The organism is Pseudomonas sp. BF-R-19, from assembly GCF_019956445.1.
GTDB lineage: Bacteria > Pseudomonadota > Gammaproteobacteria > Pseudomonadales > Pseudomonadaceae > Aquipseudomonas > Aquipseudomonas fluorescens_BH.
Genome location: NZ_JAHBDN010000060.1, coordinates 1 through 51,022 on the forward strand (window position 1 = coordinate 1; position 51,022 = coordinate 51,022).

Below are 51,022 nucleotides of genomic sequence, written 5' to 3' on the forward strand. Positions count from 1 at the left end.
AGTGACCGATGACGTGTTCGAGTCGCCAGCCTGCATCGCCTTCGAGCAAGCGGAAAACCGCATGCATACGATCAAGGCGATTCTGGTGTCGACGCTGGCTGATCTCTAACGGCTGACTCGCTCCCACTGACGCAACGCGGTCAATGTGGGAGCGGGCTTGCTCGCGAAAGCGGTGTATCAGACAACAATGATGTCGACTGACACTCCGTTTTCGCGGGCAAGCCCGCTCCCACACTGGCCCGATTCCAACCGGGAGATCGAGTTGTTTGTGACTTCTCTTTTAGAAGGACTGCACCATGCGTATCGTCGTTGCTCTGGGCGGTAATGCCCTGCTCCGCCGGGGCGAACCCATGACCGCTGACAACCAGCGCGCCAACATCCGGATCGCTACCGAACAGATCGCCAAGATCCATCCCGGCAACCAACTGGTCATTGCCCACGGCAATGGCCCTCAGGTCGGCCTGCTGTCATTGCAGGCGGCGGCCTACACCTCGGTTTCGCCCTATCCGCTGGACGTGCTCGGTGCCGAAACCGAAGGCATGATCGGCTACATCATCGAACAGGAACTGGGCAACCTGCTGGACTTCGAAGTGCCCTTCGCGACCCTGCTGACCCAGGTCGAAGTCGATGCCAATGACCCGGCCTTCAAGAACCCCACCAAACCCATCGGCCCGGTCTACAGCAAGGCCGAGGCGGAACAACTCGCCGCCGAGAAAGGCTGGGCCATTGCCCCGGATGGCGACAAATACCGCCGTGTGGTCGCCAGCCCGAAACCGAAGCGCATCTTCGAAATCCGTCCGATCAAATGGCTGCTGGAAAAAAGCAGCATTGTGATCTGCGCCGGCGGTGGCGGCATTCCGACCATGTATACCTCGCCTGGCAAACTCGAGGGCGTCGAAGCGGTTATCGACAAGGACCTGTGCTCGGCACTTTTGGCCGAACAGCTTGAAGCCGATCTGCTGGTGATCGCCACCGACGTCAACGCCGCGTTCATCGACTTTGGCAAACCCACGCAGAAAGCCATTGCCCAGGCGCACCCCGACGAAATGGAAAAACTCGGCTTCGCCGCCGGCTCCATGGGACCGAAGGTGCAGGCAGCCTGCGAATTCGCGCGCCATACTGGAAAAGTCGCAGTGATCGGTTCGCTCGCGGACATCGAAGCGATTGTCCAGGGCAAGGCCGGTACGCGCATCAGTACGGCGACACCGGGCATCAGCTATCAGTAAACGAAACATCGGGGCAGGCCTGAGGCCTGTCCTGATTCAAGATCTTTTGAAGGAGAGTCAACAATGGCAACGTTCGAGCCGGGTCACCTGCACATCGAGCGACACGCGCTGAACAAGGATGACGTCAGCTACAACATCTACCTCGACTATGAAGTCAGCCAGGATCCCAAGGAAGGCAAAGGGATGCTGTTCAAGATGCACGGCAGCATTCAGAACAAGGACATGAGCGAGTCGTTCTTCCTGCCCAAGGACATGGCCTACAACTTCGCCAGCAACGTCACCAAGATTGCCGAGAAGCATGGCATCCCGAAAACCCATAGCAACATCGGTTCGGTCCACAAGCATTACGACGCGATGTTCGAAGATGTACGGGTGCAGTTGAACATGAAATCGGGTGACCCGGTCAAACCCGAGCACTTGGAATAACTGATTCACCACAATCTACTGTGGGAGCGGGCTTGCTCGCGAAAGCGTCGTATCAGTCGCCAACGATGGTGTCTGACACGACGCTTTCGCGAGCAAGCCCGCTCCCACATTGGCTCGGTGGGCACTTGCAAAACCGTTTCAAAATTTCACCATTAGCCCGCCCCAAGGCATACTTGCCACCCTTCGCACTGCAGACCCCAAGACCGCCCCATGCGTATCCACGTCAGTTTCATCGACCGCGTCGGTATCACCCAGGAAGTCCTGGCCCTGCTCGGCGGGCGCAATCTGAACCTGGATGCGGTGGAAATGGTCCCGCCCAATGTCTATATCGACGCCCCGACCCTGAGCCCGCAAGTCCTCGAGGAACTGCGCGATGCGCTGTTCAGCGTGCGTGGCGTGCAAGCGGTGACGGTGGTCGACATCCTGCCCGGCCAGCGCCGGCACTTGCAGCTCGACGCCTTGCTGGCCGCCATGACCGACCCGGTGCTGGCACTGGACAGCGACGGCAAGGTGCTGCTGGCCAACCCGGCCCTGATCGCCCTGTACGGCCGCGAACCGAACGGTGAAAGCGTGGGCGACCTGTTTGCCGACCCGGCCTTGCTCGACGCCCTGCTCGAACACGGCTTTCGCCTGCCGCTGCGGGAAATCACCGTCAACGGCCAGACTCTGTTGCTCGATGCCACGCCGATCACCGACGCCGGCGCCCTGCTGACGCTGTACCAACCGAACCGCATCGGCGAACGCCTTTCCGCGCTGCACCATGACCACGCCGAAGGTTTCGATGCCCTGCTCGGCGAGTCCCCGGTGATCCGCACCCTCAAGGCGCGCGCCCAGCGGGTGGCGGCCCTCGATGCGCCGTTGTTGATCCAGGGCGAAACCGGCACCGGCAAGGAACTGGTGGCCCGCGCCTGCCACGCTATCAGCGCCCGGTACAGTTCACCCTTTCTGGCGTTGAACTGCGCGGCATTGCCGGAGAACCTCGCCGAAAGTGAGCTGTTCGGCTACGCCCCCGGCGCCTTCACCGGTGCACAACGGGGCGGTAAGCCGGGGCTGATGGAACTGGCCAACCAGGGCACGGTGTTTCTCGACGAGATCGGCGAGATGTCGCCGTACCTGCAGGCCAAATTGTTGCGTTTCCTCAACGACGGCAGTTTTCGCCGGGTCGGCGGCGACCGTGAGGTCAAGGTCAACGTTCGGATCCTCAGCGCCACCCACCGCGACCTGGAAAAAATGGTCAGCGAAGGCCTGTTCCGCGAAGACCTTTTCTACCGCCTCAACGTCCTCAACGTCGAAGTGCCGCCCCTGCGCGAACGCGGCCAGGACATCCTGCTGCTGGCCCGTTACTTCATGCAGCAAGCCTGTGCGCAGATCCAGCGACCGATCTGTCGCCTGGCGCCAGGCACTTACCCGGCGCTGCTGGGTAACCGCTGGCCGGGCAACGTACGGCAATTGCAGAACGTGATCTTCCGTGCCGCGGCGATTTGCGAAAGCAGCCTGGTGGACATCGGCGACCTCGACATCGCCGGCACCTCGGTGGCCCGCCAGGGCGACCATGACGTCGACAGCCTGGAACAGGCCATGGACGAGTTCGAGAAAACCCTGCTGGAAAAACTCTACGCCAGCTATCCCTCGACCAGGCAACTGGCGACCCGCCTGCAAACCTCCCACACGGCGATTGCCCATCGGTTGCGCAAGTACGGGATTCCGAGCAAGGTTTGAGGCCTCAATGTCCAATCCACCGCAGATCCCTGTGGGAGCGAGCTTGCTCGCGATGGCGTCAGAACTTCAACATTGATGGTGACTGACCCACCGCTATCGCGAGCAAGCTCGCTCCCACAGGTTTTGTGTCCAGCATGAAACCGCGCCAAAAACGACCTCCACCTGTACTGAAAGCGCTACAGCGGAACGATATCGCTACACCCCTCTCCGATCACGGCTGTGCAAGGCTTTGATCCACCTCGGCTTTTATCATTGACATATGCCGTATCGATTTCGCTACAAGGATTGAATTTCAGCCTTTGTCGAAACCACCTAAATCATTGACCAATAACAAGAAAAACAACGTTGGCCGCGTTCTTGCTATGTACTCCTCATAACCCGGGCATCGCCCAAGCATTCAATCGCGTCCACCAGACGAGTCTGGCCCCTTAGGAGTTTCCATGAGCGAGTTGCGTTTTACTGAAGATCACGAATGGCTGCGCACCGAAGCTGACGGCAGCGTCACGGTCGGCATCACCGCTTTCGCACAGAACGCCCTGGGCGACGTGGTTTTCGTTCAACTGCCTGAGCTGCAGTCCTACGACAAAGGCGCCGAAGCCGCCACCGTGGAATCGGTAAAGGCTGCCAGCGGCGTGTACATGCCGCTGGACGGCGAAGTGCTGGAAGTGAACCCGGCGCTGGACAGCAGCCCTGAGCTGGTCAACGAAGATCCGCTGGGCGAAGGCTGGTTCTTCCGCTTCCAGCCAAGCGACGCCTCGGCAGTCGCTCAACTGCTGGATCAGGACGCCTACGACCGCCTGATCAAAGCCCAAGCCGAAGCCTGAGGAGCGCTGACATGACCCAGATCAATCTGACTACCGCCAACGAATTCATCGCCCGTCACATCGGCCCGCGCGCCGGTGACGAGCAAGCGATGCTCAACAGCCTCGGTTTCGACTCCCTGGAAGCCCTGAGCGCCAGCGTGATTCCCGACAGCATCAAGGGCACCAGCGTCCTCGGCCTGGAAGACGGCCTGAGCGAAGCCGATGCCCTGGCCTTGATCAAGTCCATCGCGACTAAAAACCAGCTGTTCAAGACCTTCATCGGCCAGGGTTACTACGGCACCCACACGCCGTCGCCGATCCTGCGCAACCTGCTGGAAAACCCGGCCTGGTACACCGCCTACACCCCGTACCAGCCAGAAATTTCCCAGGGCCGTCTCGAAGCGCTGCTGAACTTCCAGACCCTGATCAGCGACCTCACCGGCCTGCCGATCGCCAACGCCTCCCTGCTCGACGAAGCCACCGCCGCTGCCGAAGCCATGACCTTCTGCAAACGCCTGAGCAAGAACAAGGGCAGCCACGCCTTCTTCGCCTCCGTGCATTGCCACCCACAGACCCTCGACGTGCTACGCACCCGTGCCGAGCCTTTGGGCATCGACGTGGTGGTTGGCGACGAGCGCGAGCTGACTGACGTGACGCCGTTCTTCGGCGCACTGCTGCAATACCCGGCGAGCAACGGTGACGTGTTCGATTACCGCGAGCTGACCGAACGCTTCCACGCCGCCAACGCCCTCGTTGCCGTGGCTGCCGACCTGCTGGCCCTGACCGTGCTGAGCGCGCCGGGCGAATTCGGCGCCGACGTGGCCATCGGCAGCGCACAGCGCTTCGGCGTGCCGCTGGGCTTCGGTGGCCCGCACGCGGCGTACTTCTCCACCAAGGACGCGTTCAAGCGTGACATGCCGGGCCGTCTGGTCGGTGTTTCCGTAGACCGTTTCGGCAACCCGGCCCTGCGCCTGGCCATGCAGACCCGCGAGCAACACATCCGTCGCGAGAAAGCCACCAGCAACATCTGCACCGCGCAAGTATTGCTGGCCAACATCGCCAGCATGTACGCCGTGTACCACGGTCCGAAAGGCCTGACGCAGATCGCCAATCGCGTGCACCACCTGACTGCGATCCTGGCCAAAGGCTTGAGCGCATTGGGCCTGAGCGTCGAGCAAGCGAGCTTCTTCGACACCCTGACCGTGAAGACCGGCGCGCAAACCGCCGCCTTGCACGACAAGGCACACGCCCAGCGCGTCAACCTGCGCATGGTCGATGGCGAGCGCCTGGGTCTGTCCCTGGACGAAACCACCACTCAAGCCGACGTTGAAACCCTGTGGAGCCTGCTGTCCGACGGCAAGGCCCTGCCGGACTTCGCCGCCCTCGCCGCCTCGGTCGTCAGCGCCATCCCGGCCACGCTGGTGCGTCAGTCGCCGATCCTCAGCCACCCGGTGTTCAACCGCTATCACTCGGAAACCGAGCTGATGCGCTACCTGCGCAAACTGGCGGACAAGGACCTGGCGCTGGACCGCACCATGATCCCGTTGGGTTCGTGCACCATGAAACTCAACGCCGCCAGCGAAATGATCCCGGTGACCTGGGCCGAGTTCGGCGCCCTGCACCCGTTCGCCCCGGCCGAGCAAAGCGCCGGCTACCAGCAACTGACCGACGAACTGGAAGCAATGCTTTGCGCTGCCACCGGCTACGACTCGGTATCCTTGCAGCCGAATGCCGGCTCCCAGGGTGAATACGCAGGTCTGCTGGCGATCCGTGCCTACCACCAGAGCCGTGGCGAAGACCGTCGCGACATCTGCCTGATCCCGTCGTCGGCCCACGGCACCAACCCGGCCACCGCCAACATGGCCGGCATGCGCGTGGTTGTGACTGCCTGCGATGCCCGTGGCAACGTTGATATCGAAGACCTGCGCGCCAAGGCCATCGAGCACCGCGAACACCTCGCCGCGCTGATGATCACCTACCCGTCGACCCACGGCGTGTTCGAAGAAGGCATCCGCGAAATCTGTGGCATCGTTCATGACAACGGCGGCCAGGTGTACATCGACGGCGCCAACATGAACGCCATGGTCGGCCTCTGCGCCCCGGGCAAGTTCGGCGGCGACGTTTCGCACCTGAACCTGCACAAGACCTTCTGCATCCCCCACGGCGGTGGCGGCCCGGGCGTCGGCCCGATCGGTGTGAAATCGCACCTGGCACCATTCCTGCCGGGCCACGCACAGATGGAGCGCAAGGAAGGTGCCGTTTGCGCGGCACCGTTCGGCAGCGCGAGCATTCTGCCGATCACCTGGATGTACATTCGTATGATGGGTGGCGCGGGTCTCAAGCGTGCTTCGCAGCTGGCGATCCTCAATGCCAACTACATTTCCCGTCGCCTCGAAGAGCACTACCCGGTTCTGTACACCGGCAGCAACGGTCTGGTGGCGCATGAGTGCATCCTCGACCTGCGTCCACTGAAAGACAGCAGCGGCATCAGCGTCGATGACGTCGCCAAGCGCCTGATCGACTTCGGCTTCCACGCGCCGACCATGTCGTTCCCGGTGGCCGGCACGCTGATGATCGAGCCGACCGAAAGCGAATCCAAGGAAGAACTGGACCGCTTCTGCGACGCCATGATCCGCATCCGCGAAGAAATCCGCGCAGTGGAAAACGGCACCCTGGACAAGGACGACAACCCGCTGAAAAACGCTCCGCACACCGCCAAGGAGCTGGTGGGCGAGTGGTCTCACCCGTACAGCCGTGAGCAAGCGGTGTACCCGGTTGCGTCGCTGATCGAAGGCAAGTACTGGCCACCGGTCGGTCGCGTCGACAACGTGTTCGGCGACCGCAACCTGGTCTGCGCCTGCCCGTCGATCGAAAGCTACGCTTAAACGAATGAGGGGGCGGGTTTACTCGCCCCCACTGTCAAGAACACCGCATTCCCCTTGTGGGAGCGGGCTTGCTCGCGAAGGCGGTGTGTCAGGCGCCAGATGTACTGCCTGTTACGCCGCCTTCGCGAGCAAGCCCGCTCCCACAGGGTCCAGTCTCCCCACAAGATTTGCGTCGATATCTAATAACAAGAAACCGGAGAACCACCATGTCGTTAAGCGTGTTCGACCTGTTCAAGATTGGCATCGGCCCCTCCAGCTCCCACACCGTCGGCCCGATGCGTGCCGCTGCGCGTTTCGTCGAAGGCTTGCGCCGTGAAGGGCTGCTGACGGCCACCACCTGCGTCAAGGTCGAGCTGTACGGCTCGCTCGGCGCCACCGGCAAGGGCCACGGCAGTGACAAGGCTGTGCTGCTGGGCCTGGAAGGTGAACACCCGGACACCGTGGATACAGAGACCGTCGCCGCGCGCCTGCAAGAGATTCGCGGCAACGGTCGTTTGAACCTGCTCGGCGAACACAGCATTGCGTTCAACGAGAAAGAACACCTGGCGATGATTCGCAAACCGTTGCCCTATCATCCCAACGGCATGATTTTTCGCGCCTTCGACGCGGCGGGCCTGCAAATCCGCAGCCGCGAGTACTACTCGGTCGGCGGCGGTTTTGTGGTCGATGAAGACGCCGCCGGCGCCGATCGCATCGTCGAAGACGCCACCCCCCTGACCTTTCCGTTCAAAAGTGCCAAGGATCTTCTCGGTCATTGCGTCAAATATGGGCTATCGATCAGCCAGGTGATGCTGACCAACGAAAGCGCCTGGCGCCCGGAAGCGGAAACCCGCGCCGGCCTGCTGAAAATCTGGCAAGTGATGCAGGACTGCGTCGCCGCCGGTTGCCGTAACGAAGGCATCCTGCCCGGCGGGCTGAAGGTCAAACGCCGGGCCGCCGCGCTGCATCGGCAATTGTGCAAGAACCCGGAATCGTCGTTGCGCGACCCGCTGTCGGTGCTCGACTGGGTCAACCTATACGCCCTGGCCGTCAACGAGGAGAACGCCAACGGCGGGCGCGTCGTAACGGCGCCCACCAATGGTGCGGCGGGGATCATTCCAGCGGTGCTGCACTACTACATGCGCTTTATCCCGGGCTCCAATGACGACGGCGTGGTGCGATTCCTGCTGACCGCCGCAGCCATCGGCATTCTGTACAAGGAAAACGCCTCGATCTCCGGCGCCGAAGTCGGCTGCCAGGGCGAAGTCGGCGTTGCCTGCTCGATGGCCGCCGGTGCCCTGTGCGAAGTGCTGGGCGGCAGTGTGCAGCAAGTGGAAAACGCCGCGGAAATCGGCATGGAACACAACCTCGGACTGACCTGCGACCCGATTGGCGGGCTGGTGCAAGTGCCTTGCATCGAGCGCAACGCCATGGGCTCGGTCAAGGCCATCAATGCCGTGCGCATGGCCCTGCGCGGCGACGGGCAACACTTCGTCTCACTCGACAAGGTCATTCGCACCATGCGCCAGACCGGCGCCGACATGAAAAGCAAATACAAGGAAACCGCCCGTGGCGGTTTGGCGGTCAACATTATCGAGTGCTGATGCGCGCTCATCTGCACCCTTCTTCAGGAGCTGAATATGTCCACCGAACAACTGTTGAAAACCCCGTTGCACGCACTGCACATCGAACTCGGCGCGCGCATGGTGCCGTTCGCCGGCTACGACATGCCCGTCCAGTACCCGCTGGGCGTGATGAAAGAACACCAGCACACCCGCGACCAGGCCGGGCTGTTCGATGTCTCGCACATGGGCCAGATCCGCCTGACCGGCGCCAATGCCGCCAAGGCCCTGGAAACCCTGGTGCCGGTGGACATCATCGACCTGCCGGTGGGCATGCAGCGCTACGCGATGTTCACCAATGCGACGGGTGGCATCCTTGACGACCTGATGGTCGCCAACCTGGGTAATGACGAACTGTTCCTGGTGGTCAACGCCGCCTGCAAGGACCAGGACCTGGCGCACCTGCGCAAGCACATCGGCGACCAGTGCACGATCGAGCCGCTGTTCGAAGAGCGCGCCCTGCTCGCCCTGCAAGGTCCGGCTGCAGTGACCGTGCTGGCACGCCTGGCCCCTACAGTTGCAAAGATGACCTTCATGCAGTTCGCCCGCGTGAAGCTGCTGGGCGTGGACTGCTTTGTCAGCCGTTCGGGTTACACCGGTGAAGACGGCTACGAAATTTCCGTACCCGCCGCCAACGCCGAAGCCCTGGCTCGCGCACTGCTCGCTGAAGCCGAAGTGGCCGCCATCGGTCTTGGTGCTCGTGACTCCCTGCGCCTGGAAGCGGGTTTGTGCCTGTACGGCCACGACATGAACACTGACACCACCCCGATCGAAGCAAGCCTGTTATGGGCGATCTCCAAGCCACGTCGCGCCGATGGTGCACGGGCCGGTGGCTTCCCTGGCGCCGAAACCGTATTCGCCCAGCAACAGGCAGGCGTGAACCGCAAACGTGTAGGTCTGCTACCACAGGAACGTACACCCGTGCGTGAGGGCGCCGAGATCGTCAACGAAGCCGGCGACATCATCGGTAGCGTCTGCAGCGGCGGTTTCGGGCCAACCCTGGGCGGGCCGCTGGCCATGGGTTACGTCGACAGCGCTTACATCGCACTGGACACACCGGTTTGGGCGATCGTTCGTGGGAAAAAGGTGCCTTTGCTTGTAAGCAAAATGCCATTTGTTCCACAACGCTACTATCGCGGCTGATTGAATGTTCCTATAAGTAACGCGGTTGCGTTAACGGTGCACTAATGTGTAACGCAACCGCCATATAACAGTGCATCGTTTGGCTATAAGCTTCGATTATGAACTTTGCTTATAACGATCGAAAACAATTGAACAAGACCAGGGAATAAGCCCCCGCTAGTGGACTGACTTTGCCATCAACCTGAGGAAATACGGGGCCTTCACAGGGCTTGTTTTTTCTCCCGTAGTTGGCGTAGAGTTTGTTCACTGTGTTTGCATGGGTCGCTTGGAATCGTGACCTGGGCAGTAGCCTACAAGTTAGCTACATCCCGTTCGACGTCTTCTTACTCTCCTGCAACCAGCCCCAGTACTCTTTCATGAGAAGGAGACTGTCATTAATTTTTTGCGTCAAAGGAAATAAGAAATGTCCCAACGTCAGAGCGGTACCGTCAAGTGGTTTAACGACGAGAAAGGTTTTGGTTTTATCACTCCTGAAAGCGGTCCGGATCTGTTCGTGCATTTCCGCGCCATCCAGGGCAACGGCTTCAAGAGCCTGAAAGAAGGCCAGAAAGTGACCTTCATCGCCGTGCAGGGCCAGAAAGGCATGCAGGCTGACGAAGTACAAGCAGAAGCCTGATCTTCTGTAACGAAAAAGCCCCTGATGCTGACATCAGGGGCTTTTTTGTGCGCGTAAATCCGTAAAATGGCTTCTTTTTCCGCCGAGAGCCTGCCATGTCGAAACACCTGCTTACCCCCCAGGGCGACTTTCCTGCCGCTGGCCTGGGTCGTCGTCTGGCAGCCATGTTCTATGATTTCCTGCTGTGCACCGCCCTGCTGATCGTCACCAGCGGCATCTACAAGATGATCCAGATGGCGATCATCGGCGAAGAAAGGATGCGTAGCCTGACCGAAGCCGGCGCCCTGGACGGCGATCCCCTGCTCTCCACGGTCCTGCTGTTCGTACTGTTCGGCTTCTTCGCCAAATTCTGGACCTGGTCCGGTCAGACACTGGGCATGCAGGTCTGGTGCATCCGCGTGCAGAACGCCGATGGCTCGTCCATAAGCCTGTGGCAGGCGCTGCTGCGCTTTGTGGTATCGATTGCTTCGCTGCTTTGCGTTGGCTTGGGATTCTTCTGGTCGCTGTTCGACAAGCAAAAACGCAGCTGGCATGACATCTATTCAAATACCCAGCTGGTGCGGATCCCCAAGAAGACCAAGTAGTTGGGGTTGGCAAAAATCACTGTGGGAGCGGGCTTGCTCGCGAAGGCGGTGCGTCAGACAACCTCGATGTCGACTGATACATCCTCTTCGCGAGCAAGCCCGCTCCCACAGTTTTTGCGGCTTACCTGAAAGATCTCAGGCGTTACCCGCGAGCTTCAACCGAGCCGCAGCAGTGAAATCAAGCATCCGCTTCAACGGTCGAATCGCCTGCGGGATCAGTGCCGGGTCGACAAAGATCTCGTTCGATCCTTCCTTCAACGCCTTCAGCGTGCGCTCAAGGGTGTTCATGGCCATCCACGGGCAATGCGCACAACTGCGGCACGCCGCGCCGTTACCCGCCGTAGGGGCTTCGATAAAGACCTTGTCCGGGCACAGCTGCTGCATCTTGTAGAAGATGCCGCGGTCGGTCGCAACGATCAGCGTCTTGTTCGGCAGGCTCTGTGCCGCCGCGATCAATTGACTGGTGGAACCCACGGCGTCCGCCAGTTCGATCACCGAGGTCGGCGACTCCGGGTGCACCAGAATCGCCGCATCCGGGTACAGCGCCTTCATGTCTTCAAGCTGCTTGGACTTGAATTCTTCGTGAACGATGCAGGCACCGTCCCATAGCAGCATGTCGGCACCGGTCTGGCGCTGGATGTAGGTCCCCAGGTGCTTGTCCGGGCCCCAGATGATGGTCTCGCCGTTGTCCATCAGGCTTTCGACGATCTCCAGCGCACAGCTTGAAGTCACCACCCAATCCGCTCGGGCTTTTACCGCAGCGGAAGTGTTGGCGTACACCACCACCGTGCGCTCCGGGTGTTGATCGCAGAACGCGGAAAATTCGTCCACCGGGCAACCCAGGTCGAGCGAACAGGTCGCTTCGAGGGTCGGCATCAGCACGCGCTTTTCCGGGTTGAGGATCTTGGCGGTCTCACCCATGAACTTCACGCCGGCGACGACCACGGTCTTGGCCGGATGGGCGTTGCCGAAACGGGCCATTTCCAGCGAGTCGGAAACACAGCCGCCCGTCTCTTCGGCCAGCGCCTGAATGACAGGGTCACAATAGAAGTGGGCCACCAGCACCGCGTCCTGAGCCTTGAGCTCGGCAGCGATGGCAGCACGGTAATAAGCCTCTTCATCGGCGGTCAGCGGCTTGGGCTGTTTGGCGTCGAGGTGGGCTTGAACCAGAAGGCGTTCGGAAATTTGCGTCATGTTCGCAAGACCTGCAGGCGCATTCGCGCGAAAGTCGAGTATACACCCGGCTCCGGACCCTACAGGGTACCGCCGGGAAAGTGAGTATTGATCAGGCACGGACAGCGTTGAAGCTGCGCAAGGCTACAGAATATCCGACGGATGCAAAAGGTGATTCTGACCTGCGTCATGCGCAGCAGCCCGCAGCGAAGCGGACTTGAATCGCGGGCAAAAAAAAACCCGGAAATCCTCACTTGCGTGGGCCTTCCGGATTTTCTAAACCGCCAAAAATGGTGGGTCGTGTGGGATTCGAACCTACGACCAATTGGTTAAAAGCCAACTGCTCTACCAACTGAGCTAACGACCCGCTGTGTGGTGGCGCGTATAATACTGATTTTTAAGGACTATTCAACACCTATTTTGAAATAATTCAAAAATAAGGGGTTGGATCGCTGATTCCGGCCGCCGCAAAGCCTTCCGCACGCAGTCGGCAGCTGTCGCACTTGCCGCACGCACGGCCTTCATCGTCGGCCTGATAGCAGGAAACGGTCAGACCATAATCCACGCCAAGCTTAACGCCGGCCTGGACGATCTGCGCCTTACTGAGGTTTTGCAGCGGTGCCTGGATGCGGAAGCCATTGCCCTCCACGCCAGCTTTGGTTGCCAGGTTGGCCATGCGCTCGAACGACTCGATGAACTCGGGACGGCAGTCCGGGTAACCGGAGTAGTCCACCGCATTGACGCCGATGAAGATGTCCCGTGCGCCGAGTACTTCTGCCCAGCCCAGGGCCAGGGACAGGAACACCGTGTTACGCGCAGGCACGTACGTTACCGGAATGCCCTCACCCAACTCTTCCGGAATATCGATGCTGCTGTCAGTCAGCGCCGAGCCACCCATGCCGTTCAGGTTCAGGCCGATCACCTTGTGCTCGACCACTCCCAGGTTCCGTGCCACACGCTCGGCGGCGTACAGTTCGGCCTGAGAGCGCTGACCGTAATTAAAGCTCATGGTGTAGCAGCTGTAGCCTTCGGCGCGCGCCATGGCCACGACGGTCGCCGAGTCCAGGCCACCGGACAGCAGGATGACCGCTCGTTTTTCAGGAGTGTTCAGTTGTTCAGTCATTTCAGCGCCCCGGCTCGTCATTCCATAGATATTTATGCAGCTGCAATTGCAAACGCACTGGCAGGTTGTCCGCCACCACCCAGTCCGCCAGATCCCGGGCATTGAGATCATGATGACTTGGCGAAAACAGGACTTCACCGGCACGCAGGTTAAGACCGTACTGGATCAGCTTGGAAACGGACCAGTCATAGTCCTCCCGCGAGCAGATGACAAACTTCACCTGATCGTTGGGCGTGAGCAGCTCAATGTTTTCGTAGCGATTGCGGTGTGCTTCCTTCGAACCCGGAGTTTTCAGGTCGACAACGCGACTGACCCGGGAATCTACTGCCGAGATATCGATAGAGCCACTGGTTTCCAGTGACACTTCGTAACCGGCGTCACACAAGCGCTTGAGCAAGGGAATGGCGTTTGGCTGTGCCAGGGGCTCGCCGCCCGTGACGCAGACATAACGCGGGCGGAAACCGGCAACTTGCTCGAGGATGTCGTCGAGGGTGCGGATGGTTCCGCCGGTGAACGCGTAGGCGCTGTCGCAGTATTGGCAACGCAGAGGGCAACCGGTCAGGCGCACAAAAACAGTGGGCAGGCCAGCAGTCCGCGTTTCACCCTGCAACGAGTAGAAAACTTCGGTGATTCTCAATGTGTCTTGCATAGTCGCCACGGGCGTAACAGCTAAACAGGCTGTCCGCCTCCGTCAGGCACTTGAAGGAACCCCGGCAAAGCGCAGGCCCCCAAAAGCGTATTTCATAAAAAGGGCGTGAATTCTAACGAAAAAACCCGCGACAAGCGCGGGTTTCTTTGAAACGGGTCAAGCAGGCTTACATTTTTTGCAGATCGCGCTGGGCCAACTGAGCAGCGGAAGTGCCCGGATATTGGGACACCACCTGCTGCAGAATGCCTTTGACCCGGTCGGTATGACCCAGGCGACGCTCCACATCAGCGAGCTTGTACAGCGAGTCCGGCACTTTGGCGTGCTTGGGATACAGCTGCGAAACCTTGGCAAATGCCTGACCTGCGCCTTGCAGATCGCCCTTGGCCAGGTTCACTTCGCCCAACCAGTATTGGGCGTTGCCCGCGTACTGGCTGTTCGGGTATTTGCGCAGGAAAGCGGCAAAAGCCTGGCTGGCCTTGTCGAAATCCTTGGCCTTGATCAGGTCGAAGGCAGCATCGTAATAGAGCTTTTCCTTCGCCGGATCCGCCGGCTCGCTACCCGCGGCAGGCGCTTGAGCGGCGGCTGCGCCAGCTGCCGCACCTGCTGCTGCACCAGCGGCATTCATATCACCACCGGTGGAAGAATTTTCAGGAGTCGCGGCTGGTGCAACGCCGGTTCCTATGCGCCGATCAAGATCCTGGTATCGCTCCAGGTTTTCCTGCTTCATGCGCGCTACATCATTTTGCAGAACTTCAATCGCACCTTGCTGGCGCTCGATCTGTTGCTGCATTGATTGCAGTTGGTTGAACAGCTCGCCCTGTGCCGAGACAGGGGCCGAAACCCCTCCCCCGGCATAGGCGCCGTTCGTACCGTAACCTGCAGGCGGATAACTGCTCCCGCTATTGTTATAGCCGGAGTCATTATCGACCACAGGAACCGCAGCCCACACCGCAAGCGGCGCGAGGCTGAGAGCCAGAACAGTTACAGCACGACGGCACGTTCGCATGACGAATTACTTACGCAGTTCGACGCGACGGTTTTGAGCCCAGGACTGCTCGTCGTTGCCGGTAGCAACTGGACGCTCTTCGCCGTAGGAAACCAGTTCCAGCTGAGCTGGGGAAACACCTTGCAGTACCAGGTAGCGCTGAACGGCTTTCGCACGACGCTCGCCCAGAGCCATGTTGTACTCACGGGTACCACGTTCGTCGGTGTTGCCTTCCAGAACAACGCGAGCGCCGTTTGCTTTCAGGTCTTTGGCGTGAACGTCCAGAGCGCGCATGGCTTCTGGCTTCAGGTCCGAACTGTCGTATTCGAAGTAGAAAGTGGTGATTGCGCGCAGAGCAGCTTCTTCGCTCAGGGAGCCGTCAACTGCGCCAGTGTTTGCGCCATAACCAGCGTTTGGATCTACCGCGCCTTCACCGGCATTGTCGCCGCCTTTGGACGAGCAACCTACAGCTACAGCCATGGCCAGTGCCAGCGCAGCAAATTTACCAAACTTCAGCATTTCCATCGTGAAACTCCTAATGAACCCCAGTGTGTTAAGTACAACGTATAGCGCCGCGTCAGTTCAGGAAAGGGGACCAGGAAGGTTCTCTGACTTCGCCTTGTGCGGTAGGAAGCGGGAGCCTTACGCGTCCATTGATGGACACGAGCATCAAGACTCCCCGGCCCTGCTGGCGGGTGGCGTAGATTACCATGGTGCCGTTGGGCGCGACAGTAGGCGACTCGTCCAGAGTGCTATCAGTGAGGATTTTTACACTACCGCGCTGCAAATCCTGGGCCGCCACTTTGAAATTGGTGAAGCCATCCTGACGGTGAATCATGACAAGCGTCTTTTCATCAGCCGACAGTTTAGGGTTGGCGTTGTAGTTACCGACGAACGTCACGCGTTCGGCACCGCCACCACCGGCACTGGTCTTGTAGATCTGCGGTTTGCCGCCACGGTCGGACGTGAAGTAGATGGTCGAGCCATCCTTGCCCCAGAACGGTTCGGTGTTGATGCCAGGACCGTTGGTGACGCGGCTGATCTGGCGCGAACCCAGGTTCATCACATAGATGTCCGGGTTGCCGTCTTTGGACAGCACGAACGCCAGGCGATTGCCATCCGGCGACCAGGCCGGTGCACCGTTCAGGCCTTCGAAGTTGGTGATCTGCTCACGGCGACCGGTGTCGATGTTCTGCATGAAGATGCGTGGACGCTTCTGCTCGAAGGAGACATAAGCGATGCGCTTGCCATCCGGTGCGAAACGCGGCGACAGGATCGGCTCGCGCGACTGCAGCAGGGTCACGGCGCGAGCACCGTCATAGTCCGAACGCTGCAGGGTGTAGCGAGTGTTGTTCTCGGAGAAACGCTCGGCCGTTACATACAGCAGGCGAGTCGAGAAGGCACCCTTGATACCCGTGAGTTTTTCGAACGACTGGTCAGAGATGTAGTGCGCCATGTCGCGCAACTGATCGACGCCGCCCGACACGCTGCCGGTCAGCACTTGCTGCTCGGTGGCGACGTTGAACAGTGCGTATTGCACCTGCAGGCGACCGCCTGCCGGAACAATGCTGCCGACCATGACGTACTGGGCACCCAGCGCCTTGAAGTCACGGAAGATGATTTCGCTGGCCTGGCTCGGCTGGCTGATCATGTTCTGCTTTGGAAGCGGCGAGTAGTAACCCGAGTTGCGCAGGTCGTTACCGATGATTTCCGCCATATCGTCCGGCAGCACGCTACCGCCCTGGAAGCCGAACGGTACTACGGCGATCGGGGTCGCCCGATCGCTGCCACTGGTAACCAGAATGTTTTTCTCATCTGCCATCGCCATCCCTGCCATGCAGCAGATAACGACCAGCATTCCTCGAAGAAGGTTTCTCACAAGGCTAAATCCTCAGGTGTGAATGTCATCTTGAATGAACGATACGGAGCGAAATCACTCGGCTTCATTCCCTGCATTTCTGTCAAACGTCCAATATTCTTCACCGCTGCAACAGCCGAGGCGTCAAACGGACCGTCGCCACTGGACTTGGACACGTTGACCGAAGTCACCGTACCGTCCGGCAACATGCCGATTTGCAATACGACAGTCATGCCTTTGCGTGCCGAAGGTGGACGAGCCCAGCCTTCCGCTGCACGCGCACGAATCAGGTCATCGAAACTGCCGGCGACTTCGTCGCCCTGCTCATCGGCCAACGCCTGCTGACGCTGCGGCGTGTCGGAAAGCAAATCTGCCAAGGCCTGGGCCTTTTTGTCTTCGGCGGATTTACGTGCCGCGTCCTGCGATTTCTTCTTCGCAGCATCGGCAGCAGCTTTCTTCTTCGCTTCCTCGGCGACTTTCTTCTTCGCCTCTTCAGCTTCAGCTTTCTTCTTGGCGTCTTCCGCGGCTTTCTTCTTCGCGTCTTCGACGATCTTTTTCTTGGCTTCTTCAGCGGCCGCTTTCTTGGCCTCTTCTTCAGCAGCCTTCTTGGCTTCTTCTTCAGCTTTCTTCTTGGCTATATCAGCCAATTGTTTCTCTTCTGCCTTCTTGGCTTCCGCGGTTTTCTTCGCATCGTCGGCTTTCTTGGCTTCATCAGCCTTTTTCGCCTCGTCCGCTTTCTTCGCCTCGTCGGCCTTCTTGGCTTCTTCGGCCTTTTGAGCCACCTCTTCTTTCTTTTGTTCCGCAGCCTTCACGGCTTCCTGCTCGACCTTTTTCTGTTCCATCTGCTCGACTTCGGTCTGACGCGCAGCAGATTTCTGCGCCTCACCGGCAATCTTCTGATTGGTCTGGGTGGTCGCCCGACTTTTCGATTTCAGCTGGTACAAGGTCGCCTGGACAATCGGCTTGGCCGGCGGCAGTTCCGGGGTAAAGGCAAAGCTGACGAACAGCATGCCGAACACCAGCACGTGCAAGCCAATCGCCCAGACACTAGGCCAGAAGTAGCTTTCCGAGGCGGACGGCTCTCGCTGTTGCTGCATCAGGGCGCCTCGGTAATCAAGCCAACATTACCGACCCCGGCTTTCTGCAACCCGCCCATGGCGCCCATGACGGAGCCGTAATCGACACTCTTGTCGCCGCGAATGAAGACCTGGGTACGCTTGCCGCCTTCGTTGCCGACGCGAATGATCTTGGTCACCGCGTCAGTCATCTGCGGCAGGGTCATGGCCCGATCCTGCTGCTTTTCGGTGTCGACTTCGCTGCCAAGGTTCCAGTAGTAGGTCTTGTCGGATTTGATGGAAATGGTCAGGACCTGGGTGTTGTTGTCCTGCGGCAAGGCTTCGCTGGAAACCTTGGGCAGATCAACTTTCACGCCCTGATTGAGCATCGGCGCGGTCACCATGAAGATGACCAGCAGCACCAACATCACATCGATGTAAGGCACCACGTTCATCTCGGCGACCGGCTTGCGCTTTTTGCGAGCTCGAGCGATTAAAGCCATTGGAAATTACCTGCTTATTCTTCGCTGGTGTGCACTTTGCGGTGCAGGATCGCCTGGAACTCGTCGGCGAAGGTGTAGTAGCGGCCCAGCAGGGTTTCGCTGCGAGCAGCAAAACGGTTGTAAGCGATAACGGCTGGAATGGCAGCGAACAGACCGATCGCGGTGGCAATCAGTGCTTCGGCGATACCCGGGGCCACAGTGGCCAGGGTCGCTTGCTGGGCAGTTGCCAGGCCACGGAAGGAGTTCATGATCCCCCAGACGGTACCGAACAGACCGATGTACGGGCTGACGGAACCAACGGTGGCCAGGAAGGGCAGGCTCTGCTCGAGCTTTTCTTCTTCGCGGGAAATGGCGACGCGCATGGCACGCGCCACGCCTTCCATGACCGCTTCCGGGTCAACGCCTGGCTGCTGGCGCAGACGGGAGAATTCCTTGAAACCGGCACGGAAGATTTGCTCGACGCCCGAATCAGGGTCCGGATTGCTGCCGGCCTGACGGTACAGTTTGGACAGGTCGATACCCGACCAGAAGCGCTCTTCGAAGCTCTCCAGGGCACGTCGACCGGCGCGCAGCAGGTTGCTGCGCTGAAAGATCATGATCCACGAGGTCACCGATGCGGCTACCAGGATCAGCATTACCAGTTGCACCACGATGCTGGCATTGCTGACCAGGCTCCACATGGAGGAATGGTCGACGACGTTAGCTTCCACGCTTTATCTCCTGCTTTGAGTGTGTACCCGCGCCGCTCACGTCGGCAAAGGCCGCTCGTAGAGCTTCGGGAATGGCCCGGGGTTTTAAACTTTCAGTGCGCACACAGGCCACCAGAAACTGCCCTTCGCAGAGCAGTGCATTATCCGTCGCCCGCCTGACCTGCTGTTTGAAGCGCAGGCTGGCACGGTTCAATTCGATTACTTCAGCGCTTACCAACAGTTCGTCATCCAGTCGCGCCGGCGCGTGGTAGCGCGCTTCGCTGGAATGCACGACGAACAACAGGTCCTCCCCGGCAAGCTGCGATTGGGCAAAGCCCAGATCTCGTAGCCGCTCGGTTCGAGCCCGTTCCATAAACTTGAGGTAATTAACGTAATACACGATGCCGCCCGCATCGGTGTCCTCGTAATAAACGCGACAACGATGTGCGAAAGGCTCAAGCCCGTTTTGCGCGCGCATACTCTAGTGCTTACTCCTCAGGTTGCCAATCCGGCATGGCAACTGTTTTTCATTGTTCTGCGGCTTTCTCGTGAAAGTACGGTCCTGGGACCCTACATTGCCCGAAAAAATCAGCACGCAACGTTAATTAATCGTCAGCAGCATCGAGGAACTCGTCTACCACGGGCATTTCGCCCAATCGTGACGGAATGTTTAAACCGAAATGCAGGTAGGCATGCCGCGTCACCACCCGCCCCCGTGGCGTGCGCATGATGTAGCCCTGCTGGATCAGGTAAGGTTCCAGCACGTCTTCAATGGTGTGACGCTCTTCGCTGATGGCGGCGGCCAGGCTGTCGACCCCGACCGGCCCGCCGTCGAACTTCTCGATCATGGTCAGCAACAGACGCCGGTCCTGGTGATCGAAGCCACGCTCGTCGACGTCCAGCAGGTTCAGCGCCAGGTCGGCAATCGGCTTGGTGATGTGGCCCTTGGCGCGAACTTCGGCGAAGTCGCGCACCCGGCGCAGCAAGCGGTTGGCAATCCGTGGCGTGCCACGGGCACGGCGGGCGATTTCGAATGCACCTTCCGGGTCCAGCGGCAAACCAAGGATGCTTGCCGAGCGACTGACAATTGTCGACAGATCTGCGTTGTTGTAGAACTCCAGGCGCTGGACGATCCCGAAACGGTCTCGCAACGGATTGGTCAGCATCCCCGCCCGCGTCGTTGCACCAACCAGGGTGAACGGCGGCAGATCCAGCTTGATCGAACGCGCGGCCGGGCCTTCGCCGATCATGATGTCGAGCTGGAAATCCTCCATGGCCGGGTACAGCACCTCTTCAACGATGGGCGACAGGCGATGGATTTCGTCGATAAACAGCACATCGTGAGGCTCAAGGTTGGTCAACAGCGCCGCCAGGTCACCGGGGCGCTCCAGCACCGGCCCCGAGGTACTCTTGATCGACACGCCCATTTCCTGGGCGATGATGTTGGCGAGGGTGGTCTTGCCCAGGCCGGGCGGCCCGAAGATCAGCGTGTGATCCAGGGACTCGTTACGACCGCGAGCGGCCTGAATGAACAATTCCATCTGCTCGCGAACGGTCGGTTGGCCAATGTATTCAGCCAGGCTGACCGGGCGAATCGCGCGGTCCTGGACTTCTTCGCGCTCACGCGGGCTGTGCGTGGCAGCGATCAGACGATCAGCTTCAATCACTTAGATCATTCCCTTCAAGGCGCGGCGGATCATGTCTTCACTGCTCAAATCTTTCTCCTTGATCGCAGACACCGCCTTGCTCGCTTCCTGGGGCTTGTAGCCCAGGGAAATCAAGGCGCTGACGGCGTCAGTCTCGGCAGTGTTCACCGGGACCGGCCCATCCGGCTGGTTCGGCACCAGGGCGAACATGGCCGGTACGGTTTCCCAGGCCTTGAAGCGATCCTTGAGCTCCACCAGCAAGCGCTCGGCGGTTTTCTTGCCGACGCCCGGGACCTTGGTCAGCGCCGAAGTGTCCTGGGACTGTACACAACGAACCAGTTCGTCGACTTCCAGGCTCGACATCAAGGCCAGTGCCAGTTTCGGCCCGACGCCGTTGAGGCGGATCAATTCGCGAAAAAAATCGCGCTCACGCTTGCCGACAAAACCATAGAGTAACTGTGCGTCTTCGCGCACGACCAAATGGGTGTGCAAGGTTAGCGGCTCACCGACCGACGGCAAGCGGTATAGGGTCGTCATGGGCACTTCAAGTTCATAGCCCAGGCCATTTACATCCAGAATCAGATGGGGAGGCTGCTTCTCAGCCAGGGTGCCGCGCAAACGTCCAATCACGTTACAAATCCTTGAGCGTTGGCCAGCTCTTGGCCAGCGACTGATAGGGCGAGGGAATGCCGCCGACAACCCAGGCGGAATGCCCTCACTCCATGAAAATGATTGCTGATGCTATCAGAGACGCAGGCGCCCGCCACGACTGCGTGCTGCTCCCAGCCCATGAGGCAACAGACTGGAACGGGTGTGAGCGTGGCAGATGGCAATGGCCAGGGCGTCCGAGGCATCGATCTGCGGTTTGCTGGTGAGCTTGAGCATGTGCATGACCATCATTTGCACCTGCTCCTTGTTGGCCGCACCGGTGCCGACGACCGCCTGCTTGACCTGGGTTGCGGTGTATTCGGCAATTTCCAGGCTTTCCTCGGCACCTGCCACGATCGCGGCGCCACGGGCCTGCCCCAGTTTCAGGGCGGAATCGGCGTTACGGGCCATGAACACCTTTTCGATCCCCATGGTCACCGGATGGTAAGTCTGAATGATCTCCCGCACCCCGCGATAGACAATCTGCAGTCGCTCATGCAACTCGCCGGCACCGGTGCGGATACAACCGGAAGCGACGTACTCACAGCCACGGCCGGTATCACGCACTACACCGTAACCGGTGATGCGCGAACCAGGGTCGATACCAAGAATTAAAGTCATAACGCCTGCAGGCTTTTTATGTAGGAGCGAGCTTGCTCGCGATGGACGTCAACGATAACGCGGCTGACTTGAATGAACGCCGCTCTCAGGTTTTTCGCGAGCGAGCTCGCTCCTACAAAAGGCAAATCAACCGAGCTGTGCAGCCACCGACTCCGGGATGTCCGCATTGGAATAGACGTTTTGCACATCATCCAGGTCCTCGAGCATGTCGATCAGCTTGAGGACTTTCTCGGCGCCTTCCAGATCGAGCTCGGCGCTGGTGGTCGGCAACATGACGATTTCCGCGTCGTCACCCTTGAAGCCCGCCGCTTCCAGCGCGTTACGCACGGAATAGAACCCGGCAAACGAGGTGAACACGTCGATCGAACCGTCTTCGTTGGTCACCACGTCATCGGCGTCGGCTTCCATGGCGGCTTCCATCAGTGCGTCTTCGTCAACGCCGGCAGCGAAAGAGATCTGCCCCTTGCGTTCGAACAGATAGGCCACCGAACCGTCAGTCCCCAGGTTTCCGCCGCATTTGCTGAACGCGTGACGAACAGCGGCTGCGGTGCGATTACGGTTGTCGGTCATGCATTCGACCATCACTGCCACGCCGCCCGGACCGTAACCTTCGTAGGTCAGTTCGACCATGTCGTCGGTATCGGCGGCGCCAGCACCACGGGCAACTGCCCGATCAATGATGTCGCGACTCATGTTCGCGCCAAGGGCCTTGTCCAATGCCAGACGCAGACGCGGGTTGGAGCCTGGATCACCGCCACCCTGACGGGCAGCGACAGTCAGCTCACGAATCCACTTGGTGAAAATCTTGCCTTTCTTGGCATCCTGACGTTCTTTGCGGTGCTTGATGTTCGCCCACTTGGAATGACCTGCCATAACTCGCTCCGAATTCTCTTTGAAACATTGCCCGCTGCGCTGCATTGCGCCGGCCGACAAACAAAAATCTTGAACAACTCTATCTATAAAGAAAGGGCGCATCCACAGATGCGCCCTTCAGGTCAGCCTTACTCGGCCTTAGGCGTTTCGCGCAGACGAATGTGCAGTTCGCGCAATGCCTTGGCATCCACCTGACCCGGTGCCTGAGTCATGACATCTGCCGCGCTCTGGGTTTTCGGGAAGGCGATCACTTCACGGATCGACTGGGCGCCAGTCATCAGCATCACCAGACGGTCCAGACCGAAGGCCAGGCCACCGTGCGGCGGCGCGCCGTACTTCAGGGCATCGAGCAGGAAGCCGAATTTCTCTTCCTGTTCCGCTTCGTTGATGCCCAGCAGACGGAACACCGACTGCTGCATCTCTTTACGGTGGATACGGATCGAACCGCCACCCAGTTCGGTACCGTTCAACACCATGTCGTAGGCACGGGACAGAGCGCCAGCCGGGTTGGCTTCCAGCTCTTGCGGGGTGCACTTCGGCGCGGTGAACGGGTGGTGCAAGGCGCTGAAGCTACCGTCGTCGTTCTCTTCGAACATCGGGAAGTCAACGACCCACATCGGAGCCCATTCGCAGGTCAACAGGTTCAGGTCGTGACCGAGTTTGATGCGCAATGCGCCCAACGCTTCGCTGACGATCTTGGCCTTGTCGGCGCCGAAGAACACGATATCGCCGTCGACCGCACCAACACGATCCAGGATCACGTTGAGGTTGGCTTCAGGGATGTTCTTCACGATCGGCGATTGCAGACCGTCAACGCCATTCGCGCGCTCGTTGACCTTGATGTACGCCAGGCCCTTGGCACCGTAGATGCCGACGAACTTGGTGTAATCGTCGATCTGCTTGCGCGGCATGCTCGCCCCGCCAGGAACGCGCAAGGCGGCGATACGGCATTTCGGGTCGTTGGCCGGGCCGCTGAACACCTTGAAGTCGACTTCCTTGAGCTGGTCGGCCACGTCAACCAGTTCCAGCGGGTTACGCAGGTCTGGCTTGTCGGAACCGTAGCGGCGCATGGCTTCTTCGAAGGTCATGTGCGGGAACTCGCCGAATTCCAGGCCCAGCACTTCCTTGAACAGGTTGCGGATCATTTGCTCGGTCAGGCCCATGATCTCTTTTTCATCGAGGAAGCTGGTCTCGATGTCGATCTGGGTGAATTCCGGCTGACGGTCGGCACGCAGGTCTTCGTCACGGAAGCACTTGGCGATCTGGTAGTAACGGTCGAAACCGGCCACCATCAGCAGTTGCTTGAACAGCTGTGGCGATTGCGGCAAGGCGAAGAACGAACCGGCGTGAGTACGGCTCGGCACCAGGTAGTCGCGCGCGCCTTCCGGGGTAGCACGGGTCAGGATCGGCGTCTCGACGTCGAGGAAGCCGTTCTCGTCCAGGAAGCGGCGGATGCTGGTGGTCATGCGCGAACGCAGACGCAGCTTCTCGGCCATTTCCGGGCGACGCAGATCGAGGAAGCGATAGCGCAGGCGGGTTTCTTCGCCGACGTCGGAGAACTCGTTCAATGGGAACGGCGGGGTTTCCGATTCGTTCAGCACTTCCAGCTCGTAACCCAGGACTTCGATCATGCCCGACGCCATGTTGGCGTTGGTCGCACCGGCCGGACGCAGGCGAACCTTGCCGGTGATCTTCACGACGTACTCGCTGCGCACGCGATCGGCAGCGGCGAAGGTTTCAGCGCGATCCGGATCGAACACGACCTGGGCCAGACCATCACGATCACGGATATCGAGGAAAATCACCCCACCGTGGTCACGGCGACGATGGACCCATCCGCAAAGGGTAATTTCCTGGCCGTCCAGGCTTTCGTTCAGTTGGCCGCAATAATGGCTGCGCATCATGGTCGTGGTTTCACTTCTCGTAATTCGAAATTCGGTGGAGATCCTACAGCAGCCCCGCCTTTAAAAAAGTCGCCGGGTGATGCAAGAGCACGCGTGTCGTTCAACTCAGGTTCCAGACCTTAGTCAGCTTTGTCGCCGCCGGCCAGATTCTTCTTGGAACCGGTCTTGAAATCGGTTTCGTACCAACCCGTGCCGCTGAGGCGGAAGCCCGGCATGGACAGCAACTTTTTAAGCTCTGGCGCCTGACAGGCAGGGCAGTCGACCAGCGGTGCATCGCTGATCTTTTGAATGGCTTCCAACTGATGACCACAGGAAGCACATTGATAATCGTACATCGGCATGGAGGTTGTCTCGGCGATCAGATTGCTACCGCACACGCAGGGTTTTGCGGCAAAGAGCGGGATTATATCCATTAAATGCGGCCTGTGCAGCCGTAAGACTGCACAGACCGACACTCTGCTGCTTTCGCCGCCCGGGCTAGGCCGTGACGGCGCAACCCCCTTCCTTGAGACTGTGCACGACACAGACAACCCGCACCAATCCACTGAAGTTCCTTACCCCGCCGTGACGCAAGTGAACTTCGCGGTCCACGTGAGATAACAGGCTACTGACCGAACAACCATTGGCCCGGGCCATCTCCCCCAAAATATCCCAATAAACCTGTTCAAGCCGCAAACAGGTGGCGAAGCCATTCAACCGTACTGAGCGGGACAAGGGCTGGGCCAGCCCCATATCGAACTCGCGAACAAACGGATCGACCCTTACATCCTTGTGCGAACCGTATCGCCCCTCTTTTTGCCGTTCATAAACCATAACGCTGACACTCCTTTGCCATCCTGGTTTTTTATGAGCAACTGTGTGTCGACTTATAAAAACGCAGGTGCAAAGGTATATCCAGTCGACTTTATGACCGTCGACGTAGGATAAGCCAACAACTGTTGGCAGACCCGGGAGATCGTCCTACTCCGGACAATTTCCCACGCAGCAAAGTGACGCCCCCTTCAGAAGCACCGCATGGAATGCCGTAGGAAAGAAGAGCGCGAACAACACTTCAAGGCGTCATCCACGTACGCGAGCGTTACTGATCAGCCGTAGGTACCGCAACCCCGCAACCTGCGGCAAATCATCCCCAAAGAGCCGCCGGACGCCCTGATTTGAGTAGCCTGCGGCTTTGCTGTTAAATAGACAGCGTGTCGCCAGTGCCTATTTTTTCCGGGCGCGGCGCATAGGCTGATACCGGGTACGTGTCCAACGCCTCTTTATTATCTTGAAGCGAACCGTGCGCCATCAGCTCTTCCTTGTGAGCTGTCTTAACGTGAGTTAATCAAAATGTTGAAAATCGTCCATCTGTTGATAGGCGCAGCGGCCTTGCTGCTGTCCTTCATCCCTAGCCTGCAATCCGAAGCCTTACCTTACCTGCAACAACCCGACGCGCTGTACCTGGCCTTTTTCGGCCTGCTCAACCTCACGCTTGCACCTGTCATCCCTTACTGGAACAAAGGCCCGCGTCACCAACTGCAAAACCTGGTCAGCGCCCTGCTGGTTCTGAGCGTGGTCCTGCAAACCCTGACGCTGATCGCACCGATGCCCGTCATCGCCGGTCAACCCGCCGTTCTGTTCAGCCTGGTCGCAGCCCTGATCGCCGTTGCCCTGCACCTGGGCATCAGCTTCTACAAATCGTCACCAGCCGCCGCTTCGCCAAGCTACGACATGAGCAACCGCGATACCGGCACCGTCAAGTGGTTCAACACGTCCAAAGGCTTCGGCTTCATCTCCCGCGACTCCGGCGACGATATCTTCGTCCACTTCCGGGCCATTCGCGGTGAAGGTCACCGCGTCCTGGTCGAAGGCCAGCGCGTGGAGTTCTCCGTCATGAATCGTGACAAGGGCCTGCAAGCCGAAGATGTGATCGCAGCGCTGCCGCGCCGCTGATTCAAGGCTAAAAAAAACCGCGCACAGCCGAGCTGTCCGCGGTTTTTTTGTGCCTGCGATTTACTTAATAGTGGGGCGGCGGCGCTTCCTCTTCGAATGACTCGAACTGTCCGACCATTTCCTCCTGCCGCTTGAGCAGCGCGGCCATTTGCAGTTGCAGGCGCTCGACCACCCGCTGCTGCGCCACCAGCACATCATTCAATGCCTGGATGGTGTCATCCTGAAAGGCCAGACGGCTTTCAAGCTCGGTAACGCGTTCTTCCAGGCTCATGGTTCAGCCCTCCAGAAACGTAAAATCATCGGCCAAAATCAGACGCAAACGTTCGCGAATGGCGACGATCTGCTCCGACTTGTAGGGTTTTGCCGGGTGTTTACCCCAAACCGGCGCGGGCCAGGCGGCATCTTCGCGCTTGCGCACAATCACATGCATGTGCAACTGACTGACGACATTACCCAGCGCCGCAACATTCAACTTGTCCGCATCGAATGAGTCCTTGAGCACTTGCGACAGCGCAGTTGTTTCCTGCCAGAGCTGTTGCTGGTCTGCGACATCCAATTGAAATATCTCGCTGATAGCCTCGCGACGAGGTACCAGGATGAACCAGGGATAGTTCGAATCGTTGGACAGCAGCAACCGGCAGAGCGGAAAGTCCCCGATCGGTAACGTGTCTTGTTGAAGTCGTGGATCTAAAACGAACACTGCGCGCACTCCCGCCGGATCATCATTTTTCAGCTTAGCGCCCATCCTGACGGGACAGCGCGCCAAACGACCGGACGGCAGCATACCTGCGAACGGCGCACGCTTCACGACGAACCTTACGCAGAAGTCACGAGCGCCAACGAAAGGCTGACAACCCGCCCCCGGATGAGACACTTTTCGCTGCTGCGCACCATTACAGAACTGACAAGACGGCAAAAAATACCGAAATGACTGATTTACAAGGAGGAGTTCGTTTCAGACAAGCGGTCAACCTGGGTGAACTCAGCACGACACAATTTTTTTTGCACCAAAACCGCACAGTGGGTCTACGCTGAACGCTTCGACATCCGCCATTTACACACTGGCGGGGTGATCCGGTAACATTTTTGGTTGTCATGCAGCGGACCAGAAGGGTGCAACATGATGCCAGACAAGGCGTCAAGCCCAAACTAAACACGCTTGAACCCCCCGGCTTTATGAGGTTTTTACAGCGTCAGACACTCAACTGGAAAAAAGCTGCAACAAAACCCGATTTTGTGCACACTTGTTGCATTCATACCCAACATGGCCTGAGTGGCACCCGCTGGAAGTGGAGGCCCTCAGGCAAAAAAAAACAGTGGCAAGGTAGCCCGATGGAGATTCAAACGTTTCACCAGGACTCTTTTTACCGACGCCAAGGCTCGGAAAACAGCACAAAAGTTGTCAGCCCGGTTGCGTCGGAGCGGGAAATTTGCGACATCTACCATGCTGTTTGCGACAGGGTCGTAAAGAAGGCGAAAGGTTAGATACGCAAGTATCGCCAACATTGTCGGCGTGATATAAGTTTGCGCCGACACAAAAAGAAAGAGCCGCCCAGATAATAAAACAGGTGGGACGGCAGTACTCTTCTAAAACCAAAGGAGCAAATCACGATGCGCGTGATGAAGTGGAGCATGATCGCACTGGCAGTTGCAGCAGCAGCCAGTACCCAATTGGCTACGGCCGCCCCTTTCGTAAGTGACCAGGCTGAAGCCAAAGGTATTGTTGAAGACAGCTCCTTGAACTTGCTGGTTCGCAACTACTACTTCAACCGTGACAACAAAGATGGCGCTCGCGACCAGAAAGACTGGACCCAAGGTATCTGGGGTAACTTCAGTTCCGGTTATACCCAGGGCCTGATCGGTGTAGGCGTTGACGCATTCGGTTACCTGGCAGTCAAACTGGATGGCGGCGACGGCACTTCCGGCTCAGGCAACATGAGCCGTAGCGACACCGTTAATGCCAACGGTTCTCGCGACGTTAACGACAGCCAGGGTAAAGCCGGCGGCGCCGTTAAAGTCCGCATCTCCAAAACCGAGCTGAAATTCGGCGAAATGCAGCCAAGCACTGCGCCAGTGTTCGCTGTTGGCGGTTCCCGTATCCTTCCTCAAACTGCTACTGGCTTCCAACTGCAGAGCAGCGAAGTCAAAGACCTTGACCTCGAAGCCGGTCACTTCTACTCGGCGTCCAGCCAGGACAAAAACGCTAGTGACGGCGGCCTGTTTGCAACCTACGCTGGCGTAGAAGCCAACTCCATCGACTACTTCGGTGGCAAATACGGCATCACCGAAAACCTGTCGGCATCGCTGTACGGCGCCAAGCTGGAAGACATCTGGAACCAGTACTACGCCAACCTGAACTACACCATCCCGTTTGGTGGCGATGAGTCGCTGAACCTGGACGGTAACATCTACAACACGCAAGATACCGGTGACGCCAAAGCGGGCGAGATCAGCAACACCGCTTACTCCCTGGCAGCCGCTTTCTCGTTCATGAAAGCACACACCATCACCCTCGCCTTCCAGAAGGTTAACGGTGACACTCCGTTCGACTACATCGGCGTGGGCAAAAACAACCGCGGCGGCGACTCGATCTTCCTCGCCAACTCCATCCAGTACTCTGACTTCAACGCCCCTGGCGAGAAGTCTGCCCAGGTTCGTTACGACCTGAAAATGGCTGAGTACGGCGTTCCAGGTCTGAGCTTCATGACCCGTTACGTCAAAGGTTGGGATATCGACGGCACCAAAACTCCTGTAGGCAGCCCTTACGCTGGCCTGTATGGCGAAGACGGCAAGCACAACGAGACCAACTTCGAAGCCAAGTACGTTGTTCAGACTGGCCCGGCAAAAGATCTTTCCTTCCGTATTCGTCAAGCATGGCACTTCGCTAACGCTGACGAAGGTGAAGGCGACGTGAAAGAGTTCCGTTTCATCGTCGACTACCCGCTGTCGGTTTTGTAATCGCATCCAGTTAGTTTGCGGTAACAAAACAAAAGGCCCATCTTCGGATGGGCCTTTTTTGTTGGCTGTCGCCTGACTGCTTAACGACCTGCCCCTTACAGAACATGCCTGACCAAAGAGTCAGACATTGCTCAAAAGTCCCGTCACTGCACCGCAGATTCCTGAACCACACGAATAACCCGCTGTGGAAATGGAATATCGATGCCGGCCTCTCTCAGGCGATCACGGGATAGTTCGTTGAACATGAACATCACGTCCCAGTAATCGGCAGTCTTTACCCAGACACGAAGCGAAAGTGTGATCGAACTGTCACCCAGGGTAGAAACAACTGCCTGTGGTTCCGGATCTGCCAATACTCGCGGATCCTTGGCCAATTCCAGCAAAACTTCACGGGCTTTCTGCAGGTCCGCTTCGTAATCCACACCGACATCAAACACGACCTTGCGGGTCGGCTGACGGTTTGTGTTGGTGATGATGCCATTCGACAGATTGCCGTTAGGCACGATGATGGTTTTGTTATCACCAGTACGCAGCACGGTATGGAAAATCTGGATGCTGTCGACAGTACCGGCGATACCCTGAGCCTCGATCCAGTCACCGATGCGAAACGGACGGAACAGCAAAATCAGCACGCCACCGGCGAAGTTCGCCAGGCTGCCCTGCAAGGCCAGGCCAATGGCCAGGCCTGCTGCACCAATCGCCGCGACAAACGAAGTGGTTTCCACACCGATCATCGAGGCCACGCTGACGATCAGCAGGATCTTGAGAATGATGTTCGCCAGGCTGCTGATAAAGCCTTGCAGCGCCAGGTCGGCATTACGCAATGCAATCAGGCCGCCGAGCTTTTTCGTGACCTTGTTGATCAGCCACCAGCCGATGGCCAGGGTGATGACCGCCAGCAGTACACGGCTGCCGTATTCCATGATCATCGGGATCCAGGTTTGGGATACCTTGACCAGATTGTCTACCTCGGCATTTAAGTCCATCTACTCTCTCCTGTTTTCCGGCTACCCGGCATGCGTAAAAAAGCGGCAGAAAGATCGAACCGCGACGGGCTCAATCGTTTCTGCCGTTGCTTGGGCCTCCGACGTCACAAACGCCAAGAGGTTCCCGCTTTCAGACTCAGTCGCGGAAGTTGTTGAACTGCAGCGGCATACCGAATTCCTTGGCCCGCAGCACTGCAATGGCTTCTTGCAGGTCATCACGCTTTTTGCCGGTGATGCGAACCTGCTCGCCCTGAATGGCCGCCTGGACCTTGAGCTTGGCGTCTTTGACATGAGCGACGATTTTCTTCGCCAGCTCCTTGTCGATGCCTTCCTTGAGGACGGCTTCCTGCTTCATCAGCTTGCCCGAGGCGAACGCGTCCTTGACTTCAAGGCACTGCACGTCGATTTTGCGCTTGACCAGCGCCAGCTTGAGGATCTCAATCATCGCTTCGAGCTGGAAATCCGCTTCGGCGGTCAGGTTGACGGTCAGGTCTTTTTCCTTGAACTCGAAGCTACCTTTGCCTTTCAGGTCATAACGACGATCGAGTTCCTTGACGGCGTTCTCGACCGCGTTGGTGACTTCGTGTTTGTCCAGTTCGGATACCACGTCGAACGACGGCATGTAATCTCTCCAAATTTAAAGGCGCACTGATGGAGCACGCCTGGCTTGCGGTTAAAATCCGCGCTGATTATAACGGGTCTTTCCCATCATTCACTGCGAGCTGCCGATGCACGCCTTAAACAGAGCAAAAAGCTGATGTCCACCACCTGGCATGTACTGGGCGCCGGCAGCCTCGGCACTTTATGGGCGACACGTCTGGCACGGGCCGGAGTGCCGGTCAGGCTGATCCTGCGGGACACCGCGAGACTGCAGGCCTATGAGGCGGCCGGTGGATTGACCCTGGTTGAACACGGCGAAGCGCGACACTATGCCGTGCCCGCCGAGACAGCCGACAGTCCCCAACCGATCAACCGCCTGCTGGTGGCGTGTAAAGCCTACGATACCGAAAGTGCGGTGGCCCGACTGGCGCCACGCCTGGCCCCAGGCGCCGAACTGATCCTGCTGCAAAATGGCCTGGGCAGTCAGGACGCGGTGGCCGCACAGGTTCCTCAGGCACGCTGCATCTATGCGTCGAGCACCGAAGGCGCCTTCCGTGATGGCGATTGGCGCGTGGTGTTTGCCGGACATGGTTTCACCTGGCTGGGGGATGCGAGCCATCCGGTGGCGCCGATCTGGCTCGATGACCTGAGCGCTGCCGGCATCCCCCACGAGTGGAGCACCGAAATCCTGACCAGGCTGTGGCGCAAACTCGCCCTCAACTGTGCGATCAATCCGCTGACGGTGCTGCACGATTGCCGCAACGGCGGTTTGCAGCAACATCAATGTGAGGTCGCCACCCTGTGTGGTGAACTGGTGGAGTTGCTCGAGCGTTGTGGTCAGCCGGCAGCGGCCGAAAACCTGCAGCAGGAAGTCGAACGGGTGATTCACGCCACCGCAGCCAACTACTCCTCGATGCATCAGGACGTCACGAGCCAGCGCCGCACAGAAATCAGCTACTTGCTGGGTTACGCCTGCAAAGTGGCCGGGCGCCATCAACTGAACCTGCCTCACCTCAATCAGCTTGAGGCAAGGTTGATCGCCCGCCTGCAAAGCCTTGGATTGCCCAGCGACTGAGCAGCGGCTACGCTGGCCACTTGTTCCTTGTCTGCGATGAATCCGATGCCATTGCGCCAGCGCCTTGAAAACCTGCCCGTCGGCCAGAAACTGCTGGCCGCCCTGCTGGTACTGATGGTCACCGTCCTGCTGGTTGCCAACCTGACCTTTATCAGCGCCGCCTACTACATTTCCCAGGAAAGCATGGCGCCCCAGGCCCTGCAGACCATCGGCCGGCTGGTATCCAACCCGAGCCTGGCCTCCGAAGCCCTGGCGTCACCGCAAAGCGCCGAGCGCCTGCTGAATGAACTCAACAGCTATTCGCCGTTGCGCGCGGCGGCCCTGTATGACGCAAAGGGCGAACGACTGGCGCAATTGCAGCATGGCGACAATCTGGAGCTGCCGAAGCGTTTCCGGCATATCGAAGACTGGCAGATCACCGAGTTTCGCACCAATCAAGTCATCCCCCTGCCCCGCACCGGTGCGGCACCAGGGCACCTACTGTTGGTGGCCTCGAGCGAACTGCCAGTGGCGTTCTACACCGGGACCCTGACGGCCAGCCTGGGCATTCTGATCTTCAGCGTCTTGCTGTGGCTGATCATTGCCCGCCAGATCAAGCGCCTGATTACCCGGCCGATCCACCAACTCGAAGAGTTGTCCCGGCAGGTCACCCGTGAAGAAAACTACGCACTGCGTGCTTCGCGAGGAAACCACGATGAAATCGGCAGCCTCGCCGAGGCGTTCAACACCATGCTTTCGCGGATCGAGGCCAGGGAGCAGCAACTCAAGCGGGCCAGGGACGACTCCCAGGCAGCCTACGACCAGGCCCAGGGTCTGGCGGAAGAAACCCGCCATACCAACCGCAAACTGGAGCTCGAAGTGCAGGTGCGCAGCAAGATCGAGAAAAAGCTCACCGGTTTCCAGAACTACCTCAACAGCATCATCGACTCCATGCCGTCGGCGCTGATCGCCCTCGACGAACAGCTCTATGTGACGCAATGGAACCAGGAGGCCAGCGCCCTGTCCGGCACGCGTCTCGATGAAGCCCTGAACCAGCCCATCTTCCTTGCCTTCGAACCGCTCAAGCCATTTTTGCCGCAACTCAAGGAAACGGTCGAGCAGCATACGGTGGCCAAGATCGAACGTGTCACCTGGCTCAAGGACGACGAACCCCGCCACTACGCCCTGACTTTCTATCCGCTGATGGGTGGTGCCGGGCGTGGCGTGGTGATCCGGATCGACGACATCACCCAGCGCCTGTCCCTGGAAGAGATGATGGTGCAGTCGGAGAAAATGCTTTCGGTGGGTGGTCTGGCCGCCGGCATGGCCCACGAGATCAACAACCCGCTGGGTGCGATCCTGCACAACGTGCAAAACATTCGCCGACGCCTGTCCCCCGATCTACCGAAGAACCTTGAAGTGGCCGTACAGGCCGGCATCGAACTGGCGACGGTCAATCAGTATCTGCAGGTGCGTGAAGTGCCGCAGTTGCTCGACGGCATCCAGCAGGCCGGTGCACGGGCGGCGAAAATCGTCACCCACATGCTCAGTTTCAGCCGCCGCAGCACTCGCCAGATGGCCCCATGCGATCTACCCGCCCTGATTGACCAGGCCGTGGAAATCGCCGGCAACGATTTCGACCTGGCGATCGGTTTCGACTTCAAGGGCCAAGCCATCATTCGTCAATTCGATCCCGCGCTGGGAGCGGTCCCCGGCACCGCCAACGAACTGGAGCAAGTGCTGCTCAACCTGTTGAAGAACGCCGCGCAAGCCATTCACCAGCGCGAAGACGACAGCGAGCCGGGGCGGATCATTCTGCGCACCCGGCTGAATCCGCCATGGGCGGAAATTCAGGTCGAGGACAACGGCATCGGTATGAGCGAAAGCGTGCGCAAACGCACCTTCGAGCCATTTTTCACGACCAAGGAAATCGGCCAGGGCACCGGGCTTGGGCTGTCGGTGTCGTACTTCATCGTCACCAATAACCATAAGGGGCAGATGGAAGTGCAATCGACCCTGGGCCAAGGCACTTGCTTCACCTTGCGTCTACCCCTGGCGAGCACGCCGCCTGTGCCGCATGAACTCAATTTGCTATCGAGGTAACCATGGGCTTTCGTTTGTCGAAGATTTACACCCGCACTGGCGACAAAGGTGAGACCGGGTTGGGCGATGGTCGTCGCGTACCGAAAGATCACCCGCGCATTGAAGCAATCGGCGAGGTCGATACGCTGAACAGCCAGGTTGGGGTGCTTCTGGCCGGGCTGGCGGCAGAAACAGCTCGATTTCCAGGGTTGAACGAAGTCATCGAGGTATTGGCTCCCTGCCAGCATCGGTTATTTGATCTGGGTGGCGAATTGGCGATGCCGGTGTATCAGGCGTTGAATGCAGCGGAAATCGAACGCCTGGAAGCGGCGATCGATGTGTGGAATGAAGAGCTGGGACCACTGGAAAACTTCATCCTGCCTGGCGGCTCGACGCTGATTGCCCAGGCCCATGTCTGCCGTAGCCTGGCGCGCAGCGCAGAGCGGCGCTGTCAGCAACTCAATGCGATTGAACCGTTGGCCGGGGTTGGCCTGGCGTACATCAATCGGTTGTCGGATTTGCTGTTTGTGATGGCGCGGCTGATTGCCAAGCGTCAGGGAGTGACGGAGATTCTTTGGCAGCCTGCGGCGAAGCCTGAGGTTTAGCCGGCGCCTCTCAGGACCCCTTCGCGAGCAAGCCCGCTCCCACAGGTTTTGTGTGCGCCACAAATCCACTGTGGGAGCGGGCTTGCTCCGGGCGGCGTTCCGACGAAGAGGCCAGCAGGAGCGCTACAAAATCAGGCCTTAGGCCAAAACGCCCGAATCCCCGCCACACCCTGCGCCCCCGCAGCCCAGGCTTTCTCGACCTCAGCCGGGCCAACCCCACCCAGCAGGAACACCGGCTTGCTGAACCCCTCGATCAAGCTCGACGCCTGCTCCCAACCCAACGGCTCGGCGCCAGGGTGAGTCAGGGTCGGCTGCACCGGCGACAGGGTCACGAAATCCACCCCCATCTGTTCGGCCAGCGCCAGCTCTTCAGCGTTATGGCATGACGCCGCCAGCCAGCGCGATTCCGGGAGCGGTCGGCCAGCCGCTGCGTATTTGCGCAGCTGCGCCGAGGTAATGTGCCAACCGGCAGACGGGAAGTCGCCCAGCCATTCGAACGGCCCCTTGATCATCAATTGCGCCTTGCCGGCACACAGGCCCACAGCATCCACTGCCAGGTCGCGGTATTTCGGGTCGTAACCGTTCGGTGCACGCAACTGGATCAGCTTGATGCCGCCGGCAATGGCCTTCTGGATGCCGCGCAGCAAGGCTGGGGTTTCCAGATCTTCCGGGGTAATCAGGTACTGAGCGGGTAACTTCGCGGCCGCGACGATCGGCTGATTGGCCACCGGAAACTCGTAACCCGACAGGTCGCGGGGCGACACCCAGGCCAGCGGTTGGCCTTCGGCGCCGTGGGGCTCGCCGGTAAACGCCGAGACTTCCCAGACATCCAGCAACACCTGCTTGTCCGGGTAATCGTGCCGGACCTTGATCAGCGGGCGCGCCGCGCCGACCACAATGCCCAGTTCCTCATGGAGTTCGCGGGCCAGTGCGGTTTCGACCGACTCGTCGGCCTCGACCTTGCCGCCTGGAAACTCCCACAGGCCACCCTGGTGCTGTGAATCCGCACGACGGGCGATCAGGATTTGACCACTGCCATCGCGGATGACGGCGGCGGCGACATGGACTCGTTTCACCTTTGCAACTCCTCCAGTCCGGCCTTCTGCCAGGCCTTGAACGCCGGCCATTGGTAGAGGGTTTCAACATAGGCTTCGTCAGCCGCGGACAGTTTCACCCGATAGGTGCGCAGGCGCACGGCGATGGGTGCAAAGAACGCGTCGGCCAACGTGATGCGGCCAAACAGGTACGGACCGCTCTCGGTCGCAGCGGCACGACACTCGGCCCACAACGCCGACATGCGCTCGATGTCCGCCTGGACATCGGCCAGGACCGGCGACAGCGCTGCGTCATGGCTCAGGTCGAATGGCATGTTGCCGCGCATGGCGAAAAAGCCACTGTGCATCTGCGCGCACGCCGAACGCGCCTGGGCACGGGCGGCGGTGTCCTTGGGCCACAGGTTCGCGTCGGGGAACCGTTCTGCCAGGTATTCGGCAATCGCCAGGGAGTCGGCGATGGTGCCGTGTTCGGTTTTCAGCAGCGGGACTTTACAGGTCGGCGAATGCTTGAGCAGACGCTCGCGGGTGTCCGGCTGGTTCAGCTTGATCAGTTCTTCAGTGTAGGAAGCGCCAGCCAGATCAAGGGCCAGAGCGCCGCGCAGGGACCAGGAGGAATGCAGTTTGTCGCCGATGATCAGGTGCAGGCTCATGTTCGGGGTGCCTTCTCGTCAGGGTAACAAGCCAGAATATCTAGCGTCTGGTCGTCAGCCTTCGCGAGCAAGCCCGCTCCCACAGTTGATCGGGCAGTACGCACATCTTGTGTTCACTGAAGATCTCCTGTGGGAGCGGGCTTGCTCGCGAATGGGACGACTCGGTCTTGAACCGTGTATTAAGTACGGTACTCGGCGTTGATCTTCACGTATTCGTGGGACAGGTCGGTGGTCCAGATGGTTTCGCTGCAATCGCCACGACCCAACTCGATACGGATGGTGATTTCTTCCTGCTGCATCACCGCCGCGCCCTGGGCTTCGGTGTAGGTCGCCGCGCGCGCGCCACGGCTGGCAATGCACACGTCGCCGAGGAACACGTCGATCTTGCTCACGTCCAGGTTCGGTACGCCGGCACGGCCTACGGCCGCCAGGATACGGCCCCAGTTCGGATCGGAAGCGAACAACGCGGTCTTGATCAGCGGCGAGTGAGCCACGGTGTAACCGACGTCCAGGCATTCCTGGTGATTGCCGCCACCGTTGACTTCAACGGTGACGAATTTGGTCGCGCCTTCACCGTCGCGAACGATGGCCTGGGCCACATCCATGCACACTTCGAACACCGCCTGCTTCAATTTGGCGAACAACTCGCCTTCGGCACAGGTAATTTCCGGCAATGCCGCCTGACCGGTGGCGATCAGCATGCAGCAGTCGTTGGTCGACGTATCGCCATCGATGGTGATGCGGTTGAACGACTTGTTGGCGCCGTCCAGCATCAGGTTCTGCAGCACGTCGCGGGAGACTTTGGCGTCGGTGGCGATGTAGCCGAGCATGGTCGCCATGTTCGGGCGAATCATGCCGGCGCCTTTGCTGATACCGGTAACGGTGATGGTCACACCATCGTACTGGAACTGACGGCTGGCACCTTTTGGCAGGGTGTCGGTGGTCATGATGCCGGTGGCGGCAGCTTCCCAGTTGTGGATCGACAGGTCGTCGAGGGCCGCTTGCAGCGCGCCTTCAATTTTCTCGACCGGCAGCGGTTCGCCGATCACGCCGGTGGAATACGGCAGCACCTGGCTGGCATCGACACCGGTCAACTCGGCCAGTTTCGCGCAAGTGCGCTCGGCGGCGGCCAGGCCAGGTTCGCCGGTGCCGGCGTTGGCATTGCCGGTGTTGGTCAGCAGGTAACGCACAGGACCTTGTACGCGTTGCTTGGCCAGGATCACCGGTGCGGCGCAAAAGGCGTTCAGGGTGAACACGCCGGCAACCGTGGAGCCTTCAACACAGCGCATGACCACAACATCCTTGCGCCCCGGGCGCTTGATGCCGGCCGAGGCGATACCGAGTTCAAAACCGGCAACCGGGTGCAACGTTGGCAAAGGACCAAGACCAACAGCCATGAATGCGCTCCTTTATAAATGATGTCAGCACCGTTTCAGCAGAACGGTGGTTCGAATGGTAAAACGCCGCGACGGCAGAAGCCGGTCGCGGCGCGGGTATTTCAGCGTTTGAAACGGGTTTACTGAATCTGCCCGTGGCAATGCTTGAACTTCTTGCCCGAACCGCAGTAGCACAGCTCGTTGCGACCCAGCTTCTGCTCGTTGCGAACCGGCGCGGCAGCGAGGGCAACATCGACCTCTTCGCCCAACACTTCCGGTTGCTCAAGGCCTGGCGCCTCTTCATGCAGGAACTGCATGCGAGCGGCCAATGCCTCGGCTTCCTGACGCAGGCGTTGCTCTTCTTCGATCGGATCTTCGCGACGAACCTGAACGTGGGACAACACACGGATCGAATCGCGCTTGATCGAATCCAGCAATTCGGAGAACAGGGTGAACGACTCGCGCTTGTATTCCTGCTTCGGGTTCTTCTGGGCATAACCACGCAAGTGGATGCCGTGACGCAGGTGATCCATGGTCGACAGGTGGTCTTTCCACAGGTCGTCCAGTACGCGCAGAACGATTTGCTTCTCGAAGGTGCGCAGCGCTTCGGCGCCCGCCTGGTCTTCTTTCTCGTTGTACGCGGCGATCAGTTCCTGCATCAGCTTTTCGCGCAGGGTTTCTTCGTACAGGTGATCGTCTTCGTCGAGCCATTGCTGGATCGGCAGCGTCACACCGAAATCGCTCTGCAATGCAGCTTCCAGACCAGCCACGTCCCACTGCTCAGGCAGCGATTGCGGAGGAATGTGTGCGCTGACGGTGGCGTCGAGCACGTCCTGACGGAAGTCAGCGATGGTCTCACCGATGTTGTCGGCGGCCAGCAACGTGTTACGCATGTGATAGATCACTTTACGCTGTTCGTTGTTGACGTCGTCGAACTCGAGCAGTTGTTTACGAATGTCGAAGTTACGGCCTTCAACCTTGCGCTGGGCCTTTTCGATGGCGTTGGTCACCATGCGGTGCTCGATCGCTTCGCCAGGCTGCATGCCCAGGGCCTTCATGAAGTTCTTCACCCGGTCAGAGGCGAAGATGCGCATCAGGCTGTCTTCCAGCGACAGGTAGAAACGGCTGGAACCGGCGTCGCCCTGACGACCGGCACGACCACGCAGCTGGTTGTCGATACGGCGCGATTCATGACGCTCGGAGGCAATCACCTGCAAACCACCCGATTCGAGCACTTGCTGGTGACGCTTCTGCCAGTCGGCCTTGATCTGGGCAATCTGCTCAGGGGTCGGGTTTTCCAGGGAAGCCACTTCCACTTCCCAGTTACCGCCCAACAGGATGTCGGTACCACGACCGGCCATGTTGGTGGCGATGGTCAGTGCGCCCGGGCGACCGGCCTGAGCAATGATCTCGGCTTCCTTTTCGTGGAACTTGGCGTTCAGGACCTTGTGTTCGATGCCTTCCTTCACGAGCAGGCTGGACATGTGCTCGGAGGTTTCGATGGTGGCAGTACCGACCAGAACCGGACGGCCCGCGGCCATGCTTTCCTTGATGTCAGCTACGATTGCCGCGTATTTCTCGTCGGCGGTCAGGAACACCAGGTCGTTGTAGTCTTTACGGGCCAGCGGCTTGTTCGGTGGAATCACCATGACCTGCAGGCCATAGATCTGGTGGAACTCGAACGCTTCGGTGTCGGCCGTACCGGTCATGCCGGACAGCTTGTTGTACAGACGGAAGTAGTTCTGGAAGGTGGTCGATGCCAGCGTCTGGCTTTCGGCCTGGATGTTCAGGTTTTCCTTGGCTTCGATGGCCTGGTGCAGGCCTTCGGACAAGCGGCGGCCCGGCATGGTACGGCCGGTGTGCTCGTCGACCAGTACGACCTGACCGTCCTGCACGATGTACTCGACGTTGCGATGGAACAGCTTGTGCGCGCGCAGGCCGGCGTAAACGTGGGTCAGCAGGCTCAGGTTGTGCGCCGAGTACAGGCTCTCGCCTTCAGCCAGCAGGCCGATGCGGGTCAGCGTTTCTTCGACGAACTGGTGACCGGCTTCGTTGAGTTCGACCTGGCGGGTCTTCTCGTCGACGGTGTAGTGGCCGGCCTTGGTGACTTCGCCTTCCACTTCTTCGACGTGCAATTCAAGCGTCGGGATCAGCTTGTTGACCTCGATGTACAGCTTGGAGCTGTCCTCGGCCTGACCGGAGATGATCAGCGGCGTACGGGCTTCGTCGATGAGGATGGAGTCGACTTCGTCGATCACGGCGAAATTGAGTTCGCGCTGGAATTTTTCTTCCATGCTGAACGCCATGTTGTCGCGCAGGTAATCGAAACCGAATTCGTTGTTGGTGCCGTAGGTGATGTCGGCGGCGTAGGCAGCGCGCTTCTCTTCCGGCGGCTGGAACGGCGTGACAACGCCGACCGTCATGCCGAGGAATTCATACAGCGGGCGCATCCAGTTGGCGTCACGGCGGGCCAGGTAGTCGTTCACCGTCACAACGTGCACACCGTTGCCGGACAGCGCGTTGAGGTAAACGCCCAGTGTTGCCACCAGGGTCTTGCCTTCACCGGTACGCATTTCCGCGATCATGCCTTCATGCAAGGTCATGCCGCCGATCAGCTGGACATCGAAGTGGCGCATGCCCATGACACGCTTGCCGGCTTCGCGGGCGACCGCAAAGGCTTCTGGCAGCAGTTTGTCGAGGGATTCCCCTTTGGCGATGCGGGCCTTGAACTCGCTTGTCTTGGCACGCAATTGATCGTCCGAAAGGGCCACCATTTGCTCTTCGAAGGCATTGACGAGTTGCACCGTCTTGAGCATGCGTTTGACTTCACGCTCGTTCTTGCTTCCAAAAAGTTTCTTTAACAAAGGCGCAAACATATCGGCAGGATCTTCCACACTAAAGGGATGGAGGGCGGCCCCGTGAGTCGCCCGTGCAGCCCTCATGGCCGCATGCGAACGAGCATTCTACCCGGAAACGATGGAGAGGAAAGTGGCGATATTCCACGATGCTGGCACAGCGCTTTGACGGGGCTCACTTAAAATAAGGGCGTTTTGCTCAACTTCAAGCCGTTCAAGACAGAAGTTAGTTGTTGATTTAATGGGCAAAGCACCCACAAAAGCAATGGGCGGGTGCATCCGGCGCTTTCTGCTACCATGGCGCCTCTGTTACTTCAGGTGTCTGATCATGGCATTTCGCCCACTTACGGCCAAAGTACCTGCCGTTCTACTACGCGAAGCCAAGCCGCTGAAGGCCATTCTCGGCCACGCTCAACGCCTGGGTCATCTGCAACGTTTGCTCGAAAGCCAATTGCAACCCGCCGCTCGCGAGCATTGCCACGTGGCCTCCTGGCGCGAAGGCAGTTTGTTGCTGATTGTCACCGACGGTCATTGGGCAACCCGCCTGCGCTACCAGCAGAAGCGCCTGCAACGGCAACTGCAAATGTTCGACGAGTTTGCCAATCTGACCCGGATCCTGTTCAAAGTTCAACCGCCGACCGTTCAGCAAGGTGCGGCCGGGCATACCATGGATTTGTCCAACGACGCGGCAGCGACCATTCAGGCCACGGCCGATGGCATCAGCGACCCGAATTTGCGGGCAGCGCTGGAGCGGTTGGCGGCGCACGCCAAATCCAGGACCTGATACAGAACCCATGTGGGAGCAGGCTTGCTCCGGGCGGCGTTCCGACGAATGCGGTACATCAGTCACATCAATGTTGAATGTGCTGACGCCTTCGCGAGCAAGCCCGCTCTCACATTGACTGTGTTCGCTCAAGCTAGCGGCGTTTTTTGCTGCCTAGCAACGAGCCCATCAAGCCGCGCACCAACTGTCGTCCAATCTGGTTCGCCGCCTGTTGCATCGCCGATTTCAGCGCCTTCCCTGCCGCTGTACCGAGAAACTCTCCCGCCTGCTCGGTGAAGCTCGGCTCCTGTTTGCCCTGCTCCGCTTCGGGCTCAGGTGCCAGCCCCTTGCGTCCCATCAGCACCTCATAGGCTGACTCGCGGTCGATCGGTTGGTCATAACGCCCTTTGAACGGTGAGCCTGCGATCAATATCGTGCGCTCGGTTTCGCTCAAAGGCCCGATCCGCGATTGCGGCGGTGCCACCAGCACCCGCTGGACCATTTCCGGTGTGCCCTTTTCCTGCAGGGTGCCGACCAGCGCCTCACCGATCCCGAGTTCGGTCAACACCGACAACGCATCGAACGCAGGATTCGGGCGGAAACCTTCGGCCACTGCGCGCAGGGACTTCTGCTCCTTGGCGGTGAACGCACGCAGACCGTGCTGGATGCGCAAGCCCAACTGAGCCAGTACATCATCCGGCAGGTCACCTGGCGACTGGGTGACGAAATACACGCCCACGCCTTTCGAACGAATCAGCCTCACGACTTGCTCCAGACGATCACGCAATGCCTGGGGCGTGCCGTTGAACAACAAGTGAGCCTCGTCGAAGAACAGCGCCAGCAACGGTTTGTCGGCATCGCCACGCTCCGGCAACTGCTCGAACAGCTCGGCCAGCAGCCACAGCAGGAACGTCGCGTAGACTTTCGGCGCTTCATGCACCAGGCGGCTGGCATCGAGCAAATGAATGCGCCCACGGCCATCCGCAGTGGGTTGGAGGATGTCTTCGAGTTGCAGCGCCGGCTCGCCAAACAGGGCTTCGGCGCCCTGTTGCTCCAGGGTCGCCAGTCGTCGCAGCAGCGCCTGGCTGGAACCGGTGGTCATCAATGCCGCATCGTCGCCCAGCAACTGGGGGTTGTCCCGCAGATGATTGAGCAACGCCTTCAGATCCTTGAGATCGAGCAACAACAGGCCTTCGCGGTCCGCCACCTTGAACGCGGCATACAGCGCCGACTGCTGACTGTCTGTCAGTTCCAGCAGGCTGCCCAGCAGCAGCGGCCCCATTTCACTCAAGGTTGTGCGTAAAGGATGACCGGACTGACCGTGTATGTCCCACAACGTCACCGGATAAGCCTGAGGCTTGTGGTTGAGCCACGGCATCCCGGCAATCCGCTCGGCGATCTTGCCCTGGGGGTTGCCGGCGGCGCCAAGGCCGCACAGGTCACCCTTGATGTCGGCGGCGAACACCGCCACGCCGGCATCGCTGAAGGCTTCGGCCATTCGTTGCAAAGTGACGGTTTTGCCGGTGCCAGTCGCGCCCGCGATCAAACCGTGGCGGTTCGCCAGGCGCATGGCCTGGGCAATCGGCTGCCCTTCGAGATCGGCGCCGATAACGAGTTGCAATGAGTCAGGCATTTGGTCACCCATGATTAATCTTTGGTCCTACACGGCCGATAGAGATAACGACAAAGCAGTCAGACACGATCTGGTCGGAAATTTCCCTAAGGAGAGTCGGAAAATTCACTTGCTTTCAACCTTGCCCGTTGTGCGCCCCTTTATAAAAGCACGCGCTGGACATTAAGACCTTAGCGGAACCCCAAGCCATGAACAAAAATCTGCGTTTCAGCCATAAAATCCTGCTTGCCGCCGCCCTCATTGTGATTGCCGCCTTCGCCTCATTCACCCTGTACAACGACTATTTGCAGCGCAACGCCATCCGCGATGACCTGAAAAATTATCTGCAGCAAATGGGTGCAGTGACCGCCAACAACATCCAGACTTGGTTGAACGGACGCAGCCTGCTGATTGAGAACCTGTCACAAACTGTCGCGCTCAACCCCGATGCCGACAACGTTTCCAGCCTGCTTGTACAAAAAGCCGTGACCTCGACCTTCATGGGCGCCTACCTCGGCAGCAAGGATGGCTCTTTCATCATTCGCCCGGACAGCAAGATGCCCGATGGCTATGACCCGCGAGCACGCCCCTGGTACAAGAGCGCGCAAGGCAGCAGCGGTTCGGCATTGACCGAGCCTTATATCGATCTGGCCTCCGGCCAACTGGTGATTTCCATTGTCGACAGCGTTATCAAGGACGGCCAGAACATCGGCGTGGTCGGTGGCGACCTGAGTTTGCAGGTGATCGCCGACAGCCTTGGCACGCTGGATTTCAACGGCATCGGTTATGCCTTCCTGGTCAGTTCCGACGGCAAGATCCTGGTGCATCCCGACAAAGCGCTGGCGATGAAGACGCTCAAGGATGTCTACCCGCAAGACACGCCGGCCATCAGCAGCGCAATCAGCGAAATCCAGGTCGACGGCAAAACCCGCATCGTGACCTTCACCCCGATCAAAGGCTTGTCGTCGGTCAACTGGTACATCGGTCTGTCGGTCGACAAGGAAAAAGCCTACTCGATGCTCAGCGAATTCCGCACCTCGGCTGTGGTTGCGACCATCATTGCCGTGGTCATCATCATCGCCCTGCTCGGCACGCTGATTCGCATCCTGATCCAGCCGTTGCACGTCATGACCCGCGCCATGGCCGACATCGCCGACGGCGAAGGCGACCTGACCAAGCGCCTGACCATCCAGAACAATGACGAGTTCGGCACCCTCGGCACCGCGTTCAACCGCTTCGTCGAGCGCATTCACGGCTCGATCCGCGAAGTGTCCTCGGCCACCGGGCAGGTCAACGAAGTGGCATTGCGCGTAGTGGCCGCTTCCAACTCGTCGATGTTCAACTCCGACCAGCAAGCCTCGCGCACCAGCAGCGTGGCGGCCGCCATCAACCAGCTCGGCGCCGCCGCCCAGGAAATTGCCCGTAACGCCGCTCAGGCTTCGAGCCAGGCCAGCGATGCCCGCAGCCTGGCCGAAGACGGCCAGCAAGTGGTGGACCGCAGCATCGTGGCGATGAATCAACTTTCGAGCATGCTCAGCGCATCGAGCTCCAACATCGAGTCGCTGAACAGCAAAACGGTGAACATCGGGCAGATTCTCGAAGTGATCACCAGCATTTCCCAGCAAACCAATTTACTGGCACTCAACGCAGCTATTGAAGCCGCCCGCGCCGGTGAAGCCGGTCGCGGTTTTGCCGTGGTGGCGGACGAGGTGCGCAACCTGGCACACCGCACGCAGGAATCGGCGCAACAGGTGCAAACCATGATCGAGGAGCTGCAGGTCGGCGCCCGGGAATCGGTCAGCACCATGAGCGACAGTCAGCGCCACAGCCAGGACAGCGTGGAAATCGCCAACCTCGCGGGCGAGCGCCTGAACAGCGTGACGCTGCGTATCGGTGAAATCGACGGCATGAACCAGTCGGTGGCTACCGCGACCGAGGAACAGACCGCCGTGGTGGAGTCGATCAACGTCGACATCACCGAGATCAACACGCTGAACCAGGAAGGTGTGGAAAACCTGCAATCGACCTTGCGCGCGTGTTCGGACCTTGAGCAGCAGGCGGCGCGGTTGAAGCAGTTGGTAGGCAGTTTCCGTATCTAGCGCCTGAACTGGCGCCATCGTCGAAGCGCCGCCCGGAGCAAGCTCGCTCCCACAAAGTTGTCACTGAACCTGTGGGAGCGAGCTTGCTCGCGATGAGGGCGGCACATTCAGAAGTGATGGGACTGACAGTCCGCTTTCGCGAGCAAGCCCGCTCCCACATTTGATCGGGGATAGCCACAGATCCGCTGGTAAACACATATCCACAAGCGAGCCTGCTCGCGATAGCGGCCTGTCAAACACTACAAAACCCCGCTGACGCCCCCACCCGCACAACCCCAACCGAACATCTATCCTTCATATAGGTCAACCAAAGGAGTATCAGGACCGGAGGATCGTTCATCGTGCATATCGCTGACATCACCATGTTCTACGCCCCTGCCAGCGGTGGCGTGCGCACTTATCTGGATGCCAAGCACCGTCGCCTGGGCATCAAACCGGGTATTCGCCACAGTTTGTTGATTCCCGGATCTTCTTTTGGCGAGCAGGATGGCATTTACACCGTTCCGGCACCTGCCCTGCCCTTCGGCAAGGGCTATCGCTTCCCTCTGCGTCTCGCGCCCTGGCGCAATGTCCTGCAAGACTTGCAACCCGATCTGATCGAAGTCGGCGACCCCTATCTCACCGCATGGGCGGCGCTGGATGCACGGCGGCAACTCGATGTACCGGTCATCGGCTTTTATCACTCGGACCTGCCGCTGCTGGTCAGCAACCGCATGGGCCATTGGGTGACCAACAACGTCGAGGCTTATGTGAGCAAGCTCTACGGCAACTTCGACCGGGTCCTGGCGCCCAGCCGGGTCATGGCCGACAAGCTCACCGGGCTTGGGGTCAGGAATGTCTTCGTGCAACCGCTCGGTGTCGACCTGCAAACCTTCAATCCCGATGCCAGAGACCCCGGGCTGCGGGCCGAACTGGGCCTGGACGAAAACACCCGCCTCTTGATCTTCGCCGGGCGCGGTTCCAAGGAAAAAAACCTGCCGGTGCTGCTCGACTGCATGAAACGCCTGGGCCGACGCTATCACCTGCTGCTGGTTGGCTCGTCGATGCCCACGGCCGTGCCGTCCAACGTGACGGTGATCGACGAGTTCTGCCCGGCAGCGCAGGTGGCCCGCCTGATGGCCAGCTCCGACGCCTTGCTCCACGCCGGCGATCAGGAAACTTTCGGCCTGGTAATTCTGGAGGCCATGGCCAGCGGTATTCCGGTGGTGGCCGTGGCGGCCGGGGCCTTCGAGGAAATCGTCACCGAGGACTGCGGCCGGCTCTGCACGCCGAACAATCCTGCCGCGATGGCCACCGCCGTTCGAGAACTGTTCGGGTCGGGCAGCGTAGCGCTAGGCCGACAAGCGCGATTGCATGTCGAACGGCATTACGCCTGGGATACGGTGGTCAACAGCCTGTTGCGCCACTATCACGCCGTGCTCGGCAGCCAATGGCCGCTGACAGCCAATGGTTGAGTCCATGAACAGTCCCGCTTTACTGCTGGTACTGCACGACGTGGCACCGCCAACCTGGGCCGATTACCAGCCGTTCGTCAAAGCCGTCGACGCCTTGGGTGGCGTACCGATCACCTGGCTGGTGGTACCGGATTTCCACAAACACAACAATCTGGACGCCCATCCGCAATTTTGCCGCCAGCTCAGTGCCAGGGCTGCCCGCGGCGACGAACTGGCGCTGCATGGCTATTTTCACTACGACGACGGGCCGATGAGCAGCAATCCCCGCGACTGGTTCATGCGTCGGGTCTACACCCACGAAGGCGAGTTTTACCGTTTGTCGCAGGAAGCCGCCCTCACCCGCCTGCGTTCGGGCATCGAGATGTTCCGCCGGCATGACTGGCCGCTCGAGGGGTTCGTCGCCCCGGCCTGGCTGATGAGCCAAGGCACTCGCCAGGCATTGCGCCAATTGCCGCTGAGTTACACCAGTAACTCGCAACATTTATACCGGCTACCGGATTTCAACGCGTTCGAGGCACCGGGGCTGGTCTGGAGCGCGCGCAGTGCCTGGCGCCGGGGTGTATCGAAGCTCGTCAGCGACCGGTGTGAACAACGCTGGCAGCACGCCCCGGTGATTCGCCTGGGCCTGCACCCGGTGGACATGCGCCATGAGTTCTCGCGTCGATACTGGCTACAAACCCTCGAACGCCTGCTCGACAACGGACGGGTGCCAATGACCAAGGCCCACTGGCTGGCGCTGCAAAACGACCGACTGGGCCGTGCCGCCTGAGTCGCGCTCTTGCTGCAATTGCTCCCACAACCGCGCAGCATCAGGAAACTCCGTACCGGTTTCAGGCCCCATGTCATCCGGGTCGTAGCGGCTCAGGCAACCCTCGCCCAGCGTGGCGGGAGCCTTGGAGGTGGCTTTTTCCAGTGGATCGGCCATGGTCATGTCCTCGGTGCAGAAACGGCGAAGGGCCTGAAGCGATTGAACGCCCAGGCCCTTCGAATTTCAACTGTGACGAACGTCAGTCAGAAGACGACGGTCTTGTTTCCGTGCACCAGCACCCGGTCTTCCAGGTGATAACGCAAGCCACGGGCCAGCACCATCTTCTCGACATCACGGCCGAAACGCACCATGTCTTCAATGCTGTCACTGTGGCTGACGCGTACCACGTCCTGCTCGATGATCGGGCCGGCATCCAGCTCTTCGGTCACATAGTGGCAGGTCGCGCCGATCAGCTTCACGCCACGCAGGGAGGCCTGGTGATACGGCTTGGCACCGACGAACGACGGCAGGAAGCTGTGGTGAATGTTGATGACCTTGTGCGCGTATTCGCTGCACAGCTCGGGCGGCAGGATCTGCATGTAGCGGGCCAGCACCACCACTTCGGCGTCGTGCTGCTTGACCAGGCGCGAAACCTCGGCGAAGGCCGGCTGCTTGTCCTGCGGATTGACCGGGACGTGGTAGTACGGGATACCGTGCCACTCCACCATGCTGCGCAAGTCATCATGGTTGGAAATCACACAGGAAATTTCGCAGTCCAGTTCATCGCTGTGCCAGCGGTGCAGCAAGTCGGCCAGGCAGTGCGACTCGCGGCTGGCCATCAGGACCACGCGTTTCTTTTGCTCGGTATCGGTGATGCGCCAGTCCATCGAGAACTCTTCGGCGATCGGGGCAAAGGCTTCACGAAACGCTTCGATACCAAATGGCAGGGAGTCGGCACGGATTTCGTGACGCATGAAGAACCAGCCACTGAGATTGTCCGAGTGATGGCTCGCTTCAGTGATCCAGCCGTTGTGTGATGCCAGAAAGTTACTGACTTTGGCAACGATGCCAACACGGTCCGGGCAAGAAATCACCAGACGAAAAGTGCGCATGAGGGGGAAACTCCAGAACTTCGCAAAGGCCGCCATTCTAGCGATTGCGCAGCAAAACTGCAGTATTGTTGACGTTTCACCCTGCCGGAAGGTCGGTGCGGCAGGGCGGGCAGCACCAGTGCCTGTTCGCCCGGACGCTCTAGCGGTGCAGGTCAATTGTTAATTTATGTATATCCGACAGACAATAACTGCATTACCAATGTGCGCCAAAACCACAGCAACTAAATTAAATAAAGTTGGCTTAAATGTTTACTTGATGAAACACCGTGACTATTATTGCCGCACTGTCACCTGCCATCCAGCGCACAACATAAGGTAGTCCACATGTCCTTGATCAACGAATACCGCGCCACCGAAGAAGCTATCAAAGAGCTGCAAGCCCGTTTGAAGAACCTGTCCCAAGACGACAAACTGCAAACCGAGCTGGAATTCGAAGGCAAACTGCGCACCCTGATGGGTGAGTACTCCAAGTCCCTGCGTGACATCATCGCGCTGTTGGATCCAGAATCCAAAACCAAAGCACCACGCGGCGGTGCTGTGAAAACTACCGGCACCAAGCGTGCTCGCAAAGTTAAACAATACAAAAACCCGCACAACGGTGAAGTCATCGAAACCAAAGGTGGCAACCACAAGACTCTGAAAGAGTGGAAAGCCAAGTGGGGCGGTGACGTGGTAGAAGGCTGGGCTACCCTGCTGGGCTAAGCCTCAGAGCTTGTCGCAGACGGATCCGTGACAAAAAATAACGCCAGCAAATGCTGGCGTTTTTTTATGCGCGGTGTTTAAGCCCAGGCATGTTCGATTTCAAAGATGCAAACGCTGGCGCAATCCCTGGACATAATCCTGCCACTCACTGAGCACCCCCTGCTGAAACGGAGTAGCACTAACGCTCAATTGGGCCGCGGTTTCTACAAAACTTTCAAGGGTATTTGGCGCCCCCCACTCGGGTTCTGACAAACGTTTCTGACAGAATATTCGCCAGCGTTCTTGCTCCTCGGAATTCAACGTCTCGGGAAAGTTGCGGGCGCGATATCGAAACAGCAATTCAGGCAAACGTTCGTCATCGAAAGGCCACTGCTCTTGTGCCAATTGCATCGGGTCAACGGTTCTGACTTGTTCACACAATCGCCGATCCCGATCACCGATAAATCCATCATATAACTGTTGCTCCGGATCCTGGCTCGGGGAAAAGTCTTCGCGGGCATAAATCGCCAGGACTTTATCCAGCCAAACTTTCTGCGCGTCATTTAGCCGCAACACCCGCTGCTGATATAGCGCCATATCCAGCCCCAGGCGTTGCTGGTCTTCTTTGCGAAGTACCGACAACGGTGCCACCACCGGGCACTTGTTGATGTGAATCAGCTTCAACGGCACCGGCAACTCGCCTTCGGCCAGTTCGTCGCGGCGGGTATACAAGCGCTGGCGCAAACTTTCGGCATCCAGGTCAAGCAGGCCCTGGGGGTCGAGGTGCAGGTCACAGACAATCAGGGCGTTCTTGTTGCGCGGGTGCCAGGCCAGCGGCAACACCACACCCACATAGCTGCGCGCGGCCGAAAATCGCCCGGAAACATGCACCAGCGGTTGCAGCAGGCGTATCTGGTCCATGACTTTCTGCTTGCTGCGCAGTTGAAACAGCCAGTCGTACAGCTTTGGCTGTTTTTCCCGTATCAGGCGCGCCAGGGCGATCGTCGCGCGAACGTCTGACAGTGCTTCGTGGGCATTGCCATGATCGATGCCGTTGGCAGCGGTCAGGCGTTCGAGCTTGAGCGTGACCCGCCCCTCGTCATCGGTCGGCCAGACCAGGCCATCGGGGCGCAAGGCATAGGCGGCGCGCACCACATCGATCAGGTCCCAGCGGCTGTTGCCGCCCTGCCACTCCCGCGCATACGGGTCGAAAAAGTTTCGGTACAGACTGTAGCGGGTCATCTCGTCGTCGAAACGCAAGGTGTTATACCCCGCGCCACAGGTACCGGGCGCCGCGAGCTGGGTATGCACCCGGGTCATGAAGTCGGCTTCGCTCAAGCCTTGCGCCTGCAGTTGCCCGGGGGTGATTCCGGTGATCGTGCAGGCAGCCGGATGCGGCAGGATGTCATCACTGGGCTGGCAGTAAAGATTGACCGGCTCGTCGATTTCATTGAGATCGAAGTCAGTGCGCAGGCCGGCCATTTGCAATGGACGGTCGCAACGGGGATTGATGCCAGTGGTTTCGTAGTCGTACCAGAAGATGGAGGTCACGGGCGATTCCTGAACTGAAGATCGGCAAAGTCTAGGCGTTCACCTCCCGCCCCGGCCAGTAATCTTGTCATTCAAGCAGCTTGCCCGGCTCACCATGCAATACATAGTTATGTCGGTCT

General features: G+C 59.3%; 47 protein-coding genes, 1 tRNA gene and 1 pseudogene. 20 read left to right on the top strand and 29 right to left on the bottom strand.

Annotation, left to right across the window (positions count from 1 at the left end; translation table 11 throughout):
* The 10 genes and pseudogenes from KGB28_RS17660 to KGB28_RS17705 all read left to right on the top strand — a co-directional run.
* A pseudogene (locus KGB28_RS17660) lies at positions 1-109 on the top strand (ornithine carbamoyltransferase); the annotation flags it as partial.
* A 187-nt stretch (positions 110-296) separates the two neighbouring features.
* On the top strand, positions 297-1,226 hold the full coding sequence (gene arcC / locus KGB28_RS17665; protein ID WP_150726702.1) for a carbamate kinase: 930 nt from the start codon (positions 297-299) through the stop codon (positions 1,224-1,226).
* Between the two features lie 63 nt (positions 1,227-1,289).
* Positions 1,290-1,652 (top strand): DUF5064 family protein, encoded by a 363-nt coding sequence (locus tag KGB28_RS17670; protein WP_150757912.1) that lies wholly within the window; start codon positions 1,290-1,292, stop codon positions 1,650-1,652.
* 210 nt (positions 1,653-1,862) lie between these two features.
* The gene (locus KGB28_RS17675; protein ID WP_223446701.1) at positions 1,863-3,371 is read left to right on the top strand and encodes a sigma-54-dependent transcriptional regulator; all 1,509 of its coding nucleotides are present in this window, start codon (positions 1,863-1,865) and stop codon (positions 3,369-3,371) included.
* A gap of 440 nt (positions 3,372-3,811) precedes the next feature.
* A complete protein-coding gene (gene gcvH / locus KGB28_RS17680) occupies positions 3,812-4,195 on the top strand; it encodes a glycine cleavage system protein GcvH (RefSeq protein ID WP_008047373.1) in 384 nt (127 codons plus the stop codon).
* Between the two features lie 11 nt (positions 4,196-4,206).
* Positions 4,207-7,059, top strand: a complete 2,853-nt coding sequence (gcvP, locus tag KGB28_RS17685) for an aminomethyl-transferring glycine dehydrogenase (protein ID WP_223446703.1) — start codon at positions 4,207-4,209, stop codon at positions 7,057-7,059.
* 206 nt (positions 7,060-7,265) lie between these two features.
* A complete protein-coding gene (locus KGB28_RS17690) occupies positions 7,266-8,642 on the top strand; it encodes an L-serine ammonia-lyase (RefSeq protein WP_223446705.1) in 1,377 nt (458 codons plus the stop codon).
* Between the two features lie 36 nt (positions 8,643-8,678).
* A complete protein-coding gene (gene gcvT / locus KGB28_RS17695) occupies positions 8,679-9,803 on the top strand; it encodes a glycine cleavage system aminomethyltransferase GcvT (RefSeq protein ID WP_223446707.1) in 1,125 nt (374 codons plus the stop codon).
* A 403-nt stretch (positions 9,804-10,206) separates the two neighbouring features.
* Positions 10,207-10,419 (top strand): cold-shock protein, encoded by a 213-nt coding sequence (locus tag KGB28_RS17700; protein ID WP_007977299.1) that lies wholly within the window; start codon positions 10,207-10,209, stop codon positions 10,417-10,419.
* Positions 10,420-10,514: 95 nt separating this feature from the next.
* Positions 10,515-11,003 (top strand): RDD family protein, encoded by a 489-nt coding sequence (locus KGB28_RS17705; RefSeq protein WP_223446709.1) that lies wholly within the window; start codon positions 10,515-10,517, stop codon positions 11,001-11,003.
* 135 nt (positions 11,004-11,138) lie between these two features.
* On the opposite strand, the gene nadA is transcribed toward KGB28_RS17705, so the two are convergent.
* The 18 genes from nadA to KGB28_RS17795 form a co-directional block, all read right to left on the bottom strand.
* The gene (gene nadA / locus KGB28_RS17710) at positions 11,139-12,197 is read right to left on the bottom strand and encodes a quinolinate synthase NadA (RefSeq protein ID WP_223446711.1); all 1,059 of its coding nucleotides are present in this window, start codon (positions 12,195-12,197) and stop codon (positions 11,139-11,141) included.
* A 270-nt stretch (positions 12,198-12,467) separates the two neighbouring features.
* Positions 12,468-12,543, bottom strand: a tRNA-Lys gene (locus tag KGB28_RS17715).
* A 63-nt stretch (positions 12,544-12,606) separates the two neighbouring features.
* The gene (gene queC, locus KGB28_RS17720) at positions 12,607-13,299 is read right to left on the bottom strand and encodes a 7-cyano-7-deazaguanine synthase QueC (RefSeq protein ID WP_223446713.1); all 693 of its coding nucleotides are present in this window, start codon (positions 13,297-13,299) and stop codon (positions 12,607-12,609) included.
* Position 13,300: 1 nt separating this feature from the next.
* On the bottom strand, positions 13,301-13,948 hold the full coding sequence (gene queE, locus KGB28_RS17725) for a 7-carboxy-7-deazaguanine synthase QueE (RefSeq protein ID WP_150754451.1): 648 nt from the start codon (positions 13,946-13,948) through the stop codon (positions 13,301-13,303).
* A 166-nt stretch (positions 13,949-14,114) separates the two neighbouring features.
* Complete coding sequence (ybgF, locus tag KGB28_RS17730; RefSeq protein WP_223446715.1) at positions 14,115-14,954, bottom strand: tol-pal system protein YbgF; 840 nt, start codon at positions 14,952-14,954, stop codon at positions 14,115-14,117.
* Between the two features lie 6 nt (positions 14,955-14,960).
* The gene (gene pal, locus KGB28_RS17735) at positions 14,961-15,458 is read right to left on the bottom strand and encodes a peptidoglycan-associated lipoprotein Pal (protein ID WP_003178634.1); all 498 of its coding nucleotides are present in this window, start codon (positions 15,456-15,458) and stop codon (positions 14,961-14,963) included.
* Positions 15,459-15,510: 52 nt separating this feature from the next.
* Positions 15,511-16,791: a Tol-Pal system beta propeller repeat protein TolB gene (gene tolB / locus KGB28_RS17740; RefSeq protein ID WP_191624928.1), complete on the bottom strand. Its 1,281-nt coding sequence runs from the start codon at positions 16,789-16,791 to the stop codon at positions 15,511-15,513.
* 17 nt (positions 16,792-16,808) lie between these two features.
* Complete coding sequence (gene tolA, locus KGB28_RS17745; RefSeq protein WP_223446717.1) at positions 16,809-17,888, bottom strand: cell envelope integrity protein TolA; 1,080 nt, start codon at positions 17,886-17,888, stop codon at positions 16,809-16,811.
* The gene (gene tolR, locus KGB28_RS17750) at positions 17,888-18,340 is read right to left on the bottom strand and encodes a protein TolR (protein ID WP_162135951.1); all 453 of its coding nucleotides are present in this window, start codon (positions 18,338-18,340) and stop codon (positions 17,888-17,890) included. Before tolR ends, tolA begins: the two co-directional genes overlap by 1 nt.
* A 23-nt stretch (positions 18,341-18,363) precedes the next feature.
* Positions 18,364-19,059: a protein TolQ gene (gene tolQ, locus KGB28_RS17755; RefSeq protein WP_008147369.1), complete on the bottom strand. Its 696-nt coding sequence runs from the start codon at positions 19,057-19,059 to the stop codon at positions 18,364-18,366.
* Positions 19,049-19,516 (bottom strand): tol-pal system-associated acyl-CoA thioesterase, encoded by a 468-nt coding sequence (gene ybgC / locus KGB28_RS17760; RefSeq protein WP_057713518.1) that lies wholly within the window; start codon positions 19,514-19,516, stop codon positions 19,049-19,051. The genes tolQ and ybgC overlap by 11 nt, the downstream gene beginning before the upstream one ends.
* A 127-nt stretch (positions 19,517-19,643) precedes the next feature.
* Entirely contained in the window at positions 19,644-20,705 is a 1,062-nt protein-coding gene (ruvB, locus tag KGB28_RS17765; RefSeq protein ID WP_008015800.1) for a Holliday junction branch migration DNA helicase RuvB, read from the bottom strand.
* Entirely contained in the window at positions 20,706-21,314 is a 609-nt protein-coding gene (gene ruvA, locus KGB28_RS17770; protein ID WP_154947109.1) for a Holliday junction branch migration protein RuvA, read from the bottom strand.
* 114 nt (positions 21,315-21,428) lie between these two features.
* The gene (gene ruvC, locus KGB28_RS17775) at positions 21,429-21,953 is read right to left on the bottom strand and encodes a crossover junction endodeoxyribonuclease RuvC (RefSeq protein WP_008015799.1); all 525 of its coding nucleotides are present in this window, start codon (positions 21,951-21,953) and stop codon (positions 21,429-21,431) included.
* Positions 21,954-22,079: 126 nt separating this feature from the next.
* On the bottom strand, positions 22,080-22,826 hold the full coding sequence (locus KGB28_RS17780; RefSeq protein WP_046042206.1) for a YebC/PmpR family DNA-binding transcriptional regulator: 747 nt from the start codon (positions 22,824-22,826) through the stop codon (positions 22,080-22,082).
* A gap of 128 nt (positions 22,827-22,954) precedes the next feature.
* The gene (gene aspS, locus KGB28_RS17785; protein WP_223446719.1) at positions 22,955-24,730 is read right to left on the bottom strand and encodes an aspartate--tRNA ligase; all 1,776 of its coding nucleotides are present in this window, start codon (positions 24,728-24,730) and stop codon (positions 22,955-22,957) included.
* Between the two features lie 119 nt (positions 24,731-24,849).
* The gene (locus tag KGB28_RS17790) at positions 24,850-25,071 is read right to left on the bottom strand and encodes an FmdB family zinc ribbon protein (RefSeq protein ID WP_032829812.1); all 222 of its coding nucleotides are present in this window, start codon (positions 25,069-25,071) and stop codon (positions 24,850-24,852) included.
* A 136-nt stretch (positions 25,072-25,207) separates the two neighbouring features.
* Positions 25,208-25,543 carry a ribbon-helix-helix domain-containing protein gene (locus tag KGB28_RS17795; RefSeq protein ID WP_223446721.1) on the bottom strand — a complete coding sequence of 112 codons (336 nt, stop codon included), beginning with the start codon at positions 25,541-25,543 and terminating at the stop codon, positions 25,208-25,210.
* Between the two features lie 516 nt (positions 25,544-26,059).
* Here KGB28_RS17795 and KGB28_RS31710 point away from each other — a divergent pair.
* Positions 26,060-26,662: a cold-shock protein gene (locus KGB28_RS31710; RefSeq protein ID WP_008052457.1), complete on the top strand. Its 603-nt coding sequence runs from the start codon at positions 26,060-26,062 to the stop codon at positions 26,660-26,662.
* A gap of 64 nt (positions 26,663-26,726) precedes the next feature.
* Here the strand turns inward: KGB28_RS31710 and KGB28_RS17805 are convergent, their stop codons facing one another.
* Both KGB28_RS17805 and KGB28_RS17810 read right to left on the bottom strand, forming a co-directional pair.
* On the bottom strand, positions 26,727-26,933 hold the full coding sequence (locus tag KGB28_RS17805; protein ID WP_008052459.1) for a SlyX family protein: 207 nt from the start codon (positions 26,931-26,933) through the stop codon (positions 26,727-26,729).
* 3 nt (positions 26,934-26,936) lie between these two features.
* Positions 26,937-27,362: an HIT domain-containing protein gene (locus tag KGB28_RS17810; protein ID WP_223446747.1), complete on the bottom strand. Its 426-nt coding sequence runs from the start codon at positions 27,360-27,362 to the stop codon at positions 26,937-26,939.
* A gap of 911 nt (positions 27,363-28,273) precedes the next feature.
* Between KGB28_RS17810 and KGB28_RS17815 the strand changes: the two genes are divergently transcribed.
* A complete protein-coding gene (locus tag KGB28_RS17815; RefSeq protein ID WP_223446723.1) occupies positions 28,274-29,620 on the top strand; it encodes an OprD family porin in 1,347 nt (448 codons plus the stop codon).
* A gap of 143 nt (positions 29,621-29,763) precedes the next feature.
* On the opposite strand, the gene KGB28_RS17820 is transcribed toward KGB28_RS17815, so the two are convergent.
* Both KGB28_RS17820 and KGB28_RS17825 read right to left on the bottom strand, forming a co-directional pair.
* Entirely contained in the window at positions 29,764-30,606 is an 843-nt protein-coding gene (locus KGB28_RS17820) for a mechanosensitive ion channel family protein (RefSeq protein WP_223446725.1), read from the bottom strand.
* Between the two features lie 136 nt (positions 30,607-30,742).
* Positions 30,743-31,228, bottom strand: a complete 486-nt coding sequence (locus tag KGB28_RS17825; RefSeq protein ID WP_007977344.1) for a YajQ family cyclic di-GMP-binding protein — start codon at positions 31,226-31,228, stop codon at positions 30,743-30,745.
* A 135-nt stretch (positions 31,229-31,363) separates the two neighbouring features.
* On the opposite strand from KGB28_RS17825, the gene KGB28_RS17830 reads away from it, so the two are divergent.
* From KGB28_RS17830 to KGB28_RS17840, 3 genes are read left to right on the top strand one after another with little or no spacing between them, the layout of a single operon-like run.
* Positions 31,364-32,281 (top strand): putative 2-dehydropantoate 2-reductase, encoded by a 918-nt coding sequence (locus tag KGB28_RS17830; RefSeq protein WP_223446727.1) that lies wholly within the window; start codon positions 31,364-31,366, stop codon positions 32,279-32,281.
* A 45-nt stretch (positions 32,282-32,326) separates the two neighbouring features.
* A complete protein-coding gene (locus tag KGB28_RS17835; protein WP_223446749.1) occupies positions 32,327-34,363 on the top strand; it encodes a sensor histidine kinase in 2,037 nt (678 codons plus the stop codon).
* Between the two features lie 2 nt (positions 34,364-34,365).
* Positions 34,366-34,947: a cob(I)yrinic acid a,c-diamide adenosyltransferase gene (locus KGB28_RS17840; RefSeq protein ID WP_223446729.1), complete on the top strand. Its 582-nt coding sequence runs from the start codon at positions 34,366-34,368 to the stop codon at positions 34,945-34,947.
* 131 nt (positions 34,948-35,078) lie between these two features.
* Here the strand turns inward: KGB28_RS17840 and KGB28_RS17845 are convergent, their stop codons facing one another.
* From KGB28_RS17845 to secA, 4 genes are all read right to left on the bottom strand, one after another.
* On the bottom strand, positions 35,079-36,023 hold the full coding sequence (locus KGB28_RS17845; RefSeq protein ID WP_223446731.1) for a Nudix family hydrolase: 945 nt from the start codon (positions 36,021-36,023) through the stop codon (positions 35,079-35,081).
* The gene (locus tag KGB28_RS17850; RefSeq protein ID WP_223446733.1) at positions 36,020-36,652 is read right to left on the bottom strand and encodes a glutathione S-transferase family protein; all 633 of its coding nucleotides are present in this window, start codon (positions 36,650-36,652) and stop codon (positions 36,020-36,022) included. The genes KGB28_RS17845 and KGB28_RS17850 overlap by 4 nt, the downstream gene beginning before the upstream one ends.
* Positions 36,653-36,831: 179 nt before the next feature.
* Positions 36,832-38,049 carry a bifunctional glutamate N-acetyltransferase/amino-acid acetyltransferase ArgJ gene (gene argJ, locus KGB28_RS17855; protein ID WP_223446735.1) on the bottom strand — a complete coding sequence of 406 codons (1,218 nt, stop codon included), beginning with the start codon at positions 38,047-38,049 and terminating at the stop codon, positions 36,832-36,834.
* A gap of 119 nt (positions 38,050-38,168) precedes the next feature.
* Positions 38,169-40,904 (bottom strand): preprotein translocase subunit SecA, encoded by a 2,736-nt coding sequence (gene secA / locus KGB28_RS17860; protein WP_223446736.1) that lies wholly within the window; start codon positions 40,902-40,904, stop codon positions 38,169-38,171.
* Between the two features lie 307 nt (positions 40,905-41,211).
* On the opposite strand from secA, the gene KGB28_RS17865 reads away from it, so the two are divergent.
* A complete protein-coding gene (locus KGB28_RS17865) occupies positions 41,212-41,667 on the top strand; it encodes a DUF721 domain-containing protein (RefSeq protein ID WP_150813310.1) in 456 nt (151 codons plus the stop codon).
* Positions 41,668-41,800: 133 nt separating this feature from the next.
* Here KGB28_RS17865 and KGB28_RS17870 read toward each other — a convergent pair whose 3' ends face one another.
* Positions 41,801-43,279, bottom strand: a complete 1,479-nt coding sequence (locus KGB28_RS17870) for a helicase HerA-like domain-containing protein (RefSeq protein WP_223446738.1) — start codon at positions 43,277-43,279, stop codon at positions 41,801-41,803.
* A gap of 188 nt (positions 43,280-43,467) precedes the next feature.
* On the opposite strand from KGB28_RS17870, the gene KGB28_RS17875 reads away from it, so the two are divergent.
* The 3 genes from KGB28_RS17875 (at position 43,468) to KGB28_RS17885 (ending at position 47,580) form a co-directional block, all read left to right on the top strand.
* A complete protein-coding gene (locus KGB28_RS17875) occupies positions 43,468-45,357 on the top strand; it encodes a methyl-accepting chemotaxis protein (protein WP_223446739.1) in 1,890 nt (629 codons plus the stop codon).
* A gap of 341 nt (positions 45,358-45,698) precedes the next feature.
* Positions 45,699-46,811: a glycosyltransferase family 4 protein gene (locus KGB28_RS17880; RefSeq protein ID WP_223446741.1), complete on the top strand. Its 1,113-nt coding sequence runs from the start codon at positions 45,699-45,701 to the stop codon at positions 46,809-46,811.
* Positions 46,804-47,580 carry a DUF2334 domain-containing protein gene (locus tag KGB28_RS17885; protein WP_223446743.1) on the top strand — a complete coding sequence of 259 codons (777 nt, stop codon included), beginning with the start codon at positions 46,804-46,806 and terminating at the stop codon, positions 47,578-47,580. The genes KGB28_RS17880 and KGB28_RS17885 overlap by 8 nt, the downstream gene beginning before the upstream one ends.
* Before the next feature lie 242 nt (positions 47,581-47,822).
* Here the strand turns inward: KGB28_RS17885 and purU are convergent, their stop codons facing one another.
* On the bottom strand, positions 47,823-48,671 hold the full coding sequence (gene purU, locus KGB28_RS17890; protein WP_007993692.1) for a formyltetrahydrofolate deformylase: 849 nt from the start codon (positions 48,669-48,671) through the stop codon (positions 47,823-47,825).
* A gap of 324 nt (positions 48,672-48,995) precedes the next feature.
* Here purU and mvaT point away from each other — a divergent pair, with 324 nt between their 5' ends.
* Complete coding sequence (gene mvaT / locus KGB28_RS17895) at positions 48,996-49,373, top strand: histone-like nucleoid-structuring protein MvaT (protein WP_007933316.1); 378 nt, start codon at positions 48,996-48,998, stop codon at positions 49,371-49,373.
* 99 nt (positions 49,374-49,472) lie between these two features.
* On the opposite strand, the gene sbcB is transcribed toward mvaT, so the two are convergent.
* A complete protein-coding gene (gene sbcB / locus KGB28_RS17900; RefSeq protein WP_223446745.1) occupies positions 49,473-50,903 on the bottom strand; it encodes an exodeoxyribonuclease I in 1,431 nt (476 codons plus the stop codon).
* Positions 50,904-51,022 lie beyond the last annotated feature (119 nt).

What these genes read in the sequence shown, in the direction of transcription:
- ybgF (WP_223446715.1), bottom strand. Translation starts at nt 14,954, where the DNA reads ATGCGAACGTGCCGTCGTGCTGTAACTGTTCTGGCTCTCAGCCTCGCG.
- gcvP (WP_223446703.1), top strand. Translation starts at nt 4,207, where the DNA reads ATGACCCAGATCAATCTGACTACCGCCAACGAATTCATCGCCCGTCAC.
- ruvC (WP_008015799.1), bottom strand. Translation starts at nt 21,953, where the DNA reads ATGACTTTAATTCTTGGTATCGACCCTGGTTCGCGCATCACCGGTTAC.
- KGB28_RS17820 (WP_223446725.1), bottom strand. Translation starts at nt 30,606, where the DNA reads ATGGACTTAAATGCCGAGGTAGACAATCTGGTCAAGGTATCCCAAACC.
- KGB28_RS31710 (WP_008052457.1), top strand. Translation starts at nt 26,060, where the DNA reads ATGTTGAAAATCGTCCATCTGTTGATAGGCGCAGCGGCCTTGCTGCTG.
- KGB28_RS17850 (WP_223446733.1), bottom strand. Translation starts at nt 36,652, where the DNA reads ATGAGCCTGCACCTGATCATCGGCGACAAACTGCATTCCTCCTGGTCC.
- KGB28_RS17885 (WP_223446743.1), top strand. Translation starts at nt 46,804, where the DNA reads ATGGTTGAGTCCATGAACAGTCCCGCTTTACTGCTGGTACTGCACGAC.
- queC (WP_223446713.1), bottom strand. Translation starts at nt 13,299, where the DNA reads ATGACTGAACAACTGAACACTCCTGAAAAACGAGCGGTCATCCTGCTG.
- KGB28_RS17840 (WP_223446729.1), top strand. Translation starts at nt 34,366, where the DNA reads ATGGGCTTTCGTTTGTCGAAGATTTACACCCGCACTGGCGACAAAGGT.
- KGB28_RS17795 (WP_223446721.1), bottom strand. Translation starts at nt 25,543, where the DNA reads ATGGTTTATGAACGGCAAAAAGAGGGGCGATACGGTTCGCACAAGGAT.
- mvaT (WP_007933316.1), top strand. Translation starts at nt 48,996, where the DNA reads ATGTCCTTGATCAACGAATACCGCGCCACCGAAGAAGCTATCAAAGAG.
- nadA (WP_223446711.1), bottom strand. Translation starts at nt 12,197, where the DNA reads ATGACGCAAATTTCCGAACGCCTTCTGGTTCAAGCCCACCTCGACGCC.
- arcC (WP_150726702.1), top strand. Translation starts at nt 297, where the DNA reads ATGCGTATCGTCGTTGCTCTGGGCGGTAATGCCCTGCTCCGCCGGGGC.
- KGB28_RS17675 (WP_223446701.1), top strand. Translation starts at nt 1,863, where the DNA reads ATGCGTATCCACGTCAGTTTCATCGACCGCGTCGGTATCACCCAGGAA.
- KGB28_RS17705 (WP_223446709.1), top strand. Translation starts at nt 10,515, where the DNA reads ATGTCGAAACACCTGCTTACCCCCCAGGGCGACTTTCCTGCCGCTGGC.
- queE (WP_150754451.1), bottom strand. Translation starts at nt 13,948, where the DNA reads ATGCAAGACACATTGAGAATCACCGAAGTTTTCTACTCGTTGCAGGGT.
- KGB28_RS17815 (WP_223446723.1), top strand. Translation starts at nt 28,274, where the DNA reads ATGCGCGTGATGAAGTGGAGCATGATCGCACTGGCAGTTGCAGCAGCA.
- gcvH (WP_008047373.1), top strand. Translation starts at nt 3,812, where the DNA reads ATGAGCGAGTTGCGTTTTACTGAAGATCACGAATGGCTGCGCACCGAA.
- KGB28_RS17875 (WP_223446739.1), top strand. Translation starts at nt 43,468, where the DNA reads ATGAACAAAAATCTGCGTTTCAGCCATAAAATCCTGCTTGCCGCCGCC.
- ybgC (WP_057713518.1), bottom strand. Translation starts at nt 19,516, where the DNA reads ATGCGCGCGCAAAACGGGCTTGAGCCTTTCGCACATCGTTGTCGCGTT.
- KGB28_RS17830 (WP_223446727.1), top strand. Translation starts at nt 31,364, where the DNA reads ATGTCCACCACCTGGCATGTACTGGGCGCCGGCAGCCTCGGCACTTTA.
- aspS (WP_223446719.1), bottom strand. Translation starts at nt 24,730, where the DNA reads ATGATGCGCAGCCATTATTGCGGCCAACTGAACGAAAGCCTGGACGGC.
- KGB28_RS17865 (WP_150813310.1), top strand. Translation starts at nt 41,212, where the DNA reads ATGGCATTTCGCCCACTTACGGCCAAAGTACCTGCCGTTCTACTACGC.
- purU (WP_007993692.1), bottom strand. Translation starts at nt 48,671, where the DNA reads ATGCGCACTTTTCGTCTGGTGATTTCTTGCCCGGACCGTGTTGGCATC.
- secA (WP_223446736.1), bottom strand. Translation starts at nt 40,904, where the DNA reads ATGTTTGCGCCTTTGTTAAAGAAACTTTTTGGAAGCAAGAACGAGCGT.
- gcvT (WP_223446707.1), top strand. Translation starts at nt 8,679, where the DNA reads ATGTCCACCGAACAACTGTTGAAAACCCCGTTGCACGCACTGCACATC.
- tolA (WP_223446717.1), bottom strand. Translation starts at nt 17,888, where the DNA reads ATGCAGCAACAGCGAGAGCCGTCCGCCTCGGAAAGCTACTTCTGGCCT.
- tolB (WP_191624928.1), bottom strand. Translation starts at nt 16,791, where the DNA reads ATGCTGGTCGTTATCTGCTGCATGGCAGGGATGGCGATGGCAGATGAG.
- pal (WP_003178634.1), bottom strand. Translation starts at nt 15,458, where the DNA reads ATGGAAATGCTGAAGTTTGGTAAATTTGCTGCGCTGGCACTGGCCATG.
- KGB28_RS17805 (WP_008052459.1), bottom strand. Translation starts at nt 26,933, where the DNA reads ATGAGCCTGGAAGAACGCGTTACCGAGCTTGAAAGCCGTCTGGCCTTT.
- KGB28_RS17700 (WP_007977299.1), top strand. Translation starts at nt 10,207, where the DNA reads ATGTCCCAACGTCAGAGCGGTACCGTCAAGTGGTTTAACGACGAGAAA.
- KGB28_RS17670 (WP_150757912.1), top strand. Translation starts at nt 1,290, where the DNA reads ATGGCAACGTTCGAGCCGGGTCACCTGCACATCGAGCGACACGCGCTG.
- KGB28_RS17835 (WP_223446749.1), top strand. Translation starts at nt 32,327, where the DNA reads ATGCCATTGCGCCAGCGCCTTGAAAACCTGCCCGTCGGCCAGAAACTG.
- KGB28_RS17870 (WP_223446738.1), bottom strand. Translation starts at nt 43,279, where the DNA reads ATGCCTGACTCATTGCAACTCGTTATCGGCGCCGATCTCGAAGGGCAG.
- KGB28_RS17690 (WP_223446705.1), top strand. Translation starts at nt 7,266, where the DNA reads ATGTCGTTAAGCGTGTTCGACCTGTTCAAGATTGGCATCGGCCCCTCC.
- KGB28_RS17790 (WP_032829812.1), bottom strand. Translation starts at nt 25,071, where the DNA reads ATGCCGATGTACGATTATCAATGTGCTTCCTGTGGTCATCAGTTGGAA.
- KGB28_RS17780 (WP_046042206.1), bottom strand. Translation starts at nt 22,826, where the DNA reads ATGGCAGGTCATTCCAAGTGGGCGAACATCAAGCACCGCAAAGAACGT.
- argJ (WP_223446735.1), bottom strand. Translation starts at nt 38,049, where the DNA reads ATGGCTGTTGGTCTTGGTCCTTTGCCAACGTTGCACCCGGTTGCCGGT.
- KGB28_RS17825 (WP_007977344.1), bottom strand. Translation starts at nt 31,228, where the DNA reads ATGCCGTCGTTCGACGTGGTATCCGAACTGGACAAACACGAAGTCACC.